The organism is Anaerocolumna sp. AGMB13025, from assembly GCF_029689925.1.
In the GTDB taxonomy this organism is placed as follows: Bacteria; Bacillota; Clostridia; order Lachnospirales; family Lachnospiraceae; genus Anaerocolumna.
In genome coordinates this window covers 1,540,074-1,597,744 of sequence record NZ_CP121445.1, presented here as the reverse complement: position 1 = coordinate 1,597,744, position 57,671 = coordinate 1,540,074, and the positions used below count along the sequence as shown (strand labels likewise).

At 37.4% G+C, this 57,671-nt stretch carries 51 protein-coding genes and 1 other annotated feature (2 of these 52 cut by a window edge); of the genes, 8 read left to right on the top strand and 43 right to left on the bottom strand.

Annotated elements, in window-relative coordinates; translation table 11 throughout:
• The 9 genes from QA584_RS06530 to QA584_RS06490 all read right to left on the bottom strand — a co-directional run.
• A protein-coding gene (locus QA584_RS06530; RefSeq protein ID WP_278273706.1) for a YhgE/Pip domain-containing protein crosses the window boundary here: on the bottom strand, positions 1-221 show its beginning. The gene continues 2,080 nt to the left of window position 1, outside the view; the window shows 221 of its 2,301 coding nt (coding positions 1-221); it begins with the start codon at positions 219-221; its stop codon lies beyond the left edge, outside the window.
• A gap of 601 nt (positions 222-822) precedes the next feature.
• Positions 823-1,395 (bottom strand): dihydroxyacetone kinase transcriptional activator DhaS, encoded by a 573-nt coding sequence (dhaS, locus tag QA584_RS06525; protein ID WP_278273705.1) that lies wholly within the window; start codon positions 1,393-1,395, stop codon positions 823-825.
• Positions 1,396-1,475: 80 nt separating this feature from the next.
• Complete coding sequence (locus QA584_RS06520; protein ID WP_278273704.1) at positions 1,476-2,645, bottom strand: MFS transporter; 1,170 nt, start codon at positions 2,643-2,645, stop codon at positions 1,476-1,478.
• A 433-nt stretch (positions 2,646-3,078) separates the two neighbouring features.
• Entirely contained in the window at positions 3,079-6,354 is a 3,276-nt protein-coding gene (locus QA584_RS06515; RefSeq protein WP_278273703.1) for a DUF5704 domain-containing protein, read from the bottom strand.
• 9 nt (positions 6,355-6,363) lie between these two features.
• Positions 6,364-7,611 carry an S-layer homology domain-containing protein gene (locus QA584_RS06510; RefSeq protein ID WP_278273702.1) on the bottom strand — a complete coding sequence of 416 codons (1,248 nt, stop codon included), beginning with the start codon at positions 7,609-7,611 and terminating at the stop codon, positions 6,364-6,366.
• Positions 7,612-7,707: 96 nt separating this feature from the next.
• Positions 7,708-7,941: a hypothetical protein gene (locus QA584_RS06505; protein WP_278273701.1), complete on the bottom strand. Its 234-nt coding sequence runs from the start codon at positions 7,939-7,941 to the stop codon at positions 7,708-7,710.
• A gap of 280 nt (positions 7,942-8,221) precedes the next feature.
• On the bottom strand, positions 8,222-8,791 hold the full coding sequence (locus tag QA584_RS06500; protein ID WP_278273700.1) for an NUDIX hydrolase: 570 nt from the start codon (positions 8,789-8,791) through the stop codon (positions 8,222-8,224).
• A 542-nt stretch (positions 8,792-9,333) separates the two neighbouring features.
• Positions 9,334-9,735: a hypothetical protein gene (locus QA584_RS06495; RefSeq protein ID WP_278273699.1), complete on the bottom strand. Its 402-nt coding sequence runs from the start codon at positions 9,733-9,735 to the stop codon at positions 9,334-9,336.
• Positions 9,728-10,312, bottom strand: coding sequence for a TetR/AcrR family transcriptional regulator (locus QA584_RS06490; protein WP_278273698.1), 585 nt, complete (start codon positions 10,310-10,312; stop codon positions 9,728-9,730). Before QA584_RS06490 ends, QA584_RS06495 begins: the two co-directional genes overlap by 8 nt.
• Positions 10,313-11,101: 789 nt before the next feature.
• Between QA584_RS06490 and QA584_RS06485 the strand changes: the two genes are divergently transcribed.
• Complete coding sequence (locus tag QA584_RS06485; RefSeq protein ID WP_278273697.1) at positions 11,102-11,362, top strand: DUF6774 domain-containing protein; 261 nt, start codon at positions 11,102-11,104, stop codon at positions 11,360-11,362.
• Between the two features lie 111 nt (positions 11,363-11,473).
• Positions 11,474-12,175, top strand: a complete 702-nt coding sequence (locus QA584_RS06480) for an aspartate/glutamate racemase family protein (protein ID WP_278273696.1) — start codon at positions 11,474-11,476, stop codon at positions 12,173-12,175.
• On the opposite strand, the gene QA584_RS06475 is transcribed toward QA584_RS06480, so the two are convergent.
• From QA584_RS06475 to QA584_RS06430, 10 genes are all read right to left on the bottom strand, one after another.
• Positions 12,176-12,868, bottom strand: a complete 693-nt coding sequence (locus tag QA584_RS06475; RefSeq protein WP_278273695.1) for an aspartate/glutamate racemase family protein — start codon at positions 12,866-12,868, stop codon at positions 12,176-12,178.
• An 892-nt stretch (positions 12,869-13,760) separates the two neighbouring features.
• On the bottom strand, positions 13,761-16,337 hold the full coding sequence (locus QA584_RS06470) for an ABC transporter permease (protein WP_278273694.1): 2,577 nt from the start codon (positions 16,335-16,337) through the stop codon (positions 13,761-13,763).
• Complete coding sequence (locus QA584_RS06465) at positions 16,334-17,017, bottom strand: ABC transporter ATP-binding protein (protein ID WP_278273693.1); 684 nt, start codon at positions 17,015-17,017, stop codon at positions 16,334-16,336. The genes QA584_RS06470 and QA584_RS06465 overlap by 4 nt, the downstream gene beginning before the upstream one ends.
• Before the next feature lie 114 nt (positions 17,018-17,131).
• On the bottom strand, positions 17,132-18,133 hold the full coding sequence (locus tag QA584_RS06460; protein WP_278273692.1) for a sensor histidine kinase: 1,002 nt from the start codon (positions 18,131-18,133) through the stop codon (positions 17,132-17,134).
• A gap of 44 nt (positions 18,134-18,177) precedes the next feature.
• Positions 18,178-18,849, bottom strand: a complete 672-nt coding sequence (locus QA584_RS06455) for a response regulator transcription factor (RefSeq protein ID WP_278273691.1) — start codon at positions 18,847-18,849, stop codon at positions 18,178-18,180.
• A 182-nt stretch (positions 18,850-19,031) separates the two neighbouring features.
• The gene (locus QA584_RS06450) at positions 19,032-19,586 is read right to left on the bottom strand and encodes an NUDIX domain-containing protein (protein ID WP_278273690.1); all 555 of its coding nucleotides are present in this window, start codon (positions 19,584-19,586) and stop codon (positions 19,032-19,034) included.
• Positions 19,587-19,605: 19 nt separating this feature from the next.
• Entirely contained in the window at positions 19,606-19,986 is a 381-nt protein-coding gene (locus QA584_RS06445) for a DUF3783 domain-containing protein (RefSeq protein WP_278273689.1), read from the bottom strand.
• Between the two features lie 59 nt (positions 19,987-20,045).
• Positions 20,046-20,720, bottom strand: coding sequence for a hypothetical protein (locus tag QA584_RS06440; protein ID WP_278273688.1), 675 nt, complete (start codon positions 20,718-20,720; stop codon positions 20,046-20,048).
• A gap of 615 nt (positions 20,721-21,335) precedes the next feature.
• Entirely contained in the window at positions 21,336-21,923 is a 588-nt protein-coding gene (gene clpP / locus QA584_RS06435) for an ATP-dependent Clp endopeptidase proteolytic subunit ClpP (protein WP_278273687.1), read from the bottom strand.
• A complete protein-coding gene (locus tag QA584_RS06430) occupies positions 21,920-22,357 on the bottom strand; it encodes a helix-turn-helix transcriptional regulator (RefSeq protein ID WP_278273686.1) in 438 nt (145 codons plus the stop codon). The genes clpP and QA584_RS06430 overlap by 4 nt, the downstream gene beginning before the upstream one ends.
• 266 nt (positions 22,358-22,623) lie before the next feature.
• Between QA584_RS06430 and QA584_RS06425 the strand changes: the two genes are divergently transcribed.
• Positions 22,624-22,791 carry a hypothetical protein gene (locus QA584_RS06425; RefSeq protein ID WP_278273685.1) on the top strand — a complete coding sequence of 56 codons (168 nt, stop codon included), beginning with the start codon at positions 22,624-22,626 and terminating at the stop codon, positions 22,789-22,791.
• Between the two features lie 98 nt (positions 22,792-22,889).
• Here QA584_RS06425 and QA584_RS06420 read toward each other — a convergent pair whose 3' ends face one another.
• Together QA584_RS06420 and QA584_RS06415 are read right to left on the bottom strand one after the other, a co-directional pair.
• Positions 22,890-23,900, bottom strand: a complete 1,011-nt coding sequence (locus tag QA584_RS06420) for an ABC transporter permease (protein WP_278273684.1) — start codon at positions 23,898-23,900, stop codon at positions 22,890-22,892.
• Positions 23,901-23,966: 66 nt separating this feature from the next.
• The gene (locus QA584_RS06415) at positions 23,967-24,695 is read right to left on the bottom strand and encodes an ABC transporter ATP-binding protein (RefSeq protein ID WP_278273683.1); all 729 of its coding nucleotides are present in this window, start codon (positions 24,693-24,695) and stop codon (positions 23,967-23,969) included.
• Between the two features lie 347 nt (positions 24,696-25,042).
• Here QA584_RS06415 and QA584_RS06410 point away from each other — a divergent pair, with 347 nt between their 5' ends.
• Positions 25,043-25,630 carry a TetR/AcrR family transcriptional regulator gene (locus QA584_RS06410; protein ID WP_278273682.1) on the top strand — a complete coding sequence of 196 codons (588 nt, stop codon included), beginning with the start codon at positions 25,043-25,045 and terminating at the stop codon, positions 25,628-25,630.
• Positions 25,631-25,710: 80 nt separating this feature from the next.
• On the opposite strand, the gene QA584_RS06405 is transcribed toward QA584_RS06410, so the two are convergent.
• The 11 genes from QA584_RS06405 to QA584_RS06355 form a co-directional block, all read right to left on the bottom strand.
• On the bottom strand, positions 25,711-28,305 hold the full coding sequence (locus tag QA584_RS06405) for an ABC transporter permease (RefSeq protein ID WP_278273681.1): 2,595 nt from the start codon (positions 28,303-28,305) through the stop codon (positions 25,711-25,713).
• Positions 28,302-28,982, bottom strand: coding sequence for an ABC transporter ATP-binding protein (locus QA584_RS06400; protein ID WP_278273680.1), 681 nt, complete (start codon positions 28,980-28,982; stop codon positions 28,302-28,304). The genes QA584_RS06405 and QA584_RS06400 overlap by 4 nt, the downstream gene beginning before the upstream one ends.
• Before the next feature lie 209 nt (positions 28,983-29,191).
• The gene (locus tag QA584_RS06395) at positions 29,192-30,127 is read right to left on the bottom strand and encodes a sensor histidine kinase (RefSeq protein ID WP_278273679.1); all 936 of its coding nucleotides are present in this window, start codon (positions 30,125-30,127) and stop codon (positions 29,192-29,194) included.
• A 1-nt stretch (position 30,128) separates the two neighbouring features.
• On the bottom strand, positions 30,129-30,806 hold the full coding sequence (locus QA584_RS06390) for a response regulator transcription factor (protein ID WP_278273678.1): 678 nt from the start codon (positions 30,804-30,806) through the stop codon (positions 30,129-30,131).
• 109 nt (positions 30,807-30,915) lie between these two features.
• Positions 30,916-31,491, bottom strand: a complete 576-nt coding sequence (locus QA584_RS06385; RefSeq protein WP_331487851.1) for a GNAT family N-acetyltransferase — start codon at positions 31,489-31,491, stop codon at positions 30,916-30,918.
• A 227-nt stretch (positions 31,492-31,718) separates the two neighbouring features.
• A complete protein-coding gene (locus tag QA584_RS06380) occupies positions 31,719-31,865 on the bottom strand; it encodes a hypothetical protein (RefSeq protein ID WP_278273677.1) in 147 nt (48 codons plus the stop codon).
• Between the two features lie 72 nt (positions 31,866-31,937).
• Positions 31,938-33,629 carry a S8 family peptidase gene (locus QA584_RS06375; RefSeq protein ID WP_278273676.1) on the bottom strand — a complete coding sequence of 564 codons (1,692 nt, stop codon included), beginning with the start codon at positions 33,627-33,629 and terminating at the stop codon, positions 31,938-31,940.
• 201 nt (positions 33,630-33,830) lie between these two features.
• Entirely contained in the window at positions 33,831-36,416 is a 2,586-nt protein-coding gene (locus tag QA584_RS06370) for a helix-turn-helix transcriptional regulator (RefSeq protein ID WP_278273675.1), read from the bottom strand.
• A 253-nt stretch (positions 36,417-36,669) separates the two neighbouring features.
• Positions 36,670-37,656, bottom strand: a complete 987-nt coding sequence (locus QA584_RS06365) for an ABC transporter permease (RefSeq protein WP_278273674.1) — start codon at positions 37,654-37,656, stop codon at positions 36,670-36,672.
• Positions 37,650-38,390: an ABC transporter permease gene (locus QA584_RS06360; RefSeq protein ID WP_278273673.1), complete on the bottom strand. Its 741-nt coding sequence runs from the start codon at positions 38,388-38,390 to the stop codon at positions 37,650-37,652. Before QA584_RS06360 ends, QA584_RS06365 begins: the two co-directional genes overlap by 7 nt.
• A gap of 99 nt (positions 38,391-38,489) precedes the next feature.
• Positions 38,490-39,428, bottom strand: coding sequence for an ABC transporter ATP-binding protein (locus QA584_RS06355; RefSeq protein WP_278273672.1), 939 nt, complete (start codon positions 39,426-39,428; stop codon positions 38,490-38,492).
• 418 nt (positions 39,429-39,846) lie between these two features.
• Between QA584_RS06355 and QA584_RS06350 the strand changes: the two genes are divergently transcribed.
• On the top strand, positions 39,847-40,656 hold the full coding sequence (locus tag QA584_RS06350) for a TRADD-N-associated membrane domain-containing protein (RefSeq protein WP_278273671.1): 810 nt from the start codon (positions 39,847-39,849) through the stop codon (positions 40,654-40,656).
• 120 nt (positions 40,657-40,776) lie between these two features.
• Here the strand turns inward: QA584_RS06350 and QA584_RS06345 are convergent, their stop codons facing one another.
• The 9 genes from QA584_RS06345 to QA584_RS06300 all read right to left on the bottom strand — a co-directional run bounded on the left by QA584_RS06345 (position 40,777) and on the right by QA584_RS06300 (position 53,432).
• Positions 40,777-41,211, bottom strand: a complete 435-nt coding sequence (locus QA584_RS06345; RefSeq protein ID WP_278273670.1) for a GNAT family N-acetyltransferase — start codon at positions 41,209-41,211, stop codon at positions 40,777-40,779.
• A 17-nt stretch (positions 41,212-41,228) separates the two neighbouring features.
• On the bottom strand, positions 41,229-41,831 hold the full coding sequence (locus QA584_RS06340) for a GNAT family N-acetyltransferase (RefSeq protein ID WP_278273669.1): 603 nt from the start codon (positions 41,829-41,831) through the stop codon (positions 41,229-41,231).
• A 285-nt stretch (positions 41,832-42,116) separates the two neighbouring features.
• Positions 42,117-44,012 carry a threonine--tRNA ligase gene (gene thrS, locus QA584_RS06335; protein ID WP_278273668.1) on the bottom strand — a complete coding sequence of 632 codons (1,896 nt, stop codon included), beginning with the start codon at positions 44,010-44,012 and terminating at the stop codon, positions 42,117-42,119.
• 149 nt (positions 44,013-44,161) lie between these two features.
• Positions 44,162-44,376: a binding site (T-box leader), on the bottom strand.
• Positions 44,377-44,664: 288 nt separating this feature from the next.
• Complete coding sequence (locus tag QA584_RS06330) at positions 44,665-45,096, bottom strand: MerR family transcriptional regulator (RefSeq protein ID WP_278273667.1); 432 nt, start codon at positions 45,094-45,096, stop codon at positions 44,665-44,667.
• Between the two features lie 975 nt (positions 45,097-46,071).
• Positions 46,072-47,004, bottom strand: a complete 933-nt coding sequence (locus QA584_RS06320) for a hypothetical protein (protein WP_278273665.1) — start codon at positions 47,002-47,004, stop codon at positions 46,072-46,074.
• A 365-nt stretch (positions 47,005-47,369) separates the two neighbouring features.
• On the bottom strand, positions 47,370-48,278 hold the full coding sequence (locus QA584_RS06315; protein ID WP_278273664.1) for a helix-turn-helix transcriptional regulator: 909 nt from the start codon (positions 48,276-48,278) through the stop codon (positions 47,370-47,372).
• A 182-nt stretch (positions 48,279-48,460) separates the two neighbouring features.
• A complete protein-coding gene (abc-f, locus tag QA584_RS06310) occupies positions 48,461-50,629 on the bottom strand; it encodes a ribosomal protection-like ABC-F family protein (protein WP_278273663.1) in 2,169 nt (722 codons plus the stop codon).
• Positions 50,630-51,569: 940 nt separating this feature from the next.
• On the bottom strand, positions 51,570-52,676 hold the full coding sequence (locus tag QA584_RS06305; RefSeq protein ID WP_278273662.1) for a Gfo/Idh/MocA family protein: 1,107 nt from the start codon (positions 52,674-52,676) through the stop codon (positions 51,570-51,572).
• Positions 52,677-52,700: 24 nt separating this feature from the next.
• Positions 52,701-53,432, bottom strand: coding sequence for a ThuA domain-containing protein (locus tag QA584_RS06300; protein ID WP_278273661.1), 732 nt, complete (start codon positions 53,430-53,432; stop codon positions 52,701-52,703).
• Positions 53,433-53,596: 164 nt separating this feature from the next.
• On the opposite strand from QA584_RS06300, the gene QA584_RS06295 reads away from it, so the two are divergent.
• Positions 53,597-54,412, top strand: coding sequence for an AraC family transcriptional regulator (locus QA584_RS06295; RefSeq protein ID WP_278273660.1), 816 nt, complete (start codon positions 53,597-53,599; stop codon positions 54,410-54,412).
• 30 nt (positions 54,413-54,442) lie between these two features.
• Complete coding sequence (locus tag QA584_RS06290; protein ID WP_278273659.1) at positions 54,443-54,712, top strand: YkgJ family cysteine cluster protein; 270 nt, start codon at positions 54,443-54,445, stop codon at positions 54,710-54,712.
• A gap of 87 nt (positions 54,713-54,799) precedes the next feature.
• On the opposite strand, the gene QA584_RS06285 is transcribed toward QA584_RS06290, so the two are convergent.
• Entirely contained in the window at positions 54,800-56,083 is a 1,284-nt protein-coding gene (locus QA584_RS06285) for a DUF6179 domain-containing protein (RefSeq protein ID WP_278273658.1), read from the bottom strand.
• Between the two features lie 17 nt (positions 56,084-56,100).
• Entirely contained in the window at positions 56,101-56,568 is a 468-nt protein-coding gene (locus tag QA584_RS06280) for a DUF6323 family protein (protein WP_278273657.1), read from the bottom strand.
• 590 nt (positions 56,569-57,158) lie between these two features.
• Here QA584_RS06280 and QA584_RS06275 point away from each other — a divergent pair.
• Positions 57,159-57,671, top strand: the 5' end (the start) of a protein-coding gene (locus tag QA584_RS06275; RefSeq protein ID WP_278273656.1) for a peptidoglycan-binding domain-containing protein. 765 nt of this gene lie beyond the right edge of the window; only the first 513 of its 1,278 coding nucleotides appear in the window; it begins with the start codon at positions 57,159-57,161; its stop codon lies beyond the right edge, outside the window.

The window sequence follows — 57,671 nt, the reverse complement described above, 5'->3', positions numbered from 1 at the left end:
TCCTTAAGTTCGTCACACATTTCTTTTCCCAAATTACGTTCTTCATCATTAATTACCGCACCCTTATCTTCATTTACTACAGCTACCGGCAGAGTATCCAGACTGGAATAGGGATCCCAGAATGCCCCCAGATAAAAGTAACTGTAAAGTAAAGGGATAATAATTACTCCAATAATAACAATAATCGGAGCTATTTTTTTACGTCTTGTTTTCTCTTTCATGTCATCATCTCCTTTTTTCACGGGAGAGTATAACATAAAGAATTTCATTTGTATTTATACATTTAAGACGGTTTGTCGTAAAGTTATACAAATGCGTGATATTGTCGTATAACGAAAGAGTTCGCTTATTTGTGGTTTTAAAGCAATGCTATATATTTCCAAGGGCTTTTCCCTGGGATTTTCCTGTCTTGAATCCTTTAATATCAGGGTTTTTTTAACAGTTTAGATACTTCAATTTTGATTTTTCAATTTAGATTTGATTTTTTTTAGTTCAGATTTTTTCAGTATATATTTTCACATTTTATAATTTTTCAGCTCAGATTTTTTCAGTTCAGATTTTTTCAGTCCAGTTTTATCAGTCCAGTTTTTCAGTTCAGTTTTTTCAGTCCAATAATCAATCAGTTTAGATGGTTTAGTTCAGGCTTTCTCAATCTGTTTAGATCTTTTCAGTTCAAGTTTTTCAATTAGTTCAAATCTTTTCAGCTCAAATTTTCAGCTCAGGTTTTCTATCAACTCAAATCTTTTCAGATCAAATTTTCAGCTCAGGTTTTTCAATCAGCTCAAATCTTTTCAGATCAAATTTTCAGCTCAGGTTTTTCTATCAGCTCAAATTTTTTAGAAAATACCTTTTTACAGCAAAGGATTTGCTGTCCTCCACCAAGGTGGTTATCTGCCTTATCATAACCTCAGTGGATTTTCTCATTCCGCCTTTTGCCCAGGCTACGATTAGTCCTACAACTCCAAATGAATAAAACTCGGCTATAAATTTTTTATCCTCCTCTTTCATAAGGTTATCTTTCGCCAAGTTGTCTATGATGTCACAAAAAAGCTCCACTGCTATATTGATTAAATACTCCGAGAATTCATTTTGAAAGGACTGGTTAATCGCATTTTGATAGAATACTTTGTTATCTTCCATCACTTTTAACATCCGGAAAAGGTTATCCTGCCAGTTATCCAGGCTTAACCCATCGGTTAATACCGTGATTACTTCATTGTAAAAAATCCAGTTGAGCAATTCAAATTTATCTTGAAAATGATAGTAAAAAGTCTGTCGGTTCAGCCCGCAGCTTTTTGTTATGTCCGATATGGTTATCTTGTCAAAACCTTTTTGATTCATCAAAGATTTAAGCCCTGAGGCAATTGCCTGTTTCGTAATTAAAGAGTCTGACATAAATTCACCTGCCAAGTAATATTTTTCTGTCTTAGTATATTACGGATATGTGGGAAAATAGAAGCGGTGCCAGGGTAAACCTATTCTAATTCCTGATGTAATTCTTTATTAATTATTTCCGAGGTTACGATCATAAGCATGATAAATAGTATTAAAAAGACCGGAAGTATACCAATACCTGTTATTTCCGACATAAATCCGAAAATGGGTGGCATAAAAGTACTTCCAATATAGGCAAAAGCCATCTGTATCCCCATCACTGCCTGAGATAGTTCCTTTCCGAATCTTCTTGGTGTTTCGTGGAGCATGCTTGGGAATATAGGTGCACACCCAAGACCTATCAGAATAAATCCAGCCAGTTTGCAGTAATCTGAAAAGGGCAGAAATAAGAAGAAACCACCCAGAATACAGATGACCTGCCCCAGCCGGATTAAAGTCTTATTATTTGTTTTCATTGCAAGAAAACCGGATAAGAATCTGCCTGCTGTGATACCAAAATAAAAGAATGAAACCCACTTTGCAGCAGTACCTGCAGAGAGACCCACATGGGCTACCAGATAAGTTCCTCCCCATAAGCCGGTGGTGGACTCAACTGCACAATAACAAAAGAAAGATAGCAAGGCTGGTTTCGCCCCTTTCATCTTTAACAAATGAAAAACTGTAGCATTCTTAGTCTTTTCTTCCGCGGATGCTTTCTCTTTTTCAAAGGTTCTCCAGATTGGCAGAGACAGAAATAATACGATTACCAAGCAGATCTGAATAATAGAAATGGTTAAATAACCTCTATTCCAGTTTCCCGGACCGGTTAAGAATATTGACATAATAAAAGGTCCAGCCGTAGCACCGATTCCCCAAAAGCAATGGAGCCAGTTCATGTGATTTGCCTTATAATGCAGAGCTACAAAGTTGTTTAGGGCAGAATCTACCGAACCTGCACCAAGCCCCATGGGTACTGCAAAGATACACAGCCAGATAAAACTCGGAATGGAATAAAATCCAAACAATGCAAAGGCTGTCATGAAAACGCTGACTGCAGTTATTTTCCCGGTACCAAACCGTCTAATCAGCCTTTCGCTGAATAGGCTTGAGATTATAGTACCTCCGGATACAATCATAGTTAAAATACCAGCAAAGGATACCGGTACTCCTAAGGCGCCATGCATGACCGGCCAGGCTGAGCCAAGCAGGGAATCAGGTAACCCGAGGCTGATAAAAGCTACATAAATAATAACTAACAATAATGTCGCCATAAATTTTTTCTCCCTATCATAAATGAATATTTTTAATCTGCCATAGGACTTTGGATAATCACTTATCGGCATAATTCTATATCATCAAAAACCAATATCAATATAAGACAATCTCTATATAAACAATCTCTGCATAAACAATCTCTGCATAAGACAACCTCTGCATAAGACAATCTCTGCATAGATGATTTCTGCATAGATGATTTCTGCATAAAATGATTTCTACATAGGACAATTTTTACATATACAATCTCTGCATTAAACAATTTTTACAAAAGATAATTTCTACATAAGATAATTTCTTCTTTAGACTATCCTCTACATAGGTTTTTCTACATAAGGCTATTGGTACTTTAGGATATTTTTTTATTTAACTATTTCTTCATTATTCAGCTTTGAGGGATGACATGATGTCACCCCCCCTATTAATAATCTAGTGGGTACCAGCGGTAATGTAATCTTTTGAAGCAGGTTTATTAGCATAATATAAGACATAATCACCATCTATAAAGTTGAACTCATTCCCCTGATAATCAACCTTTTTATATTGATATCCTTCCCGTTTCCACATATTACAATATCCGGATTTTGCATTATCTGCATTAATATAACTTAAATGCGTTACTCCGTTTTGCAACGTTTCTATCTGGAAATTAACTATGACATATCCTTCTTTTAACCAAAATGGTTCTTTATAATTTATACTACCATTATTCTTCACATATTCTAAGATGTCAACCCCTTTTGGTGCAACGTGAATCTCACTTGGAAGATAATATTCTCCATACCAGTCCTGTACACTCTCAGCAATCTGCTGTTCCGATACTCCGGTTGGTACATTGGCAACATACCCAACAAAGGTACGTAGACTTCCTGGTAACATAATGTTCGTAAATGTATAAATGTCTTTCATTTGAGCTTTCCAGTCTTTTAGGGAAATCTCCTGATAGTTAGCCGTCTGTTTTAAAGCTCCCTCCGGAATTGTCAGATACGAATCTCCGGTTCGTAATGCTTTTCTGTTTGTTAAATCAAGGTCACTGCCCATTTTTACCATTTGTTTTCTTTGTCCATTTATGGTTTCAGAATAATAAAGATCCACTTCCTTCCGGTTCTTGCCGGTGCTGTCTACATAATAGAAGGTTGGCTTAATCCGGATATAATCTTTTTCTCCGTTCATAGTTCCTACCGTCTTTAGGGAAAACCTGGTCACATAGCCGGTCTTTATTGCTCCGATATTGTTGTAATCTGGATGGCTGCCGTTCACAAGTGCCAGAGTGTATTTACCATCCTGCCCATTGCTGTTTCCGTTCTGATCCTTTGTTCCGACCGTGTACTTAAACCCGGATAATTTTAAAGAACCAAGTGACCGAAAGACCTTTTCCCAGATTGGATAATCGGAAATGTCATATAAATTCAGTCCATAAATCCGTCCGGAGACTTCTACCATAACGGTATCTGTAGCAACATAGTTGCTTAAATCCAGGTTCGCCATGGTCTCTGTCTGGGATCTGCCGTTATTGGCATCTGAATTGATGGCTATACTCTGGAAATTTACCATATATTTTCCTTCTTGCACCCAGGTAGGAAGGTAGAACTGGGTTTCTTCTCTTGATACATTAATCCAATTCCCTGCTGGAATGAACATACCATTTGTTGAGTTTCCGCTGTATACATCAAATGGGAATTTCACCTGCCGGTTTGCAATATACTTAGCATAATCTTTATAACCATACCCTAAGATATCTCTGTGGTTTCCTTCTGTTGGGATTTTCACCATAAAAGACCGGTCAAGTACCATGGATGCAAGGCCTTTATCCGGATTTATCATCTGGTTGTCCTGGATATTAGTCTGCACCTGTGCATCACAGACGGTAGGAGTATGTACCACAACACTGTTGATATCCTCAATATCATATTCGGTATCCGTATCCTGATTAAACTCTACAATTGGCTTATAGATTACCGTTCCCTCTGTTTCATATTCTGCATTTGCAGTCACCGCAGGTATAACAAGTCCGGATTGGTATAATACATTTTGTCCGATCTGTGTACTTTCAGGAATTACGTCTGGTTCTGCTGTTTCATCTTCTTTTTGTTCATCGGACATTATGGTTACACCTTTGAAGATCAATTTGTCATTCTTACATTTAATTTTTCCAACTTTCTCTTCTGCATTGGATTGGAAACTTTCCTCTGGAATACCAGGCTGTGATGAACCTCCATTTATGGTTTGGACACCTGGTATTGTAACATTTACTAACTGTCCCGGAGCAACTGGCTCCGTGATATGGTCTTCTTCTTTGTCCTTATGTGTATAACTTACTGTGGGAGATGAATATCCGGAGGGCGTCAGTGTGACACTTCCTCCAGGAAGGCATTCATTAGCTATGACCGCTTTATCGATTCCATATACAGCCAGGGAGTCAATGCTCCAGTAAGAATATGGTCTTTGTACGTAATACGTTTTCGTAACCGGTACGGCTTGGGAATGTGGTATCGTTATTGTTGTTGTGTTTCCAAGCACATCTGTATCTGTGATGGTTTCAACCCATTCCAGCCGATAGTTTTTTGTTACATTCACCTGGTACATTTTTTTACCGGCAGATTTTACAAATCTATATGCAGATAAATACTCATTTGTAAAAGCATTTGCATATAGGGCTTCCGTCCCTGGGATACCCTCTAATACATCATACGCTTCATTTCCACGGCTGTCCGCCTGTAAAACGGCAGTGGGGTCATATTCTTCGAAATCACGTTGTTTTTCATCTGCTACCTCTGTTTCTCCTGGTTCCACAAATTTCCGATACAGGGCAACAATCTTTAGTCCTTGCCAGGGAACCTTATAGGTCTCATTTTGCAATTTAGCAACATCACTATGATATGCCGATTCCGATACATAAGGATTGGTTTCTATTTTTTTATTACCTAGTTTTTTCTTTGAGTCACTTAAGTTTATGTAATATACCCGGTAAAGGTAATAGGTTTCACCACTTTCGCTTATCGAGGTCTGTATCTTAGAATTATTGGTGCTAAAATCTGTGTTCTTTTTTTGTGGGGTATAATCAGTATAATTGTATTTCACATTTCCGGTAGAATGATATAACCAACGTTCAATGGTAATTGGATATTTCTTTGTCGTATTATATTCAACTGGGATATTAAAATGGTCTTGAAAATCTGAAGCACCACCTGCCCATGTCACTGGAAGTAAAGCATCAGCAATCCCGTGTTCACCTTTCCAGTCATAATAATCGGTTTTTTCTTCTTTATCACCACGTAGCACATGAAAAATACCGTTCAGATAAATGGTATCACCATCTTTTATACTCCCCAAACTGGTTTTGTCTAAAGCCGCATTTATAGCCTCTTCATTGACCCAAAAGGTTACTTCTACCTTTCCATCTCCAATATCTACTTCTCTTTTATCATCATCATCTAGCTTTATTGTCGCATAATCTTTTGTCTTGGTATTTCCGTCTGTATCCTGTCTGGGATACCCTCTTGTATTCTGCTTACATATTGTAAAACCAACCGTTTTCCATCTGATTGTAGTTGATGCTTTTTTATCTATGGTTGTAAACTTTAATTCGCCATCAGTTATCTTAACATTCGGTTTCTCATCCGCCTGCACATATTTTCCTGGCATCAAAATTGAAAACATTATTATTACTGTAACTAATCTTCTAAGACTTTTTCTTTTGACCATTAACTCTCCTTATTTATTTTCTCCCTTATAAAAATAATCATTAAAAGAATCATCCGATACAGCAAAATCACTTCCGTCACTGCTACCATTTCTTGTTCCAACCTCTATATCATATATCCCGGTAAACCACTTATCTTTCTTTAGGTTATACATCTGCATAATGCGTCCAAAAAACAAATCTTCTTGCGCCATCTTATCTCCAGCAAAAGAAATCTTAAATTTAACATACACTCGAACTCTATAACTAGCATCAAGATATAAAGTTGATGGTTCAACTGAAATAACAGAGCTTTTAATCACTATTTTATTTTTCTTTACTATCTGGATATATTCTTTGATATCATCTGTTGTATCCTTGTTAAGTTCAGATTTACCAAAAACATAATAGGTACTTCTTAAATTATTTAACCAGGTAGTATCAACAGTTCGGTAATCTACATTTAACCTAGTCTTTAAATTTAATTCCACTTTTTTCATCCAATCATCTACGTAAACACATTTTCCATTTGAATCTGTTTCTAACCACCCCACCATAGAAGAGCCTACTTTAACGGGACTTGCATAGTCCTTTCCTTCAACTGGATCAAATGAATACTTTGCACGCTGGTACATAAATTTCATCTCATAAAAAGAATTTGGATACGTCTCCAGAATATACTCATACTTACTCGCATTTTTAGGTAAGTTGGTTGTCCTGATTAACTGACCATCCGGACTTAATTTTGCCCTTTTCTTAGTATCCTTTAACATGCTCACAATGCTTTTTGCTCCGCCGGTGGTCATGTATTCACTTCCCCTAAATTCTCTGCTTTTTATGTAATAACCGTTACTGTACCCTTTTATAAAGCCTTTTGCATAGATTTTAGCTACGGCTTCTCTCTTATCAGCATTTATCTTTTTAATATCTGAAATACGGCTGCTTAAGATTAAAGATAGTAAATCTGCATCTACTTTATCTCCATGGAGATATTCGTCTGCCCGGTTCAGTATCACGGCTGCGTCTGTCCTGGTTGTATATTTACTGTAATCCGAGAAATCTCCTACTTTTACAATTCCGGCTTTTAAAGCCGCATTTAAGTAAGTGGTCTCCACCTGCAGGCCCGTTGCCTGTACGGTTAATTTAATAAAGTTATAGAGCTTTATCTTACTGCTTGTTGCAGCTTCGGCACCAATTTGGGCAGGTGATAGTATTGTTGTTACTAAGACTACCATTGCCAGTAACAGGCTTAATCCTTTGTTTTTCAAGTTTTTCATCATAATGTAATAATCTCCCTTAATTTTATACTTTAAAGACCCCTAAAACTTATTTTTAGTAAATACGATTTTGACTATAAAATCCAAAGTACAACTTTTTTACCTTGACCATAAAATCGTCTCTAATACCATTGTATTCTCTAATGCTTTGTCTTCCATAAAGTTTTTATGTTCTCCAAAACTTCTGTCTTCTGCAAAGCTTCTGTCTTCTACATGCTTCTGTCTTCCACTACTTCTGTCTTCTACATGCTTCAAGCTTCTACATGCTTCTGTCTTCCACATGCTTCTGTCTTCTACATGCTTCTGTCTTCCACATGCTTCTGTCTTCCACATGCTTCTGTCTTCTACATGCTTCTATCTTCCACATGCCTCTGTCTTCTAAACTACAAGCTTTCATCTTCCAACCAACCATAAATGATAGGATTATTAACGACCATATATAAACTCCCCTTTCATATAAATTTTTCTCATGATAATCGTTACTCTGATATTGCATCAATATACCATGCAACTGATACGAATTTTAACGAAATCTTATCAGGTATAAACTGAAACTTTGAAGTTCGTATCAGTTGTATGATATATTTTTCATTTATACTTACGAATTACTACATCAAACCTGATTAATCTCGCCCAGTTTGTCATTCAATTTTTGATAAATCCCTCTCATCCATATTTCACTGCACATGTCTATGGTTTTATCAAGTTCCACCCATTTTACACCGCTGTTCTCATCTGCTTTTATCCTTATATTTTCCGTATCATCTGCTTCCAGTAAATACGTAACATTAAAGTGTAGGTGGGAAGAGACATAGTTTCCTCTTTTTATATGTCCGTTGACGCATAGCACTTCCAGGGAAAAGATATCCTTTAGCACTGGTTTAATCCTTTGAATCCCTGTTTCTTCCCTGGCTTCGCGAAGTGCCACGGATAAGAGATCAGCTTCCCCATCGGCATGTCCGCCTGTCCAGGCCCAGCTATCATATATGTTATGGTAAATCATTAGAATCTTTTTCCTGTCCTGATTCACAATCCAGGAAGAAGCAGTCATATGACATATTTCATTGTCCCTTACCAGTATATTGTCAAATAGCTTCATATACTTAAGAATCAATCTCTGATCCACTGACTCCTGTTCATTATAAGGTCTATACTGCTTTATCTGTTCGCACAATTGATTCATTAAATTCCTCCCAAAAACGTTTGCTTTTATGTGTTTTTATGTGTTTTTATTGTTTATAAAGTTATTCTGTAACAAATGCTGATACATATACTCATTTATATAATAATGTAAATTTCTCCAATTATCAATTTCATTTAATCACAGTTTTCTTATATATTTCATAACACTATGAAAATTCTAACTCTTTACTATTTTGATGGTTTTCCCATACATGCATCACTGCATGGTGTTATTCTTTAAGAGTCACCATCCAAACATGTACTTTGCATTGGGTGCCACAGGGGTATAAAGATAATATCGGTAATTATGTATTTTCCATAAGTTGGCTGCTGTTCCAGCTTGGCAAGATAGGTAATGCGTATTAATTTCATACTCATCTTTATCTGATATCTGTAGGGTAATAACCTGCTCATCATGTATGCAATAATATACTTCCCCAGTTTCTTTAAGTTGTATTTTACAGGAAAAACCTGATTGCAGTTTTATTAACATTGCTTCTTTTAGTTCCTCTACAAGTTCCTTAACTGTGACTTCCCCTATCTTTAATATTTACCAACAAGCCACATTTTTGCAGTCTCCGGATCCGAGAAAAATCTGACCTGATCTGCCAGGTCCAGTTTTATATATGCCATTGCTTTCCTTATTTTCTGCTTTGTAAAAAAGCCACAGCCGACAAAACATACTTTAAATATTTTATTCTGAATTCGTAAAATATGAGCTGCTAATTTTTCTATTACTTCGTTATCAATAGTTGTTTCATACAAATCAATCCAGATTCTACGGTTGTTTTCTCCAGGAGCATTTAATATAAAGGCTTCCTCTTCTTCCATTATCTTAAACAACCTGTTTTTATCCTTAAAAAAACTGCCATACTTTAGCGGATGCAGCTCCCCTCCCATATAATAGTATGGGCACAGGCTGCCGCTGGGTGATTTTTTAAGCATCTGGTTCCTCCTTCTCTAATAAAGCAAACGCTTTATAGGCTTTGATTAAAATATCTCTTAATTGCTCCTCACTCATTTCCACTTGATTATTAGATGTTATCGAGGCTATGCCATGAGTAAAAATCCAAACCATCATAAATAGTTCAGACCATTTGTTTTCCTCCATTTCTTCTAATCCGCTCATTCCCACTGCCCCTTTCGTCACCACTGATTCGTCTGCTGATTCAACCAGCTGCCGGATATCGGTAAGGGAATAGTTATTCTCCATATATAAAAACCGGAAAATATGGTTCTCCTCTTTTGCTTTTTTCACATAGGCCAGCCCCATACCCAGGAATTCCTGAGTATCTTTCTTGAGACTGTTTTTTATCTGCTCCGTAAAGTATACACAGGCTTTTTTATAAAGCTCTTTTTTTAAATCTTCCATATTAGCAAAAAGATGATAAATAGGCTGAGTAGAACACTGCAGGGAATCTGCAAGTCTTCTTGTTGTAATGGAGGAATATCCCTCTTTTTTTAACATTATAAAAGCCTGTTCTATAATCTGTTCCTTTGAAATTTTTGATTTTGGTGGCATGGATAATCTCCTGATTGTTAATTGTATTATAAATAACATTGTTATATAACATTGTTATTTTATCACATTTATTAATGCTTGTAAACCAATATTAGGGTTTTATCTTATCTGATATAAATAGGATTTAATACTACGATTAATACTACAGAATTGTTCTAACATTTAGAAAAGTTAATACTTGAGAATGAAAGGACTTTTATATTCTCACTTTCAGTTTCTTTTCAAAATCAAGATATAAATATAATAACTACACATTATTATAACATTTATGAAGAACAGACACAAGATGTAAAATCGAAATCATTCAGGAATGATGTAAACCATATAAATACGCGGCAGACTAGAAACACTGTAATCCATTTAATGCAAGGTACATCATTTGGAAACAATTCTTCTATTCCTTATGGTACCGGTAGGATCTTTCCATAGATGGAATTAACATACTTCACAGCAACGGAAAGTAATTCATTTTCTCTGAGTCCCCATTGTCCTCCTATAGCTGCACCTAGAAATAGAAGGTAATACTCCATGATAGTTACTAAATGCTCTGGTATAGTTCCATATTAAATTGATTCCAGCTATACTTTATGATTGTCTTTAATATATCAGAAAAAGATTCCAAAATTCCAGATTCCTTTGCAGGCAACAAGCAATATTTTATGCGGCCTGCATATATTTTAACAAGGTGAAAATTGTAAAGAAAAGCATCTCCACAAGTATTTAGATTCTTTCACATTTATTCTGTGGCAGTATCGCACATAAACTTGTGATTTACATTGGGGGTTAATTATGCAGTCATGTGAACTCGTTGCTACTATAACAGCAATTGCCTGCGCCATAGCGAATAATTGTTCTGAAGAAGAAATAGCTGTATTATCATCCGCTTTCAACCAGCTTGGAGATACTCTTGGAACAATTGTGGCGCAGGAAAATTTGAATGAACAGAAATGTTCTGTTAAAGATAATGATAATTCTAATAATGATCAGAATTCAAGGAAAAACAATTCCAAAAATAGCCAGAAGAATTGTTGCAATGATACAGATGATTAACACATAATTTTATTCCATTCTTGCCATTAAATCTCTTTTCCTTTATAATTTATAAATACACTCTATAAATATATTATATAAATATACTCTATAAAAAAGGAGAAATCATTAATGCATCCTTGTATGATAGGCATTTTAGCCGGAATGGGACCAAGATCAGCAGCTCCTTTTATTGACTCAGTGGTGGATGAATGTCAGTTGCTCTATGGTGCAGTATACGATGAGGATTTTCCGCAGATGATGATTTATTCACTGCCTACACCATTTTATATCGACCGTCCCATCAACCATGACACAATGAAAAAAACCATCCTAAACGGTCTTAAAAAACTTGAGTCCACCGGCGTAAGTTTTATTGCCATGCCCTGCAATTCTGCACATATATATTTTAATGAATTAGAAGAAGCAGTCACTATCCCTTTGCTTAACATCGTAAAAGAAACCACCAAAAAACTACCAAAAGAGCCGCAAAGAGTAACGCTCTTTGCAACAAGTTCCACCTTTGAATCGGGAATTTATCAAAGAGATATTGAAAATGCCGGTCATGATTTTGTATTTAAAACAGAATGGCAGATAATAATTAATAATCTTATTAAAAGTATAAAGTCAGACAAACAAGCTCAGGATAATCTCCTTCTCTGGAATAACCTTATGGGAGAAATCAGGAAGGAATCCATTAATAGCATTGTAATTGCCTGTACAGATTTAAATGCAGTATTAACGAAAACCAACGAATCGGTTCTATTTATCGATTCCTCCCAGTGTCTGGCAGAAGCGGTCGTAAGAAAATATATAGACCAAATGAAAGTATAATTATATACCGATTGAATTCCGTGCTGCCTTTTGAGCATGAATCAAGGTTGTATCAAATAGTGGTACTTTCGTATCTTTTTGATGAATAAGCAGCCCAATTTCTGTACAGCCAAGGATTACTCCCTGGGCACCCTGGGCTGCAATAGAATCGATCAGATTTAACAGTTTTGTTCTGGATGACTCAGACAGGATGCCAAGGCATAATTCCTTATAAATTGTATTATTCACAAACTCAATTCCCTGTGAATCAGGTATTACCACTTCGATTCCCTTAGCTGTCAGTCTGGATTTATAAAAATCCTGTTCCATGGTATACTTTGTGCCTAATAATGCTGCTTTATTAATCCTATTACTTATTAAAACCTCTGCAGTAGCTTCTGCAATATGTAAAACCGGTATATGAATTTCTTTTTCCATCTGTCCGACTACCTTATGCATGGTGTTGGTACAAATCACAATAAAATCGGCTCCAGCCCTCTCAAGGCTTAAAGCAGCCTGAACCATAATATCTCCGCTTTTTTCCCACTCACCGGCAGTTTGCAGCGCTTCAATTTCATGAAAATCCACACTGTATAAGATACATTTGGCAGAATGAAATCCTCCAAGTTGTTCTTTTATAGTCTTATTGATGATCTGATAATAAGTTACGGTACTTTCCCAACTCATTCCTCCGATTAATCCGATTGTTTTCATGATATCCCCTTTCGCGTATATCATCCAGCTATCATCAGAGCTTAGAGATATAGCTCTCCAATTGATATGTTAAAATTTTATATTTGCCAGATTATAAGATATTAAGGATATTGTATGTATATTTAATTTATCCCCATCCGCTGGTTCCGTTGGATCCCTCCGTTTGTTTTTTTCATACTAACCCCAACGATATCAAATATGGACTCCTTATAGTCAATATAATCATATTCCAACAAGACAGTACTTTGCAATACTTTTTTCCATTTTCTAATCTAAATAATTCGGTTTTAACAGGCAGACCATTTTTTTATTAATTTAGGCATACTCTAATAAATCAACACCTTTTCCTTTTACCTTTTCAAAATCTTTCCCGATGTTTTTCTAGAGATCTTTTATCGTTCCTGCTTTTTTCCATTTCGGTTTCTTACATTCCAGTTTCTTATATTCCGCCTTTATGGAGGCAATTGAAAACGATTGATTTGATTCAATTACTGCCTTAGCGCTTTCTATAAAATAAGTACCACGCACCGCCTGGTTTTTGTTATCACGATAAATAGTAACGGATTTTGTTCCGCTGTTTAACGAGTGATTGCTGGCCTTGGCATATTCCTCTTTGGAGTCCGGAATAGGGATACTATCTTTTCTTCCTTGTTTTAAATCTCCTTTGCTAAATTATGATGAAATATTTGAAGATATCTAACAATACCCATGTTACCATTATGGTATTCACACATCATTCTTCCATCATAATTAAGCAAAGTTAAATAAAAAGTTACAATCACATATAATTTTTTCCGTAATCATTATGCTACAATAGCATACTCTAGCATAATCCCCATACCCCTAGAGAATACTCCCATTTACTCCAATAATATAATCAACTTGACCTCTATCATAAATTTTCATTCTTTAAAGTATCAATTATATTATCCTTTTTCGTCTTCCTCACAGCATAAACCATAGTGGATCCAATGATAAGGAATACGCTTAAAACAGCAAAAAGAATATTCTGCCAGGGCAGGAAAAAGTAGAAATCAAAGTTTCTGCCTAAGGCTTTATAAACCAGATATATCATTGCGCAGCCAATGGGCAAGCCGTACAATAAGGATTTTAAACCATAAAAAATACTCTCATACCGTATCATCTTATCAAACCCGCCAGGGGTAATTCCATAAGATTTTAACATGGCAAATTCCCTTTTTCTCATATGGATTCCGGTGGATATGGTATTAATAATATTAGCAGTACATACGGTAGCGATAAGGATTACAAATCCGTATAAAAATACAGAAAAAATCAAGGATAAGCGTTCCTGTCTCTGCCTTTGCAAAATAACATTATCGGTGTAGCTGGAAAGCCCCGGATAGTTTGTTTTAATTGATTCAATATCCTTTTCCAGTACCGCAGCAGAATCTGTCTGATAAAAAATAACTAAGTTTTTAAAGATCTTGTATCCTTTCTGGGCTAAATTATTAATTATGGACTCCATGCTATGTTCTGAAACCACCATGGTAATAGTATACATGGATTCCTGGTATCCTGCCATGGGCAGAGGAATTTTATCTGTTATAGCTCCCACTTCAATCATAGTCTCACCACTCTTCCCGGCATCATCCATAAGGGTAAAAGGAATAACATCTCCTGTTTTAACCTGCAATTGGGATACTGTGGAAAATTTATGACCTTCTTTTAAGTTAAAAGTATTAATAAGTATTCCCTTAGGACGATCCGACAAAAGTGCTTCATACTCTACCCCTGCTTCTTTGGCATACTGTTTTAAACTATCATCATCCATGGATATGATTTCAAGCTCCAATTGATAGCCGTTTTCAAGTAAATCCAATCTTTTCTTAGCCTCCTCACCGACCTGGCTCTCTAAAAGATTGGTGCTGCCATAAACATAATTTGCCACTACTTTACTTTCAGCAGGATTTAATTTTAATAATTCCTTCTGATACCGGTTTACTTCTTCTTTGTCACCCGAGTAGACGGATACGGTAAGGTCATAGTTAATCGGTACATTTGACATGGTAAAGGACTTATTAATAAATGCAGAAAATCCGGAAGCCGTAAGAAATAAAACAATACTGATAATCATTGAAAATAAAGTAGCATAATACCTATGCTTATTTCTTTTTATATTTTTAAGACCTAAATCCGCTTCAAATCCAAAGATCTTTCTGGTAATTCCTAAGGTCTTAATGTTTTTCCCTTTAATCGTTACATCCTGGGTCTGGCGGATGGCATCAATGGGACTGATTTTAGAGGCACGAATTGCCGGAAACCACGCTGAAATCAGTAAAAGCAGGGCTGAAAATAAAATTGCACCTATGAAGCCGATTGGGACGATTACTAATTTTAATGGTACTGTTACAATGAATACATTCTGAATTATGGGGTTTAACAGCCAGAAGGTTATCCCTAGCCCCAAATATCCGCCTGCCAGTCCCAGGGGTATCGCAATACAGCCAATCAATAAGGCTTCAAAAAGTACGGAATTCCTTTTTTGTTGTTTGGTTGCTCCTACACTGGCAAGCATTCCAAGAGTACGGCTGCGCTCCGATAAGGATATGGCAAATGCATTGTAAATTAAAGAAACCGAACCCAGCAGAATAATAAAACCAACAATAAAGGTAGCGTATTTTAAAGTGGACATAAATTGATCATCCTCAGATATACCTGTATAAAACAGCAGTTCCTTATTATATTCAACCTTCTGGGCTTTACTCTCGGTTTTTATTTTCTCTGAATTCTTATAAAATGCTTTATTTACCGTATGAAAGCCACCATATACTGTATACAGCTCGTCATTTTTTATATCATCCTCAGAAAGTCCCCCAAAGGCTACGTAGCCTGCCCTGGCAAGATTCTCCTTATTGGAGGCATCTACAATACCGGTAATGGTGTATTGTTTCTCGCCGGTTTTCGTAAATACTTCTCCCTCCTCATAGGTATAGGTATTATCAAGTAACGTGTCGGTATTGGCTTTTGAGGTCCTCTCACCCATCTCAAAGGTAACTTTATCACCAATATTATAGCTGACTCCGGATGTGTCAAGCATTTTAGAGGATATTACCAGTTCTGTATTGTTTTCAGGCAGGCGCCCTTCTTTTAAAGTGATCGCGGATAAGTCAAAGGAATTGTACTCGGTAATATAGATGTAAGGACGCTGGCTGTTTTTTGAACCTGGGAGTAGACCAAAACCAACGGTATGGCTTATAAGAGAATCCTTAATGTAAGGTGATGCCGTAATTTCCTCAAGCTTAGAACCAGACACCCCGATAAAGGCACTCTGCCAATTACCGGTAGTAAGGATGACACTACGCCTTAGCATATCCGTAAAGGAACCTCCAATTGCAGAAGTTGCACTAATCATCGCCACGGATATAATAACTCCGATTATGGTTACCAGGGTCCGGTTTTTATTTTTACTTAAGTATCTAAGAGTCAGTTTATTAACGATATTCACCTTCGAATCACCTCATTCCTGGTAATTCTTCCATCTTCAATCGATATAATCCGGTCTGCCTGCAAGGCAATGCTTTCGTCATGGGTAATCACAATGAGCGTTTGGTGAAAATTCGTATGAAAATATTTTAAAAGCTGCAGAATTTCAGCGCTGTTCTTTGTGTCCAGATTACCAGTGGGCTCATCCGCCAGTATAATAGCAGGACTTCCAATCAGTGCCCTGCCAATAGACACCCTTTGCTGTTGTCCCCCGGAGAGTTGGTTGGGCAGATGACTTAGTCTATCACTAAGACCTAATACCTCTATCATGTGATTGAAATTGTCTTTATCTACCTGACGCCCGTCAAGGAGCAGGGGAAGGGTTATATTCTCTGTTACATTTAATACGGGAATCAGATTATAAAACTGATAGATAAGCCCGATCTGCCGTCTTCGAAAGATTGCCAGGGCTGTTTCGTCCATGGCATATACATCGGTATTATCTACAATTACTTTCCCTGAGGTGGGGATATCCACCCCTCCCAGAATATGAAGCAGCGTGGATTTACCCGAACCGGAAGGTCCTATAATGGCAATGAATTCCCCTTTATCTACTGAAAATGATATATTATCCAGTGCTTTCACTGCAGTATCTCCGCTGCCGTAAATTTTAGAAAGATTTTCTACTTTTAATATTTGCATAAATGCCCTCCTGATTAACGATTATTTCACGTATTTGGTATGTGGAACATATTAATCAGTATAATCCTCCGACATGACTCTTTCGTGACCCTAATCTTACAATTTAGTCACTTTTTATACAACCTGCCGGTACAGCCGTATAAAAAATTTTGTGCCGGCTTCTTTACCGGCTTTTGCACTGACAGTTCCATTCTGACTGTTCAGAATAGTTTTTGACATGGCTAGACCTATTCCAATGCTATCCGGTCCGGCATTTTTACCTTTATAAAAACGCTCAAAAATATGAGGCATATCTTCTTTGTCTATCCCCTCTCCGTTATCTGCAACAGTAATTTCCGTATACAAGGGATTCTGCTGACAGGTAATCGTGATACTGCCACCTTGCGGTGTATGTTCCATACAGTTTTTAACGATATTTAATAAGGCTTCTGCAGTCCAGTTAACATCTACGGTGACAGTGATATCCTCCGTACCGTTAATAACCAGATCCTGTTCTTTTAATTCCACTGGGATTAGTAACGGTTCCACTGCTTTCTCAAGTAACCTCCTAAGGGGTATTTGTTCCCGCTTAAACATAACGGTCTGGGCATCTATTTTTGATAGTTTTAACAGAGAAGTCACAAGCCATTCAATCCGCTTTAACTGATTGGTTATTTTACCGAGGAATTCTTCTTTTTTATCCTGTGGTAATTCTGCACTTCCTAAAAGGTCAGTCATGACAAACATTGAGGTTAAAGGGGTTTTTAGCTGATGAGATATATTGGATAAGGTTTCAGACAAATAGATTTTATCTTTTTTCAGCAGCTCAGACTGCTCGTATAGGGTCAGGGTAACTTTATAGATATCATTTTTTAAGATGCTTAGTTCACCTTCCTTATTATCACGGATATCCATCTGCTTCTGACCGGAATAGATACTTGCCAGATATTCCGTCAATCGTTTAATGTCTTGATAACGTTTGCGGGTTAGGCAGATAAATAACACGGTAAAGGCAGTAAAGGATCCGAAGGTTATGAGACCTGCAGTTATATTGAGAAGGCTTACCGATACTACACTGATTATACCAATCAGAATAGCACCAAGATATAATATTTTTATTTCTTTATTTCGAAACATGAAAAACTCCATTTCCAGGAATTGCATTGTGGTTTCTTATTCTCTTACCCCATCCGATAGCCCATTCCTCTCACGGTTACAATGATCTTAGGATTCTGGCTGTCTTCCTCAAGTTTTTCCCTGAGACGTTTAATATAAACCGATAAGGTGTTATCATTAATAAAATTACCGTCAATATCCCAAATTCCCTCTAACAACTGATTTCTTGACAATACCTGTCCCATATTACCTGCAAAAACCAAAAGCAGCCGGTACTCAAGGGAGGTCAGAAAGATTTCTGCACCGTCCCGGTATACTTTAGCCTGCTTTGTATTAATAGATATATTCTCAATACGGATTGAATCTGAGATCTGGCTGTCTTTCTGATAATGCCTGAGAGCAGCCTTGATGCGGCTTATTAGTTCTCTGATACGAAACGGCTTGGTAATATAGTCATCCGCCCCCATATCCAGACCCATAACTACATTGACTTCATCATCACAGGCGGTCAAAAAGATAACCGGTGCATTGGTATTTTGTTTTACAGCTCTGCATATTTCATAACCGCTTCCGTCTGGAAGAGACAAATCCAGCAGATAGAGATCAAATTTTTCATTTATTTTTTGATCTGCTGCTTTTTTACCGGCACATACGGTTACTTCAAAACCTTCGCTGATCAGGGAATACTCTAAGCCTTCGGCAATGGTTTTATCGTCTTCTACAATTAAAATCCTCATAATTAAACCCCATATCATATTTTTATATACTGCATCATGGAAACTTACGGTCTGTCCATTATTTTCTCAATTTTTTCTTTTAATAAGTCCTATAAGTCTCTCCGCCAGTAATTTAGAACTAGTGCGCTGTTGTCCATTCATGCACATAATTGACCCTATTATACTCGGTTCATTTTATGTAATTAATTTTCTTCATAATCAGCCTTATCCTTTAAGTCTTTTAACTTGTCCATAACCAGAGTATCCCTGAAAACCCAAGGTGTATGCTCAGAATGATTGATTCTTGTGTTATTCTCAATGGCCTCTTCTAAGACCTCCCAGATCAGTTTATATTCATACTTTTCTTCCTCTTCCGTGAGATTTGGTTCTCCCATTTCCTCATATACGTCACAATAAAAATAATAACTGATCTGCTCAAAAATCCGGCTCTGCTCTTTGTCCCGTTTGATTTCTTTCATTTTACCAAAGTAATGGATGGAATTATGGATTACCTTAAGTCCGGTTTCCTCAAGGACTTCACGAATTAAAGTATCTTCCATGCTTTCCCCTTCTTCCATACCGCCACCCGGGAATTTATAATCCCCGTATTTACCACTTCGTATTAATGCTAATTTTCCGTCCTCTTTAATGATACCTCTGGCTGCAATTCTGGTAAACTTCTTCCAGTTACGGTCATAATTCCTTTTGTCAATAACACCTATAAAATCGTAATCTTCTTCCCAGTCTCTTTGCTTCATTTTATCTCCAGCCTATTGCCTAACGGCCAAAGGCTTTCCTCTCCCGGTTCAGTTCCTCATGTAACTGCATCGAATTCCAGGTTCTGTTCTGGGCGGTTACGATTGCTTTTAACTCCACCGGTTCTATATGCTGTATTCTAAATTCCTTTAAAAAGGTGTTAAGCAGTGCATCGGTAAAATCCACCAAAATTAACATCTCATCCTCAAAAGTATCCGTATTCTCATTCTCCGTTAAACCTGTCTCCCAGGTCCCTGGCAGGCCTGCCAGAAAACCAATTGACTCCTTGTATTCAGGTATGTTTATATGTCTCACAGTAATAGTTAACCGGTTGCAAAGCTTCTCGATTTTATTGCCTTTTGCATTAGTCAGATTATAAAGTAATAACTTTGGCTGTTCCATAAAACCTCCTTGTATATTAAATTTTTTTAAAAGTGTAAACGAAAGAATATTATTAATTTTTAATTAGCATTTGGCCAATCTGTAGATACGGCAATTGATTTACCATCCTTCATAAAGACAATGAGACCAATACAACTTCCTGCAAAACTATCCATTTCATTGTCAGTATCATCCCCAGCGTTTAAAATAGCACTATAATAGTAGATTGAATCAAAATCAAACATTGACAAAGGACCTTTTTTATAACTCAATAGATAACTGCTTACTTTCTTATCGACTCCAATCTCATCTTTACCATAAGTATTAAATGATAAATTCAATTTGTTAATCTCACTTTCACTCATACCAGTTTTAAGACCACAGGCAAATTCATAGTTATCGTTAGTTAATATTACAGAGTACAAGCCACCGTCTTCTGTCGTAATATAAACTATTCCATCACCCTTATAATAAGTTAAGAACCCATCAAGCTTTTCTTCCGAATAAGAAACCGCTAGCTTTTCAGAATTTTTTTCTTTAATGTCTTCCATTGTTGTGTTATAGAATGGTGTATTCTCTAATAATGGATGCCCTTTTATTAAAATATCATTTTCATATATTTGCCTTTCGTCACTTCCATTATCTGGTTGAATTAGTATATTATTATCATCCTTTGTTGTTTCCTTTGTACAACCAGTACCTATCATTATAATGAAGATTATAAAATATATTATCTTTATTTTTTTATACCTCATTACTTACCTCCATTATACCTCGTTTTCGTATTTATCTATTATTATAAATTATTTATACGGCAATTACTACCATAAATATCCGAATAGCCCCAGCATTATCTGCTTACCCTTTAAATATACCCCTGCATGAACATAAAAAATACTGCTGCAATATAAAAACTTTCTCCTACACACTGGAATAGTCCCAGATTAGGTTAATGAATTTGCAGCAGTAAACTATTAATTTTTTTTACCTTTTACTCAAACTTCCCAGTTAATAAACTTAAAAACACTTGCTAAAATCAGCCCTAAAGCTAAATTGAAAGCACGATTATGCTATGTTTCATAAGCGCTTTATTCTGAGTCCGATCATTCACTTATGACTTTTTCGGATGGTTTAGACTCAAAATGCACACTGTTTGACGAGTATAGCGAGGAGTTTGTGCTTTTGAGTCTTGCTTTACCACATGAAAAAATCATTAATGAATTCCAGGCTCAGAATCCTAAGCTTATGAAACATAGCATAATCGTGCTTTCTTAATCAACTTCCTTGCTGATTTTATCAGGTATACCAAGGCAAATACAACTGCGAAGTTTGAATATTTTATACTAAAATGATTGATTCAAATTGTTTCATTATTCCCTTCTATTAGAGATAACCTGATCAATTAAACCGTAATTCAGCGCTTCCTGGGCACTCATGAAATTATCCCTGTCCGTATCTCTCTCTAATTCTTCAAGGGCTCTTCCTGTATTATCAGCCAGAATTTGATTTAACTTCTTTTTATTTTTTAAAATATACTCCGCTGCAATTCGGATATCACTTGCTGTACCCTTAGCTCCGCCGGAGGGCTGGTGTATCATGATTTCTGCATTGGGAAGGGCAAACCGTTTGCCTTTGGTTCCCCCGGCTAAAAGGAACGCCCCCATACTTGCAGCCATTCCGATACAGATGGTAGAAACATCACACTTAATAAATTTCATGGTATCATAAATTGCAAGTCCTGCGGGAACAGAACCTCCGGGGCTGTTGATATAAAGGGAGATATCTTTTCCCGGATCCTGACTCTCTAAAAATAATAACTGTGCTACCACCAGACTGGCAGTGTTCTCATTTACTTCTTCTCCCAAAAATATAATCCTGTCACTTAAAAGCCTGGAGTAAATATCATAGCTTCTTTCACCCCTGCTGGTTTGTTCTACTACATATGGTACTAAACTCATGCTGCTTTCATCTCCTTCTTATTGTAGTGATTTATATAGTATAAGGTATTGGCATAGATTTTCTGTTCCTTTAAACCGATGCCGTATTTCATTTGTACGGGCACAAAAACCCGGTTATCCCGGTATGACTGGGGAGTCTTAAGGTATAACCTGCGAAAGGCGAGGGTAAAGGCCTGCTGTGATTCATAATTGGCTTCCAATGCAATTTGTGCAATAGGAATATCCGAATACACCAAAAGCTTAGCGGCTTTTGTAAGACGGCGTTTCATAATATACTGATAAAGCGTGCAGCCAACATACTCTGAAAAAATCCTGTTTAAATGAAACTTAGAATAACCGGTAAACTTTGCAATATCGTTAAGATTTAAATCCTCCTCAAGATGCTGTTCAATATATTGAATGGTCTGGGATATTATCTTCTCCGAATCTTTCATACAAACCTCCCTCTGCCGCATTAACGGCAATCAAATTCTGAATAAAAAGCAGTCTCCATACTTAATCCCATAGAAAACTCTTCTATTTAAACTACCAACTGATTAACTGACTTTTTATCATTATATCAGAAGAAATCAAATTCATCTTAATATAAATTGCTATTTTATGTATATTTTATAGTTAACATAAATTCTTTAGAATTAGCAGCTAAAAACTGCACATACTATATCCAAAAAGAAGGAAAATCAAGAAAGGAAGAAAACCGTTGAAAAATGAAAACTTCAGTGATTATGAAATAGCCGAACTATCTGATTCAGCTTTAAACCAGATATCAGACCTGGAGAAGACCATGTGTGGCGAAACCAGTAAGAACATAGTTCTAATAGCATATCAGAATAAAACAGTAACAGAGAAAGAGAATAAAATACACTAAAAAATTGAAGTTTGTGTTTTTACTTTCTACCGGTCATAAACTATTCATGAATTTAAACAAAGAACCTTAAGCAGTTTATCGTATCCATTTTTGCTATATCACAACTTTCTGTATTTCTTCAAGGCTAACACATTGATGATAAACAGTACGAAAATATAAGCCAGGGAACCAAGGAGCCAGGGCAGGATATCCATAAAACCTTTCCCCTGTATCATAACCTTTTCAAGTGAAGTACAGCCGTAATAAATAGGGGTCAGAAAACTGAACTTGCCCAGACCAAAGGGGATGGTGTCCAAGGGAATTAATCCAGAGAAGAATATCTGAGGAATGAGTACCACCGGAATGAACTGTACCATCTGCAGCTCATTATTGGCAAATATAGAGGCGAGGGCTCCTATGGAAACTGCTGAAAAGGACATTAAGATCATGACCAGGATACACAAGAAGATAGAGCCTTCCACCTGTAGTTTTAGGACATACACTGCAAACAGGATAATGAAAATACTCTGTATAGCAGACAGCAGTCCATAACCTAAGGTATATCCGCCGATTACCTCAAAACGCCTGATAGGCGTCATAAGCATTCTCTCCAGGGTTTGCCCAAAACGCTCCCTTACAAAGGATAATCCGGATAATATAAATACAAAGAAAAAGGATAAGACCCCCAGGAATACAAAACTTAAAGAATCCAACTGATTCCCTTCATTGGTTTTATACACATAGGTAATATCCGGCTCTGTCTTAACCGGCTGTAATGCCTGACTGGTTTCCTGTATTGCCTTTAAGGCTGCTGCTGATTTCAGGTTTTTTTCCACCAAAGTAATATGTAAGCCCTTTGGGTCACTCCATACAAGAGCGTCATATCCCTTTTCCTCCAGATAACTTTTGGCTTCCGGTTTTTGAGAAAGTGTTGTTACCTCTGCTTTACTTTTAAGCTCCGTGGCATAATGATCAGTCATATTATATATTGCAATCTGTGGTGTGTAGTCGGAATCCCCTAATATAAAATACAACAGAGTCAATACTAATAGCGGAGCAAATAGTAAAAGCCCCAGGGAGCGTTTATCATTTTTTATTTGTAACAGAATACGTTTTACTATACTTATCATAATAACCTCCATCTACCGCATGAACGATAAATCAAAACTTAGTCAAATGCACTCTATGTGCTTTATTCAAACTACGGTCTTCTTCTCTTCTATATTATCCATAAAAAACAATTCTTCTATTTTACCGTTTGGGGTCTGATTAACCAGGTCTGTAACTGTACCTTTTGCAATTACAGATCCATTCCTTATTAAGGCAGCGTCATCACACTCCATCACCTCATCCATAACATGGGTAGTCACTAATATGGTAGTGCCGGTTTCCTTAAGATGTTTTAAGTAGTTCCAGATATTTTTACGAAGGACGGGATCCACTCCTACGGTTGGTTCATCCAGGAGCAGTATCTGGGGCTTATGGATCAGGGCTGCTGCCAGGGATATACGCTTTTTCATACCGCCTGAATAATTACGGACTAACTTGTTCTTATCCGTTGTAAGCCCTACCACCTTTAATACTTCCTCTGCATTCTGGTTAAACTGCTTTCGGTCCAATTTCTGAAGTCCTGCAAAAAACTTAAGATTATCCCAAGCTGAAAGTTCTTCATACAAAGCATCATTCTGAGGCATAAATCCGATTGTGCCAAGCAACTTTCTATCCGGAACTTTCTGATCTTTAATCCTTATTTCACCTATGTCTGGGGTGATTGCTCCCATTATAATCCGAAGCAGGGTAGTCTTACCGGAACCAGAGGCTCCAAGCAGACAAAAAATCCGTCCTGTATCCATTGTTATAGTAATATCTTTTAACACCTGATGCTTTTGAAATGATTTAGACACCTGTTTGACTTCTATATTCATACGCCTTTCCTCCATCTGTTTACGCTCCCAAACAATCCCCAGAATTGCAGAATAAAGATACCTAGATATTGCCCCTATTGTTTGAGAAGGAATTTTTATACCTTAATTATAAAAGAAAGCAATACAATATCAATCAACAGTGTTGCCTTAAGTGTTGGATTTTATGAGGCAGTAAACCTATTGACTATCTTGCATTTGGTATCAAGACAGATTATAATAAAGTGAATTCTTCCGGTTCTTATAAATAATACCAAACATCGTATAATCTAATATAAACCATATAAAACTTAGAATATATACTTAGAATTTATACTCAGAATATATAAGCCTAGTAACAGGAGAACGAGATGATAACTAATTCTTTATCAGCAATAACAGCTCAAACCAGACAGAATCTAATTGATGCCTTCTGGCAGTTATACTGTAAAAAGAAAATTGAAAAAATATCCGTAAAAGAAGTCTGTGAACTGGCAGGTTACAACCGTTCGACTTTTTACGTTTATTTTAAAGATGTATATGAGATCTTGGAGGAAATTGAAGAGAAGACCATCACCGCTGAAGAGTTCCGGGTTATCATTTTGGAGCAGCTTCTAACGGACTCTGATAAAAAAGAGACTTTAAAAAAGGTGGTACAATTGTTTGAAAAGAATATAAAGTACCTTCCCATTTTACTCAGTGAAAATGGAGATCCCTTTTTCAGGCAGAAATTATTAAAAAAACTGGTGCCCACAGTGATCTCCGCTTTTCATGACCTGACCTCTGATGAAATGGTTAGAATTAAGTATATCATGGAATATCAAAGTGCCGCTGCCTTAAGTACCATAGCAAAATGGTACCTAAACGGCAAAGACATCCCCCTGGAGCAGTTTTTGGAACTGCTCTATTCCATAACTTCTAACGGGATACAAAAAGAATTACTGAACTATGTGAAATGATACTTGTAATTAGAAACTGATAATCCCAAAGTCCAATACTCTTTATACCCGTTCGGTTTTGAGCTTATTTTATCAATTATTTAGCACTCTGCTTCCCTGATCCTTTCTACAATACTTTTCCGATTCGTAGCCTTATAAGATACCAGCGGAATAACAATTCCAAGTATTAGAAATATCGGAAGCAGAACAATCATTGGAGTAACCGTTAAATGATACGAAAAGAACCATATTACACCTTCAACCGGTTTTAAAGCAAAAAAGCCAAGTGCAACACTACTAATGAATGAAACAATGATCGAAATACCCCCATAAAAGATACCTTCGTATATCAGCATTTTCTTAAGCTGTCGTCCGGTCATTCCGATGCCAAGGAGTGTAGCAAATTCCCTCCGGCGTGCAATAATGCTTGTAATCTCAGCATTGATGAAATTCAGTATGCCAACCATTCCTATGATAAGACTTAATACACTTCCTACCAGCAAAAACATATTTCGAAACTTGATAAACTCGTTTGATAAGGATATCTTTGATTCATAATCCATATCCGGTTCTGTTTTGTCCGTATAATTTTTAATAAACTGTTCCATTTGATCAACATGTGCTTTGTCCACATTAAACATATAAATCATAGTATTATTATTACCGGTATCTTTTAAAAAGGTGTCTGCACTCATTGCAAACTGGGGCTTACCATAGGATCGTCTTGACATCGTCCCGGGCATTAAAACATTAGCTATAATTTCGTACTCCTGATTCCACCCGTTATGTTCAATCAATTCTCCATCATCCGTGTAATCAAAATCTGTGCTGTAGTGAATTTTAATCTTATCCCCAATCTTATAAATCAACTTATCCAATTCCGGTTTTCCATAATCATCTGCAAAAGTTATCTGAACCAGATAATGCCCGCTTTTTAGTTTTTCCAAATCTAAATTTCCGTCCAAAACTGTCAGTAGTTTCATTGGGAAATCATCCAGTCCGTATAAATATATAGAATTTTCTATTTTCTTATCTGCTTTTTGTCCTTTTAGTGATTGCTCCAAATCTTCTTTGGGAATCCAGTTACTATACCACTTTTTATAATCCTCTAAATTCATAAAAATAGTATTTACGAATACTCCGTTATGGACTCTGCCGGACTCTGTAATACCTGGCTGAGCTTCTATTTCCCGTATCATACTCTCACTGACTGTTTGATTCTCTACAGAATACTTGCTTTGGAAATAATCGGCGTGGCCTGCAATAAAATCGGTAACAACAAATTTACTTAAGTACTTATCCATATCAAATCCTTTGGTAATTGTGTAGGTAGCATTTAATAATATGATACTAAGTGAAAGAGAGGTAATCACTAAAACGGTCTTTTTTAGATTAAGCCCCAAATTAGCTTTCGCCATTTGATAAACCTTGGCACCTTTTTTTGTGTTTTTATATTTTCTCTTTTGATTGCTGCCCTCTGCATATCTTACCGCTTCGATTGGTGATACACCTGCGGCCATCTTGCCAGGCTTTCTGCAACTAATCCCCACTGTAATTAAGGAAAAAAGGGCTGCGCCAATAAATATCCAGGCATTATTCGCACTAAACGCACTTTTACTGCTCATTATGCTCATCACTACTGTGGTAAGCCTGCCGCCGATAAAGTATCCTGCTATCAGCCCCAAAGGAATACCAATGCCGGACAACAAAAAGGCCTGATTCCGTACCAACCGTCTGATTTGTCTTTTCGTAGTACCAATGGTTTTTAGAAGTCCGTAAAACCGTATATCCCCGGATACGGAAATCTGAAAAATATTATATATAATTAAATAGCCTGCAAATAGAATCAAAAGACCTATTACAAGAACCGTCAGTACCAGTGCTAAACTATCCTCCTTATTTAAGTGAGTCGAAGTATAAGACCAGTTCACTCCGGTAGGAAGATAATTTGACGCACTTTTATCATCAAAGTTATATCCATTGTCTTCTGTAACTTTTCTTAAGTCCTGTTCTATGTGCCTGCTGTTTGAAAACATAACATCCAAGCTCCAGGTACCTACATAATCACCGGTTGAATCTTTAATCCCTGCAGCCATAAGCTGTTTTGTAACATAGGCTTCTGACAGCCAAATCTGGCTCGCTAACATAGCTTCATCTGTCTGCCAAAACCCGCATAGGGTAAAGGTGTCAGTTATTGTTTCTTTACCAAGAGGGTAACTTAGGGTAACTTTCTCTCCAATTTTATGGGGTATCCCTAATAAATCCAGCACAGCCGTGTCGGTTGCCAGTTCCATTTCACTCTCCGGCATTCTCCCTGTGGTAGGATTGCTGTAAAACATCTTTGCTCCCTTGGTATCACCGTACCGGATTTCCGTATGATGCTTGTTAAAAGGTGCTTTGTCAGGAAATGCCAGGGTCAGGGTTGTTCCATATTCTTTAATAAGGGGATGGACTTTTAACTGATTGACCTGAGCCTTAGAGACATACTTAAAGCCTCCATGGGAATAACCTCCTACCATACGCATATATTGCTGTTCCATGGAATAATTAAATGAAACTGCAACAGTAAAAAGAGAAGTAAACAGGATAGAGGTTAATATGATTGCTATTACTGCAATGATATTTCGTATCTTATTTGCCTGAAAGCTTCGAAAGGACAGTTTATTAATAACTTTTCGGTTTGCCACTTTAATCATTGTCTGCCACCGCCTGTTATCCTGCCGTCTTCAATGCGGATAATCCGGTCCGCCATCTGGGCGATTTCTTCATTATGGGTAATCATTACAATGGTCTGCTTAAACTGCTGCCCGGTTACTTTTAGTAAACCCATGACGTCCAGGCTGGTTTTACTGTCAAGATTGCCGGTAGGTTCATCGGCTAACAAGATTGCCGGTTTTGTGGCCAGGGCTCTGGCAATAGCCACTCTTTGCTGCTGACCTCCGGATAAATTATTGGGCAGATTGTTCAGTTTACTCTCAAGCCCCAGGGTTTTTATAATTTGCTCCACATAAGCCTTATCCACTGTATTTCCATCCAGTTCAATGGGAAGGACGATATTTTCATACACATTTAAAACCGGGACAAGGTTATAATTTTGAAAAACAAAACCGATTTTTCTTCTCCGAAAAATCGTAAGTGCTTCTTCTTTTAAGGAAAATAGCTCTTTCCCGTCTACCGTAACCGTGCCATTTGTGGGTCTGTCAAGTCCCCCAAGCATATGTAATAAGGTGGATTTTCCACTGCCGGAGGTGCCGACAATGGCAACAAATTCCCCATTTTCAATTTGTAGATTTACTCCGTCCAGGGCTTTTACCAGAACTGCTTCGTTGTTACCATAATGTTTCATAAGATTATTTGTTTCCAGAATTGTCATATTTACACCCAATGCATAACACATCTGTAAGCAGATGTGTTACTGCCACATATAAAAAGGTTGAAAGAATTCATAAGTGCATCCTCTCTTCATAATATTTTCTTTCAACCTAACCTCAAAAAATAGTCTATCTATGGTTTTGTCCATAGATAGACTCTAACATAATAATCTTTCTTACTTCTTTCTGAAATCTAACAGTTGTGTAAGATTTAAACTAACTTTGGAAGGAATACAGAAAAACAGGCACCTTTTTCTGGTTTTGAGCTTACTTTAATATACCCGCTCTGGGCCAGAATTATCTCCCTGGTTATATATAAGCCGATTCCCACCCCTTCCTCCTGATTCACCCCCACTGAGCGGTAAAACCGACCGAAGATTTTACTATGTTCTTCTTCTGGTATACCTATCCCGTTATCTATAATATCGATACGGTAAAACAACTCATAAGGCATTGCGGATATGGTAATGCTTCCGCCTTTCGGTGTATATTTTACCGCATTATCCAAAATATTATAAAGAGCTTCCGTTGTCCACTTGCTGTCAAAAAAGGCAGTACCCTCACCTTCCTTATTTTCTATGGTGATGTCCTTTGCGGCAGCTTTTAGTAGTATTCCTTCCAGGGAATCCCGGATTAACTGACTGACCGGATTTGGTTTTGGTACTACAGATATAATTCCGGTTTCCAAACGAGAGATTTTAACCAAGGCGCTGATTAAGAAATTCAGTTTTCCCGACTGGGTATAAATCTGTTGGATGCAGTCACTATATTCCGCTAAAGGCTCGGTATCCAGGAATTCATTTTCTAACAAAAGCTGTGAATATAACAGGATGTTTGCCAAGGGTGTTTTCGTCTGGTGAGAAATATCTGAAATCAGGGCTTTGATTTTATCTTTTTCCTCCGATAAGTTCTTTGAAGAAACCGTACTAATGCTTAAGTACCGGTTTAATTTAGTTTCTATTGCTGATAGTTTTGATTCATCATAGAGGTGTTCTGTAAAGCTGCCGCTTATGGCACGGTCTAACATTTCATTCAGTTTGTCCATGGTCCTGTTCACTCTGGTCCGATAGAGAATGATAATAAAAAGAGTCACAATTATGCATATAACGATAACTCCTATCATAATATTACCCGAATTCAGCCCCATACTAACTTACCGCCCATACATAACCGATTCCATACACAGTTTTAATATACTTTGGTTTAGAGGGTATATCCTCAAGCTTATCCCTTAACCGCTTTATCGTAACGGATAAGGCATTCTCATCAACAAAAGCCCCCTCGTCTGACCATATCTTATTAAGCAGAAGCTCTCTGGGCAGTGTTCTTCCTTTATTCGCACAAAGAATCTTGAGAAGTCTTTGCTCTGTTTTACTAAGTTCGATCAAGGTTCCGTCTTTCCGAAATTCCATATTTTCAAAATCAAAATCCATCTCATCTACGATAATGTGTTTACCAGAAATTCTGTAATCCTGCTTTAACTGATTATTCACCCTTGCCCTTAATACCATAAGGCTAAAGGGTTTGGTCACATAATCATTAGCACCGAGTTCAAGACCTGTTACAATATCGGTTTCCATATCATTGATGGTTAACATAATCACTGGTATGTCGGAAGATTCCCTGAATGTTTTTAAGAAGTCAAACCCATTACCATCCGGCAGATTTACGTCTAGTATCAGTAAACTAAAGTGATTCACTTCCATCAGCTTTTTTGCCTCAGAAAGTTTAAAAGCCTGGGAGAATACAAAGTCATCCTGCCTTAAAGCCAGTTTAATCCCATTACTTAAAGAGACATCATCTTCTATTATTAAAATATGCGGCATTGTAACCCTCCCATATGGTTATTTTCTTAAATAATTCTTGATCGAGTGTCAAAAGGTGAATTTTGTGATAAAACTCTGAACCACATTTTTCGTACTTTTACCGATTCTATCAAATTAACTTTTCATATAGCTTGAACCATTTTAGTCCATATTCCTCCAACCCTAAATCAACGGTGCTTATATATTGATAGCCTGATTTTTCATATAAATGTATGGCTGGTTCATTCTTTTCATATACATCCAGACGGACTGCCCTCATCCCCTGCTTAAGCCCTTCTTCCTGTGCAAACGCCATTAACTTCTTACCGATTCCGCTGTTTATGTATTCCGGATGTACAACCAGGGTGTGGATTACATAGATTTTGGAATAATCATTCTCCATCTGCCACTTAGCTTCCTGATATGCTGTCTCCGGTTCATGGCTTAGTATTATGGAACCTACTATTTTGCCATTATATTTAGCAGTATATAAATGCCTGGCTTCTATGCCTCTTACTGCATTCTCTCTGACCGGATAAATACCTTTTAACCATCCTGGATAATTGGTATGTGATGCCAGATAATCATTTAAATCATCATAAAGCTGTGCTAATTCATCAATGTCTTCTTCTATACCGTAATCTATTTTAATATCCATTATTAAACCTCTTCTTTCATTCTCTTCTATGTCTCGTTTTTCAATCATTTCTTATAATCTCTTCTTTCAACAATATCTTTTAGTCTCTTCTTTCTTCAATATCTATTAATCTCTTCTTTCAACAATATCTATTAACCTCTTTTTTCATCAATATCGATTAATCTCTTTTTTCATCTTTTACAATCAACCTTTTTTGCACTCTTCTTTTTACCAATCATTTTATCACTATCTATCGTATCAGGCAACAGCCAGGACAAAACTACAGCCACAAACTGTTACTCGTCTGTGGCTGCTTCCATTATCATAAAATTGAATTCATAATCATATAAATACGGGGCGGTTTCTAAAAGTATCTTTCTTTTTTCTTCCTCTGTACACTTTATATGAATGACCTTATTCATTTCATCAATTTCCTGTTCCATATTTGTTCACTCCTGCAAGACTGGTATATGGTACTATTATATCATTACCACCTGTTTCTTTGCCAATCTATTTTATATAATTTCTCCAAAAATATTTTCCTCCAGTATTCCAAAGCCCCAGTTCTGATTTGGATAATTCATAGCCTCGTCTCTCTGGGCACTGCTGGTAAAAATATAACGTATAAAAGTACAATCCATATTTGGTAATCTGCCGTTTATAACTCCCCATTCCATTAATCTGGCAGCTATACCCGCAGCATAAGCCGCTGCCATGCTGGTTCCTGTATAGAATTCAAACGTATCTAAAGAGGTCGGCGCGGCGATATTAACACCCGGAGCGGCAATATCCGGTTTGGGTTCATTGGTTTTTGTAAACCCCTTGCTGGCATAATAATACAATTCCATATTAACAGGATCATATGCGGTAACGGTAATTAAGTTAACTGTATTGCCAGGAACCGATATGGTCGTATCGTTATTGGGATTCATAAAATATATGTCCTCGGTGATAAACTGATGTATAGGAAGCCAGATATGAAATTTATTTAACAAATCATAAGAACCCGAGACCCGAAAACTCCAAAGTCCTGCCTGGGTATTCCGAAACCGGAATAAAATCAGCTGAGAGCCGGCAAATGGTTCCTGGACCCGGTTATCGATATAAATAATCGTATTATTGTAGTATACAGAAATTGTATCCAGCTGTTTGAAGGATCTTGACAGATGATATACCAGATCACCGTTAGGAGCTATGACATCAACTGCCAGTAAGTTGGGAGGATATCCCCATAACTCCATGCTAAAATCCTCATTATCGTTTCCTACCTGTAATTCTGCAGTATTAAAATAATTGGGTGAACTAATTTCCCCATAATAATGACCTTTCCGGTTTCCTTCCTCACCTGCTCCGATTATAACAGCAACTCCCGCTAATTCTCCGACATCCGATATATATCTGCTGATAAAATCCTGTCCCATATGTGAACCCTGACTGGAGGCAAGCCCAAGACAGATTACAATGGGTCGCTGCAGACTATAAGCTACCTCTAGTAAATACCGGATTCCCATCATAATATCACATTCTTCATAACACAAGGTATCCTCGGTAATACCGAAGAAGTCCTTTAAATACGGTTTTGCTGATTTTAACTTCACTACGACAAGTTCCGAATGGGGTGCGGTACCGGAAAAATTGTACTGACCATTATAAAATCCCGCAGCTATACCAGCCATAGCAGTGCCCTGCCCATTTGATTCTGTACTTGGTACAATTGCCAGAGGATTATCTGATTTTAAGGCCTCATTAATCTGTTCCCTGGTAAATTCTGTTCCGTAATATAAATCCGCCGGATATCGGTCCGGAGTCTCAATGGATTGATCCCATATGGATATAATCCGGGTAGTTTTATCTTCATAACGGAAAACCAGGTTCTGGTAGTCAATCCCACTGTCAACAAATCCTAATAGAACTCCTACTCCCGTATAATCATAGGATGTAATATTATGCACATAATAGTTATTTCCCGGTTCTGTAGTAGATGTATTCATTACCCCATATAATTTGGGGATTGAGGCATAACCGAATTTATAGACTGCATTGTAGGTCATTTCGTTTACAGGTATATTTAATACAGCATACCTCTGATTTATGATATTGTAGGAGGCATTGGGATAATCACTCAGTGCCTCCTGATTATAATTATAGTCAAAGATTAAGTCTGCAAATTCATTACTGGTTATTTTATAACTCTCTTCTGCAGTCATATTGTATCATCCCGCAATACTTCGTTTATTCATTCTATGAACCCTAGAATACTATAATGCCAATAATGCCAATTTGGTAATTGCGAAACTATTTAGTTTTCTGAATATACCCTACAATGAATACGAATTTCATAGCTTTAGTTGCCCTCTGGGCGAGCCTCATCTAGGAGGTCAATTCCGTTCCATTATAGCTTTTTTCTATCAATTACTTCTTTTATCCCTTATATATTCCAGTCCTTTATTCACTGCCGCCACCCGGTTATTGACTCCAAGTTTTCCATATAAATTAATAATATGGGATTTAACCGTTGCCAGGGAAATATATAGTTTCGCTGCAATCTGCTTATTGCTGCTGCCCTGAGCCAATTCCTTTAATACTTCGATTTCCCTTTCCGTCAAGTCACAAAGATCCCTGCAGTTTCTTAAACTCTCCTGGTTCATCTCTGGTTTTCCCATATTCATTATAAAATCCCATTCTTCTTCTGTAAGTTTCTTTTTTAAATCAAGTTCAAATTCTTTTTTTAGTTTCTCGGTTATGTCTTTTTCAAACCAGAAGGGATGTGCAATTTCATTCTCGACAGCATAGGAAATGCTTTCTAAAAACAGATTCAGAATTTCTCTCTTATTCCCGCCTTTTCTGTTAAGAATCCTGGCTTTCAGCAAATCACCCTCAATTATCTTCATTTTGTTCTGGGATTTTCTTGCCGTTATAATCAGTGAATTGATAACCTCCAAAGCCTTATCTTCCTTATTATTCTCCAGTAAAATAGTGGCAAATAATAATTCACAATCCATCTGTTTTACATCAATTTCAGAGTTTTCATAACTGTCTGCAAACTGTTTGGACAGTTCCATATGACTCCCCCGGCAAATGGGATATCTAATTATTTTAGCGCAGTAATAGATATTTTTGGACAACTCCCCGCCAATGACCTCCATAAGTATTTGCTCAGTTTTGTCATTCTCCCCGGCAAGGTAATAATATTCAGCCAGGGTATACAGGTAAGCCTTTTCGATATTATCAGAATCTGCCGGTAATGATTTTCTGGCCGCTTCCAGGGTTTCATAGGCTTTATGCAGCTTTAGCTGCCTGATATAAACTCCGCTGATGCCGATATAATAAGAACTGGTAAGTGAGGGTATCTCTAAGAGCATTGACTCCATTTCCTGATACCGTTTTAAGCATATATTCAACTCCCCTATATCTTCATATATCTGGGTCATTACTGCCATTACATAAATTCCGATGTAGATATTTCCTGTCTTATGATACGTTTCCTGTGCCATGGTAAGGTATTCCAGCGCCTCGTTATAATGTGAGGTAGCATATAGAAAATAAGCCTCTTTTATTAATAGGAAGGAGGTTGTTACCGGATTCAGATGCAGTTCTTTAATCTGGTCTAAAGACAGTACCTTGACCAGCCGGAAATTAGAAAAATCTGAAAAAAACATATCCGTATGCTTAAAAGCTTCAAAAATTTTATTTTCCTTAATATTATTTAAGACAAACCAGTAGATTTTTTCACAGACCTCGGCATCCGTACCAGCATAATAGCAAAAAAAGTACTGGAATGCAAAGTCCACATTACCGGCAATTTCCTCCATGGGAACCTTCATCATATAAGCATAGGTTAAGGCTGTCTGAGGCATTGACAATAACTGTTCCATAATTTTGCCATAGTCTTTTACAGCAAATAGATGATACAGACTCTCTTCGTAATCCCCCGCATCATAATAAATTTTTGCAGCCAGCCTTTGCAGGGCTTCCTTATCCTTTAGACGGTCTGCCATTTTACCCAGGTATTCTGACAAGATAGAATGGTAACGGTAAACTCTAGCTGACTCATCCATATGGATAACAAACAGATTTTTCTTTAAGATGGATTCCATCATGGATAGAAAAGAGACCTCCGGAAGATATCTACGGCAGAAATCTTCATTAAAATACCGAAGGATTCCAGTCTTTACCAGGAAATCCTGTTCTTCCACCGATAAGTAGACAAATATTTCATGGGTAAGATAATCATCTATCATTCGGTCTGAAATGCTTAGCCAAGGGGCATTGCTGTCCCGGTCTTTTAACGAAACGGCAAGGAGCTGAAGTCCTACGATCCATCCTCCGGAGGCCTCTATCATCTCATTAAAGTGCCCGTTATCTTCCTTAAGGTCCATGGTATTTATCAGAAAGTCCATACTTTCTTCTCTTTTAAACCGGATCGCTTCTTCCTCTAATACCAAAATACTGCCCTCTGCAGCCATGCTCCCAAGATAAATAGCAGGGAGATTACGGGTAAGTAACACCAGGTGAAGATTCTCCGGTAGATTTTCAATAAAATAATCAAGAGTGGAAATCAGAAAAGGTTCGGTAATCATATGAAAATCATCCAGTACCAGTATGATATTGGTATCATGATTTATTTTATTAATAAACAAGGGCAGAAAATGCCATAAATACTCTGTCTGGATATTGCCGTCAAAATATTCAAAAAGATCGTTTTTTACATCCTGAATAAAATCTTTCAGCGCTTCCAGCACATATCTCCAGAATATGAATACCTGGTTTGCATTATCTTCTAAGGTTATCCACCTGGCATTATTTGGTGCCTTTTCCTTAATAAAACTGGAAAGAAGGGTAGTTTTTCCGCTGCCTGCTCCTGCTTTTACCAGAGTAACTTTATACTCTGTCATCTTTGTTAATTGTTCAAATAAGGCATGTCTGCTGATATAATTTTTTCTAGGTTGTGGCATCCTTAGTTTAACAGATATAATCGGATCCTTGAGTTCCATATGAGTTTCACCGCCTGGCTTTTGCCTGTTTTGGGTACAGGTCATTTATTCTTAGTTCTTATTTTACGTTTTATTTTTTATGTGGTCAAGATTTTGTAATTTATTTAAGTAACTAATTCTCCTTTCTAATAAAAATTTACTTTTAAATTATTGTACTTATAGATGGCTCATAATAACTAAAATGACGTACAACCAGGAAATCAAGGAACTCATATATTCTTACATTTTATTATAAACCAATCTTTCCTTTCGTTTATTTATGATACACATAATCCCGATGTGTCTTTATACAAGCTGCCATGAGAAATACTATGGATAGAGCGAGTATATAAATGAGTTCAAGCCCTGTATTACCGGTTAATTTCTTTTTTTCCAAGGCATCGGCAAATAGGATAAAATCTTTCTGTGGAAGTATATACAGGATTTTATTAAACAGGCTGCTTGATTTGGCAAAGGAATAGAAGCTGCCTGCTAATATGGAAGTCAGTACGATTACTGAGGAGCCAATCATATTAGGGGTATCTGTTTCACAGAACAGGGAGTTTAGGAATAGGGCAAATGTGGTTGATAAGAATGCAAGCAGAACAATTAAAAGTACATATTGTAACAGTGTAAATCCTATGGATACTCCTGCTAGTTTAGCTGCTGCTATAACTGCAAAGGAGGGGATTATGATAAGCAATATAATAAATAGTCCGTGCCCTATGAGATATTCCAAAAAAGCGATGGGAGACATGACTATTCTCTCGATTCTGTGTTTTTCTTTATCCTCCCCGAATAATCTTGCGTATAAAACTCCCTGCATCAATAAAAACATCATCATGTATCCTATGATATTGGTCCCTATCTTTCTCTCCTTTGACAAGTCTGGCACAAACGATTCCGGGTTCTTTAATGCACTTAATAATAGTGTTTTGTAGTCATCACCTTTTATGGTATCTATTGAGTATGCTCCGTTTTTATAACTGACTACGACATCATAACGGTGAAACAAAAGGTCTGATTTAGGCGGCGCTTCTTTCAGTGGGGTTACATTAAAGTATTTATTTTCGGTGAACCGGGATACTTCTTCTTTGCCCTCGGCAGAATTGGTAATCAGGGCGATATTCCCTTTTATCTGAACATGATTCATCAGGGCGATGGCTGCCACAACGGAGCAGATGGTAAGGAGGGTTGAGGCAATTAAATAACTTTTTTCTACCATAAGCCTTGCCCAGTTATTTTTCATTATAGTTAACATATACAATCCTCTTTTCTGAATGTTTTACTGCATATAATCAGTACTGTCAGGATACATATTCCCAAACCTGCCATGACGGGGATAAACCAAGTGTAATTACGGTCATAAATCATTCCAAATGCGGCTTTTGCAAGCCATTTTGACGGTGAGATATAACTGATTGCCCGTACTGCCTTCCCGTAACCGTCTACCGGAAATATTAATCCTCCAAGGATGGCAAAGAGATTGATAAAGATACTTAATATCTGATTGGCCATTGCTTCTGTTTTAAAGATACAGCAGAACATTACCCCCAAAGCGTTAAAGAAAAATTCTCCCAGTATAAGCATAAGAATCAGCTCCGGTACAGCCTCAACATGAATATGGAACAGATTAAATAATAGTATCATATCAAAGGTATGACAGATTAAGGCAAATAAAAAAGAGGAGATTATCTTGGATAAATAAATAACAGATTCACTTCCCGGGGCATAAATAATACGCATATTTGCCTTACGGATACGTTCCTCCATAAATGCATTGGCAGAGGTCATACCGCTTGAGGTAACAGCATAAATCATTAAGCTGATGCCATAATAATCATAGGAAGTAATCTCACTTCCATAACTGTCTTTGTTCAAAAATCCAAGGATGATAATAAGCAGGATGGGAAATACCGTACTGTAAAACATCCACATAGGATTTTTAAACAAATTCTTTAAATCTTCTTTGGTTATAATCCATAAATTTTGCATATTAACCTCTATTCTTGCGCACGCTCTTTGCGCATACCAAGTTTGTGGTGCGCAAGCACAAACTTGCGGTTGAAAAATTTATTTTTCAACCTAATCCTCCTAGTCCCTTAAACTTTTTCCGGTCAGGCGTAAAAATACATTTTCAAGACTGGCTGTCCGGCAATACAAGTTCACGATTTTGGTTTTGCTGTCTATTACAATGGCAATGATTTTATCCAGGTTTTCCACATTCTTAAGGGTCGTTATAATAAGTTCTTCTGCTTTCTTTTCCACTTTTTTAACGCCTTCTACTTTATAAAACTCATCGGTATTTAAGTCTTCGTCTTCTTCTACTTCCAGAATAAACTGCCTTTCTTCAAAGATTTCTTCCTTCAGGCTTTCCTTGGTGCCCTCGGCAATAATGGTGCCGCTGTCCATAATCAAAATCCGGCTGGATATTTCCTCTACTTCTTCCATGTAATGAGTGGTATATAATATAGTCATACCACTTTTACTTAGCTTCTTTATTGAGCTTAAGATATGATTTCTGGACTGGGGATCGATTCCTACGGTAGGTTCATCCATGATAACCAGTTCCGGTTCATGGGCAATGGCACAGGCAATATTAAGTCTTCTCTTCATACCACCGGAAAAGGTTTTGGCTTTCTCATTCTTTTTCTCATACAACCCTACGAATTCCAAAGCCTTATCGGTCTTCTCTTCCAATTCTCTTCCTCTTAAACCATAAAGGGAAGCAAAAAACCGTACATTCTGTTCTGCACTTAGATCTTCATAGATCGCCAGTTCCTGGGGAACAACTCCCATATGCCGTTTAAACTCTTTTAAATGCTTTTTCACATCCTTGTCCTTATATTTTATAACCCCTCCCTCATATCCTAATAATCCGCAGAGAATATTAATGGTGGTACTTTTTCCAGCACCATTTGGTCCCAGGAAACACAATATCTCCCCTTTATTAACTCCAAAGGATATTTTTTGCACTACTTTCTTTTCTCCATAGCTTTTTTCCAGTCCATCGACTTTAATGATAGCCTCCATACTCTTTTCTTCCTTTCTTTTCTTTTTGTAACCACAGTATATAAAATATGGCAAAAGAAAAAATCAACCGTTCGGTTGATTTTAGAGGTTGAGATTGGTCATAGGATTCCTGCTTTTATTATCTTAAGATTCCTAATATTTTGATTATATTTTACTGTTAACAGTTATATATTAAACAAAAAAGGTAAAAGGTAATAGGATGTCGCAAAGATTGCATTATGACAGGAAGTGGTAAGAAAAAAGTATCTTCACACATCCTTATTTGAGGCAGTATCGCAGGCCGGCCTGCGATATGCAATGGGGGTAAAGCGTGAAAGAAGATTTAAGTAAGAAAGGTTGCCATTTGTGGATTCTTTCACCCTTTTATTATTTGAGGCAGTATCGCAGGCCGGCCTGCGATATGCAATGGGGGTAAATTATGAGAAAATATAAACTGGTGATTATATTCCTAGGAGCACTTTTTTTAATGGTTTGTTTTATTCTATTACTTGCAGGAAGGGGAAAATTCTCTTCGGCTCCCATCATCATCCTGGCCGGAGTATTTATTTATGTTATTCTTCTAATTACGGCCTTTATATTTATTGATAATAATTCCGTAAATTCCTATAATGAGGTTAATGAGTTTTATAATCTGCTGCACCGCTCCCTTATACCAACAAAATACACAGCACAGGAATCAGGGAATATAGCTCTAGATCCTTCTGATCCGAATTCTAAAAACACGAACTTAAATCCTAATGTACCAAATAATTCGGGTTCAATTGATTCGAATTTAATAAATCCGGTTTCTCAAAATTCCGATACTACGGAAACCACGGATATTTTAGAATTAATGTCCATTAATATGAAAGAAATCAAGGAATATTATGTGTTAAGCAAAAATATGGCTAAAAGTTCCTTCCGGCTCTCCGTATCCATGTGTCTGCTTGGTTTTACATTAATAGCATCCTCTATTATTTCGATCTATATTTTAGATATTAATCTAGGTTCTGCCGTGGTTCCTGCAGTAGGCGGTGCCATTGTTGAAGTAATTGCCGGTACTACTTTGATTGTTTATAAGCAGTCCCTTGACCAATTAAATAAATACTACGAAGCTTTACATGATAATGAACGTTTTCTGTCTGTCGTTAATATAACTGATAAAGTTTCTCCCGATAAAAAAGATGATGTATACCTGGAAATTATACGAAGCCAGTTAAACCAAAAAGATAATTTTATCTCACAATAACTTGATAAAATCGGCCCTAAAGCTAAATTAATAGCATAATCAATGCTTTCTTAATCACCTTAATTGCTGATTTTATCAAGTATACCAAGACAAAAACAACTAGGAAGTTTGAATAATTAACTAAATCCACTGTATAAAAGCGGTTTTATCCTTACGGTTATACCCTGCCTGTTCATAAAACTTCAAGGTACTCTCACTTTTAGAACCGGTTAAAAGCATAAGTTTATAGCAGTTTTCTCTTAGAGCCAGGTCCTTAGCATAATTTAAGCAGGACGTAGCCAGCCCCCGTTTTCTGTAATCACTGTCTGTAACCACATTTTCAATCAGAGCATAGGGCTGCTGATTATGGGTAAGATTGGGTATAATTACCACTACAAGGGAGGATACTATCTTACCATCTTCCTCCGCAACTATAATATGCTGCTCCTTATCAGCCAGGATTCTATCCCACAAGGACAGTAATTTATCATCCTCTTCCGGCAGGGGATTATCATGGAGTTGCCTGTATAATTGGAGTAATCCTTTTAAATCATCGTATTTTATTTCTCTTATCATGCTGTTTGCTCCTCGTCTTATAGCATTTCGTAAGTCGTTTCTGTCTTTTGATCGAAATCCAGTCCCATTTTATTAAGCCATTGGGTTCTGGTAATTCCATAATGGACAACATCCTGAAAAACTCCCTTTATCTTCACTTCCTGAAGTGCAATGCCTTCATAATTCATCCCGCTTTTCTCCATCACCTTGCCGGAACCTTCATTACCGGCATAATGAGTCGCTTCGATACGGTTAAGCTCCAGTTTCATAAAACACAATTCCAGTATAACGGCTAAGGCTTCTGTCATATATCCATGATTCCAGTAGTTACGGTTAAGTACATAACCAAAGCTGGCTTTTTCATGTCGTGGTTCAATTCGGATATCAATGCAGCCGATACATTGTCTGCTTTCCTTTAATTCCAAAGCATAGACTCCAGGCTTGGAATAATAGGCAAAAATAACTCTTTCTGCTTCCTCCAGATCACGAATTCCCGGCCATATCAGGTACTTTAGTGTCTGTTCATCACTCCCATAGGCAAGTACAGACTCCTTATCTTTCATGTTAAACTTTCTAAGCAGTAACCGGTCGGTATGAATGTTCATATTCTTACGTATTATGTCGTTATAATTACTTTTCATAAATTCACCTAAATAAACTGCCTTCCATAACAACGAAATATGACTTAGAAGTTCTATTCCAAGTTCTGATAAAGACAGCACCCTTCCGCCATTAATCCAATTACGGGATGAGGTCTTTTTTTCTGTAACCCCAATGCATTCTTTAATACCTTATTCATTTAAGATTGAAATTATTTCATTCGTGTCCTTATAACTGCCTATTTATCGAAAAACTAGTTTATACCTTATATAATAATACAGAATTTGGTAATTATCAATCTTTTCATGGTATAGTTTTTATACCGGTTAAGCCTTTTCCCTGATTTCCCTTACTAGTCTTTCAATCAAATCTTCAATTTTTAGATTTCCCTGTTCACCCAGTTCCCTATTTCTTACGGCAACGGTTTTATTCTCCATTTCCTTTTCTCCAACAATCAACATATATGGAATCTTTAAAAGTCTGGCCTCACGGATTTTATATCCGATCTTTTCATCCCGGTTATCAAGCTCACAGCGGATACCTTTTGATTTTAACTGGTCAAGAATCAAGGCCGCATAAGGCGTAAATTTTTCAGAAATAGGAAGAAGCTTTACCTGGACCGGCGATAGCCACAATGGAAAATTACCGGCATAATGCTCAATCAATATACCAAGAAAACGTTCTATGGAGCCGAAAATAACCCGATGTATCATGATCGGTCTGTGTTTTTCTCCGTCAGCTCCTGTATATTCAATTCCAAAACGGAGAGGCAGCTGAAAATCCAGTTGAATCGTACCGCACTGCCAGGTACGTCCTAAGGAATCCTCCAAATGAAAATCTATCTTCGGACCATAAAACGCACCATCACCTTCATTAATGATATATTCTATATCCAGATCCTTAAGTGCTAATTTAAGGCTGTTTGTTGCCAGTTCCCAGTCTTCTTCACTTCCGATACTGTTTTCCGGTTTCGTAGATAGTTCAACGTGATATTTAAAGCCAAATAATTGATAGACTTCATCAATCAGCCTGGCAACTCCCTTAATTTCCTCTCTTACCTGCTCCTCGGTCATAAAGATATGGGCATCATCCTGAGTAAAGCATCTGACACGGAGTAACCCATGAAGTGCTCCTGACATTTCATGGCGGTGGACGAGACCTAATTCCCCTACCCGCATAGGGAGATCCCGGTAGGAATGAGGGAAAGCGTTAAAGACAAGCATTCCACCCGGACAGCTCATGGGTTTAATTGCAAAATCTTCCTCATCGATTTTCAGCGTATACATATTTTCTCTGAAATGAAACCAATGACCGGAAGTCTCCCACAGCTCCCGATTTAATATAACTGGTGTCTCGATTTCTACATAGCCTTCCCGCTCATGAAGCTCCCGCCAGTACTGTATCAGTGTATTCTTAAGTGTTAAGCCTTTTGGAAGAAAAAAGGGAAAACCCGGTCCTTCCTCCAGTAATAAAAACAACTCCAGTTCCTTTCCCAGTTTTCTATGATCTCTTCGTTTGACTTCTTCCAGCCGATTAAAATAATCCTCCAAATCTGCCTGTTTTGTAAATGCAGTTCCATAGATTCTGGTAAGCATTTTATTCTTTTCATCTCCATGCCAATAAGCTCCTGCAATGGTAGTCAATTTAAATGCTTTAACCTGTCTTGTATTCATAAGGTGAGGTCCTGCGCACAAATCCACATACTCCCCTTGTTGGTAAAAGCTAATCTCCTGGTTCTCCTTTAAACCCTCTAGTAATTCCAGCTTATACGGCTCATTCTTAGCCTTTAATAGTGCTTTTGCTTCTTCTTTTGGCAGCGAAAACCGCTTTATGGGGAGTTCTTCTTTTACTATCTTTTTCATTTCTTTTTCCAGTTCTGTTAGATCTTCTTCTGAAAATGGAAGCTCTCTGTCAAAGTCGTAATAAAAGCCTTCCTTAACCGCAGGTCCAATCCCAAGTTTTGTGTCTGGATATAAGCGTTTTACCGCTTGTGCCAGAATATGGGCTGAAGTATGCCAGAATACAGACTTTCCTTCCTCTTCATCTAAGGTCAGGATAATTAACTCACAATCATTTTCAATTATAGTACGTAAATCAACTGTCTCTCCATTCACCTTTCCGGCACAAGCTGTTTTTGCCAAACCTAAATCCTTTACTGCTTCCATTACCGTAACCGGACTTTCATATTCACGGATGGAACCGTCTTTTAACCTAATCTTCATTACACCTTTTCTCCTTTTCATGATGATAGGATTCGAGTGCCAAACATATAATTACCTTTGACACTTGAATCATGATAAGTAATTGATATACTTAGTGACCTGTTTTCGGGTAACAAAAAAGCACCCTTTGGCACAGCTAATAATGCTGACTAAAGGGTGCATCCATATCAAATGCACGGTTCCACCTTAATTTTTTACTTCAGATTCTAACAAATCCTATTCTTTAACGCAGACATACGGCAATGTTTATTTCACATTGCAGCTCAGGAGTGGTTTTCACTGAAAACTGCCATAAAGAACTCTCAGCTTATGTTCTTCTCTCTGTATGGATTGTTCCAATTACTCTTTCCGTCATTGCTTTTGATATATTGAAAATGATTATAGCACTCTTAAATGATTTGTCAACCCCATATTGAAACTTTTCCATTGAGAATTTTCCTGTAAAAGAACAAAGAGTCTGGCTCGCCAGACTCTAGCGCTGACGCACTGTCACGACAGTGACAATCTTCCTTAAGTGCGTCATGCGCATCCCGCCTGGAAGGCTTTTTTATTGCATAGGTAAGTTCGAAGAAGCTTCCTATGCAATAAAAAAACTACCGACTTGTTTTCACCGTAGGTAGTTCTAATCCCCCAATATTAAAATACTCAAGTTTTATGAACGGTCTAAAAACCTCATTCTGGCGGAATCAGAACTTTTAGGTTTTTCACCAATCTGAAATTCATCGACCTGAAGCTGTTGTTTCATCTCTTTGCTTAAGGTATCTGCACATTCTCTGCATAATCTTCCGAATTTAATATTCGCTCCGCATACTTCGCAATTCAAAAAGACTGCCGATCCATCTGGAATGACGAGTCTGCCATCTCTTAAAAAACTTTTGATTCTGCTGATTTTAACCCCTGTATCTTTTGAGGTCTGCATAATGGTAGCAGAAAGGTTTTCATAAATATAATTCTTTACCGATTCAAACTCTGCCTCATCCTCTGCTTTACAGCTAGCACAAATACACTTTCCAACACCTGTAAAGTAGAACATTCTGCCACATCTTCTACATTCCTGGATTTCACCGCTTTTATTTGGGTCCATACGTAATCAACTCCCTTAAGCTTTTGTAATTCTTCCGAAAAATTAGACTAAACTATACTTCCAATCCATGTTTTGTTACTCTTATATTATATATGGTGGATTTCATCATTGTCAAATGAATTATTAACGAAAAACCGGAAAACAGCGAAAGTCACAGTTACGGATACTATGATTCCATAGACTGCCAGACCGCAGAATATACTGTTTAGTTCCTGCATCTATACTTATTCAAACAGGCATGGGGCTTTGACATATAGGAAATATTTCCTATATGTCAAAAGTCCATGCCTGTATCTCAGATGATTTCTTATTTATTATTTATTTATTAAAGGTCAAAAACTGACAAATCCCTTTCAGATCAGCTTTTTCTTACAAACTCCGCTTTGCATTTCGGACAGGTAATGCAAATCTTACCTTTTCCCTTGGGTATTCTGATTTTCTGCTTACAGGTAGGACATGCATAAATATGATAATTTTTATTTTGCATACTGCGCGTCCTGAAATTCTTAAAATATCCCAGGAATCTGTTTTGATAAGCTAAATACTTCTGATTTTCATTATATCTTTTGTTTATATTTCTTGAAAATATACGAAAATAGCATATAATCAATATAAAAAAAGGTATCAGTTCAATTATCCTATTCCGAAAAAATAATGTTATAAACAGTAAGATAATGGCAGTCCAGGATAAAAATTTACCTAATTGATCCATCCCATATCTGCCTATCATTAATCTTCTTAATTTCTCCTGCATAATGAAACCCTGCCTCCATTTCTTTTAAATTAATTCCTATAGACCAACATACAGCCATAAGCACTTCTTGTCAATGCTTTCGGGCAATTGTTTATTTACTTTTAATATATCGCTTTATTTGTTTGGAATTAATTTATAATTGAAATAATTTTATCTTAGTTTAACAAATCAGGCTTTCTTGCCTTATGAAAGAAACAAAGTAGGGTTTCCGTAATATGCTTCTATAGTTCAATACATCTAAAATTTCGCAGGTATAACATATTTTTAATTACCAGCTCACCTTTCCACCAGTTTTCTGCTATGGCAAATTCTTTCTCATAATTGCCGCCCCAGTCCCAGGTAATATTCCAGACTCCCGCTGAATTTCTGGAGTTAATCAGGAACTGGCACTGGTAATCCGCTAATTGTTTATTATCCACATAATAAGCACTATCCGGAGTGTCAAACATATTAGAGGGTTTGCAGGCATAAGTATCTGCCCATTCCTCTGTTTTAGGATTAATTGTAGTATGAACTGCTTGTCTTATCTTTTCCGCAAAGACCTGGCTGCCCTCTAGGATAACATCCGTCTTTTTCAGATAATCCAAATAGATCAGAAAACACATTATTTCGTGCATATTGTTTAAAGGCAAAACCGAAACCTTTTCCATCATATGGGCTGCTGCTTTCCGTGTATTTTGATAAAGACTGCTCTTTTTATCCCCAAAATACAAAATGAATCCCAAAAACATAGCAGTAGGATTATAATTTGCACTTACTGGTTCACTTTCACCAAAGGTCCACCAGGGTGCATGGGGATATTGGTTATTGGAGGGCACTTCAGACAGCCAGTATCCTTCCTTATAGTCCTTACCCATATCAAGATAGTTTAATATTCCCTGAATAATCGGATGACTTTTATCTGAATAACCAATCTCACTTAGTATCTGGATCGCCGTGCCGGTCTGAATTGGTGCAGAATCAACATTCCAGGAATCCTCCTCCAGAGCATGTCCAAAACCTCCGTCATCATTCTGATAGGCAGCTAGTACTTCTAATACCCTATTCTTTTCTCCATTTTCAAAATGATACTGCCATCTAGCCAAATCAAGGGGTCTTGCATTGCGGTACATCCAGTTCCTTATACATACATAGTCTAATTTTGATAATTTCATAATAGTACTCCTTTTAGTTAACGATTTTTTTAGTACATCTGATTACTTACCTCTTACTGATTACTTACCTCTTATTGATTACTTACCTCTTACTGATTACTTAGCTCTTACTGATTACTTAGCTCTTACTGATTACTTAGCTCTTACTGATTACTTAGCTCTTACTGATTACTTAGCTCTTACTTATAATTCACAGCAATTATCATTGTTAACTTCCGGATTGCTTTCAATAATACAGAATTAAATATTAATTTTCTGTTCTGATTTGCTTATGTTTATTTTATAATAAAAAACACGACAGCTATGTGTCATGTTTTATATTTGTTTATCATGCTTATTTGTTTATCATGTTTTATATTTGTTTATCATGTTTTATATTTGTTTATCATATTTTCAGCATAAGCCACTATTTCATCCTTTAACCAGGCTGGCTCTATAATTTCTGCTTTATCTGTAAAACTAAACAGCCAGCCTATCATATATTCTTTATCCGTAAAAGAATTATCAAATAGCAAACGTCCGTCTTCCAAAGTTTTAAATGATTCCAGCCCGTACTCATCAACTAGGCGGTATTTTACACAAGAATCAAAAATCACTTTAACCGGATAATTATCCTGAAAATAATGATTTAAATCGTTTCTCTCAGCCGGCAGTTCCCTTGGGAAAAAACCTTCGTTATGAAGGCTTAATTTGGCCAACCGGTTTAACTTAAATAGTCTAAAATCTTCTCTGTCCCTGCAATAACCGAATACATACCAGGAACACCATTGAAAGGTTATATAATAAGGTTCTATCACCCTGGTTCTTTCTCCTCCACTGTTAAAATATAAAAAGGTAACCAGCCTTTTGTCCTGGATTGCTTTTTTTAACAGTTCAATCTTTTCTGACAGACTGCTTTTATAATGGGAGGCAAGGTCTATTACAATATTATCCCCTTGCGAAACCACTTTGTCCCTATTAACCGACAGCTTATCTAAAAGCTGCTCCATTGTTCCCTCGCCAGTTACACTGGCAAGACTTTTTAGTCCGATTAGTATGGATTCCAGTTCTTCTGTCTTTAATAGGTTTTTATCAATCTTAAAGCCCTCCGCCACAGATATACCACCATGAAGTCCCTGGGTCGTAACAATAGGAATTCCGGCCTTACAGATATCTTCAATATCCCGGTTAATGGTTCTTCTAGATACTTCGAACTTCCCCGCAAGATAAGGTGCAGTTACCTTATCCTGCCGTAATAAAATCATAATAATCCCCAGATGACGGTCAATTTTCATAAACCCTCTGCTCCCTTCACACTAACGCCCATGCCTTCTGGGCATAAACCGTGAAGAATAGCCTCTCTTGCTATTCTTCTAATGACTCGCATGCATTTCTCAAGGCAATTCACACTTACACCCATGCATATCGCAAGCTGGCTTGCGATACTGCCCAAATAAGAAGTGTGAAATGTTTTAATTCACACTAGCTTCTCCCATTTATCATAAGCGAAATCCAGGTCTTTTTCCATAGTTTCTTTTTCTAAATAAAGTTTTTGTAAATAGGCGGAATCGGAATTATTGTTGTTTATTTCTTGTTCCAGTGCTTTTAATGCAGTTTCTATGGTTTCAATCTCTTTCTCCAGAATTTCCAGCTTTTGTGTATTTATTTTTCCAGAATTGTTTCCCGTTCTGCTGTTTTGGTCTTTAGACACTTTATCCTCTTGCTGGCTTTTTCCTTTATTCTGCATTTTAACCAGATCATACTTAAAGTCCTTCTCTTCTAACAGATTTTTATAACCTTCCTTTTCCCTGAGCTGATCTTTTTCCTTAATTAGCTGCTCCTTAAACTGCTTTTCTTTAATCTGCTTCTCCTTAAGCTGCTGCTCCTTAATCTGCTTCTCCTTAAGCTTATCATTTGACTGTTCCTCATATTTTCCCGCTTTTTGTAATTCTTCCTGATAATACGTATAATCTCCCGGGTAAGTAATTAGGCAGTTATTATCAATGGTCATGATTTTCCCTGCAACCTTATTAATAAAATACCTGTCATGGGATACAAACAGCAGGGTTCCTTCAAATGCGGACAACATATCTTCCAATACTTCCCTGGAATCGATATCCAAGTGATTGGTAGGCTCATCCAGAATCATAAAATTCACCTTTTCAAAGGTTAAGGAGCATAACCTTAACCGGCTTTTCTCCCCACCGGATAAGAATCTTATCTTTTTGTGAACATCCTCCTTAAAGAATAATACTCTGGCTAACTGGTTCCTGGCTGCTTCATAAGTAATCCTGTGAAAGCCGGAAAAGTACTCCAGTATCGTCTGGTCTTCATCTTCAAAAACAACCTGCTGGGGCAGATAACCGATTTTAACCTGCGCACCGATTCTTACCGTACCGTAATCCGGTTTTAGTTCCCCCAGTATCAACTTAAGCAGGGTTGATTTGCCGCAGCCGTTTTTCCCGATAATGCAGGCACTATCCTGATAGTATAACTTCATACCAATATCGTTTAGCAAAGCCTTATCCCCAAAACTTTTACTTATGTGTTCAGCTTCTAATACCATTTTTCCGGAACGGTTTGCGCTATCCTGATTAAGACGCACCTTCCTGCTTTCCAGAACCGGTTTATCCAGTACTTCAATCTTTTCCAGACGTTTTTCCAATTCCTTAGCCCGTCTAAACATCGTTTCACTGTCCCTCATATTACCCCAGATGCGGTACCGTTCAATCTGTTTTTCCATTTTTTCAATTTTTTTCTGCTGGTTGACATATTCCCTATAATCTATTAAGAACCTTCTCTCCTTTTCCAATACATAATAACTGTAATTCCCCAAATATATATTAGCCCTGTTAAACTCTAATTCCACGATTTTCATAACAACATGATCCAGAAAATACCTGTCATGGGATATAATCAGGACAGAACCTTTATAATCCTTTAAAAAGCCCTCCAGCCATTCCGTGGTTTCTAAATCCAGATGGTTGGTGGGTTCGTCAAGAAGCAGAATATCCGGTTCTTCAAGAAGTATCTTGGCTAAAATCACCCTGGTTTTCTCTCCCCCGCTTAAACTCTGAAACGGCAGCTGCTTTAAGGTATCATTAATTTTAAGTCCCTCTGTAATCTTGTTAATCTTCGTCTCAAGTTCATAGCCCCCAGCTATCTCATACTCTTGCGTAAGCCGTCCATAACTTAACAGTGCTTTCTCAAGCTCCTCACCGGAAGAAGTCTGAAACACCCCTTCAAGCTCTGATAACCGCCTCTTCAAATCAAAAACTTTTTGGAAAGCCATACGGATCACATCAATCGCTGAGGTATCTTCACGATAAACAGGTATCTGATTTAAATACCCTACCTTAATCCCTTTTCTGAGATTAACCTCTCCTGCCTGATAATCCTCAGTAACCTCCTCCCCATACATAACTTCCCCATCCCGCGCCTGTCCGGTATCCTCAAGCCGCCCTTGTAAATACAAGTTGCTTTCCTTAAATCTGCCCATAATAATTTTCATAATGGAAGTCTTCCCACATCCATTCCTGCCAATTAACCCAATCCTCTCCCCGGTTTTTACCTCAAAGGATATCGTTTCAAATATCTTATTTGCTCCATAAAATTTTGTTAAATTATTAATACTTAATTCAATCATGTTCTACCTAACCTTTCTCTAATCCGCTTTTTCTTAAAAATAAGCGCAAAAAAACCCAAAGCCAATAAGCTTTGGGTTCACACGATACGGCACACTCTTTTTGCTGTTTACCCAGCAAAAAAGCCGTCACTCTACATTATCACCGTAATAACAAATGTTATTAATCCGAACACTCCAAAATCCTTATATGGTTAACTTTGAATCTATTAAATTTGGACGCACTTCTAGCCTTAACTTGAAATATTGCGATCATAATAGATTCCAATTTTACCCATTTAAGTATCGAGTTCATATTTGTTATTACCTTTCCTAGTTTTAAAATACTATATACCCCTTCATGATAAGCGAAAACACATAATCCGTCAAGTTTTTTTCTATTTTTCATGAATGGGGGTACTCAAAGGGGCGGCAGTATTCTGGTATGCTTGTAATTTTTTTGTAGGGAAAGAACCCTCCTGGCACTAAGACTTGATGAACTGCTTAAAACAGGAGGAAAAGAGCAAAACTCACTTCGTTCAGACAGTTGCTCTTTTCCTCCTTGGCGCAATTCATCAAGTCTAAGTGCCAGGAGGAACCTTCCCAATACAAAAAAATTACAAGCATACCAGAATACTGCCTTAGTCTTTGGGGAAACCTATAGAGACCCAAAAGAGCCCCTGCCAAAAAAGCAAGGCAGCGTCCGGATAGAGGGGGACTTTTTTTGCATCAGAAAGAACCCATAGACACTAAAACTCCAGGTATTGCGCCAGGAATGAAAAACGGAACTGTCTGAGCGAAGCGAGTTTTCCGTTTTTCATTCCGGTCTAAGCAATACCTGGAGTTTCTAAGTGTCTATAGGGTTCTTTCTCTGCAAAAAAAGTCCCCCTCTATCCGGACGCTGCCTGGACACCCCCAGGCCCCCCTAGGTCCCCCAAGAAGTTCCCCTACAATTACCAAAACTTCAATCCAGTACCCCATGCAGTGGATTATTAACCATAGGCATTTCACGTTCATAGGAAGTTTCAAGCTTAACGAATTTTCCTTCCTGGCTGCTCTTTTCAAAACTGGTTAATATCTCAAGAACATGACGGGTCTGTAAGTGGCTGGCACGGAAATCCCTGCCGCTTGTAATAGCCTTTGCCATATCGGCAACACCAAGACCTCTGGAATTCTCTGCGTAATCAAATAAAAGAGGCATTTCCTTGAACTCGCCGTCTTCCGGTCGTAAAAGCTTAACAGGTCCTCCAAAGGTATTGGGATCCGGTACAATCAGGGTTCCCTTGGAACCGTAGATTTCCAGTCTTGCAGATTCCTTGTAATAAACGTCAAAGGTAGTGAAGATAGTAGCAACTGCACCACAGTCAAAATTTAAAATTCCGGTTATGTAAGTTGGAACATCTACGTCTATAATGGTACCGGATTTTGGTGTACTGGTAATGGTTCTCTTTGGAAAACTTGTTTTCGTAACACCGGTAACTCCGGATACTCCGCCTAATAAATTCACCAGTGCGGTAACATAATATGGACCCATATCAAGCATTGGTCCGCCGCCGAATTTGTAATAGAATTCCGGGTCCGGATGCCAGGTTTCGTGGCCGCGGCAGATCATAAAGGCGGCTGCTCCAATGGGCTGTCCGATATAGCCGTCATCAATTAATTTACGGCAGGTCTGTATTCCGGAACCAAGAAAGGTATCCGGTGCGCCGCCTAACATCAGGTTCTTTTCTTCGGCAAGTTCCGCTAATAGCTTGCCCTCTGAATAAGTTGCTCCAAGAGGTTTTTCGCTGTACACATGCTTGCCTGCAAGTAAGGCACCTTTTGTAACCTCAAAGTGTTCGTAAGGTCTGGTAAGATTTAGTACAATATCTACTTCTGGATCAGCAAAAGCATCTTCCATGGTATCATAGATTTTCTTTATTTCATACTTTTCCTTAGCACTTTCTGCCCGTTCCCTGATAAGGTCACAGACCCCGATTATCTCAATTTCTTTAAATACATTAGTAATATTCTCAAGATATATGCCGCTGATGGCACCTACACCAATCATCGCAACTTTTACCGTACTCATAGTAACCCTCCTGTAATAAATTAATTAATACATCTTAGCATTATTCTCAAATCTTTCTGTCGATAACTTGTGGTCCACCGCATAGGCCTTGCCTTCTGCCGCCCAGACAAGTCCTCTCTCCATTAAGATTTCTGCTGATTTTGACTTATCAAAAACATCATCATGATGTCCAAGAGAAGTATAGAATACTCTTCCATTTCCCCAGAATTTTGTCCAGGCAACCGGCATATCCACCGGTTTATTCGATATATGATAATAATTTACTACCGGGAATCTGGTGGTAGCCAACACTTCAATTGCCGGGTCAATGTGCAGATAATAATGTTCGCTGCATACCGGAAAATCCTCCAGACCTTCTACAAGGGGGCTGGAACCCTTATTAATATTCACCATATAATCAATTCCGTCACCGCCTGGATGGCTAACCCATTGTCCTCCGGTCATAAATTGCCATTCTGTATTGTCCCTAAAGGAATCACACATACCGCCATGGCAGCCTGCCAGACCTACGCCGCTTCCCACTGCCTTTGATAAATTTACTACATATTCATGTTTTATCTGCCCCATAGTCCAGCATGCCACTACAAGATCCAACCCCATTAAATAATCAACATTTGCCAAAACCTCAAGGGTATCAGAAATGCTGCACTGATACCCGTGTTTTTCCAATAATGCAGCAAATCGCTTCGAAGTCAGCACAGGCTCATGTCCATCCCAGCCGCCTTGTATAATTAAAACTTTTTTCTCCGTAGCCAAAATCTTCTCCTCCTTTAAGAACAAAAATAAGTGATAAGGTATACATAACAAAATTAAATCAACTTTTGTCTGCATCTGATTGTATTATACTAGGAATTATGGTATGATGTAGGACAGAATATATCTTATATTAGACAAAAATTGCGGCTTTGAGGATAAAATACATGATACCTTTTTATGAGACTTCAGAAAATGCATTACGGACCTTTTATACCAGTGATATCACTTTCCCTTCTCACCTTCACAGTAATTTAGAGCTTTTGTATGTCATGAATGGAACAATCTCTATTACCATCCAATCTCAGACAAAACTATTAAAAGAAGGAGATTTTGCTATCATTTTTCCCAATGTAATACACAGTTACGATTCACAGCCTGGAACGGATACTTCTGTCACATCTCTTATTTTAATCGCTATCTGCGGCTTGAACCTAACGGGTGAATATTTAAAGAAAGTTACCCGTTATTATCCTGACGACCCTTTTATTCCAGCTGCTAAGCTCCATGAGAATGTAATTTATGCCATGCAGCAGTTGGAAACAGAAAGGCGCAGCGGACAGAACCTGTCTGCCTGCGCTGCGCTGTTACAACTTATATTAGCCCGTACCCTGCCAATTCTTGAACTGGTAAAGAATAAAGATCTGGAACGTTATGACCTTACCCATAAGATTGTGACTTATGTTTCGGAAAATTTTCAGGAGCCTTTAACCCTTTCTGACCTGGCGGAACACCTGAATGTCAGCAAATATCATCTATCCAGAGTATTTTCCGCTAAACTGAATACCAGTTTTAATAATTATTTAAATTATATCCGGTTAAATTATGCTGTTAACCTGATTCAGTCTACGGATTACTCCATGACCCAGATTGGCATTGATTCTGGTTTTGAAAGCCAGAGGACCTTTAATCGAGCCTTTCGTGAAGTCTATCATATGTCACCCAGTGAATACCGGCAGAGTACCGATATTGTAAAACTATAACCCTTACACCAAACAGGAGGACTACAAATCATGGAATGCAGATCCGGGTGTGCTGCCTGTTGTATCGCACCGTCAATTTCATCCCTAATCCCTGGCATGCCTGACGGAAAGCCGGCAGGTGTCAGGTGTATCCAGCTTACAAAGGATAATAAATGCAGAATTTTCGGAACAAAGGAGCGTCCTATTGTATGCGGCAGTTTAAAGCCTTCTAAAGAAATGTGCAAAAACAACGCGTTAGAGGCTTATCAATATTTGGAGGAATTAGAGGAACTGACGCGTGTAAAGAAAACCAATGACTAATAACACGTTTGCCTCTTAAAATGCTGTATCTGGACGTTTAGACAAGTAATCCCTCCAGTGTCCTACCGTGTATTAGATAACGATGTATTAGTAACCAGAATGGCTAAGAGCATATCTCTTTAATGCACTTTGCCATTCTTTTTCATATTCCTCGTCTATGGATCCAAGCAGATAGGTAATTTCGGATTCATTTAATAATGGAAAGACTTCCATAAACTCCTCCTTATAAAAGCAGATATCAAGGATTTCTGTCAGATCCCTTAAACTGTGAATTTCTCGTTGTATTACGGCTATTTTGTCGGAGGTATATCTTAACTCCTTTAGTTCTTCGATTAAATCCCTTAACTTATCATCCTCCATGGGTTCACCATCCATATAAGACGGTTTTTGCTGAGTTTCCTCCGTCTTAAAGGAGATAAAGAATTCCTCTGTTTTATCCAGTTTAAGAAGATGGAACAGCCTCTTGGATAAGCCCATTACAGTCCTCTTCATATAACTTAGCAATTCTGCTTCCTCAAGTTCCATAATGTGATATAATTCTTCCGCAGCCATGATAAGTTTACTTTCAAGTTCGGAGGACTTTAAACCGGATAACATTGCTTTTAATTCTGGTCTGTCGTCTTCCTCTATCTCTAACGAGTAAATATCCCGGTTTAGAAGAACACAGCCCAGCCCATTCGTTAATACAATTTCAAAAATATTTATTAGCAGGTCAGCATAATCTTTGTGATATCCCTTTAATAACTGTTTGATGGCTTTGATTGGAAAATGGCGGCAGAACCTATTTTCTAATGAGAGTCTGGTTAAATACTCCATTATATACTCAGCGCCGTCCAGATCAGTAATATCTATCGCTAAAGGATAATCTATGCTTCCACCGCCCTCCTGGGCTGCATACCTCATATCATAATCGTGATAGAAATCTGGTATACCATGAAATATTGTATTCGTGTAAGCTAGATTCCCGGTATCCATAGCCTCCTCCTTTAATTGTTCAAGGATTCGCTGTGAATGAGTTACACTTTCTTTCATAACTGCCAGTCCTAAGGAAAACAGATTATCCATATTTTCCGGATTTATCAGTTCCAATTGATGTTTTAAATCAGGGTCTTTTTTTAGATATGCTCCGATACAATAGGTGATAGATTCTAAAATCTCCTGGGCCTTCTCGGTTCTGACAGAGGTACTTTCATAACTGGTATATTTATTTACCTGACGGGTTAACAGATTTAACAGGGACAACTGAATATCCCTGATGTTTTGTTCCGTTAAGATTCCGGCATTATACCCCTCCTTCATAAGAGATTTAAAATAATACCTGTTATTTAGTTTGCTTTTTATACTGGAATAAATACCTGCTAGTTCGTTCATTGCTATCTCCCCCTGATTTAGTCTTCATCCTCATCATCTAACTCACGTACTGCTCCATACCCATAGCGGATATTCCGGCAGATTTCTTCCAGTGTGGTCTCCTGCAGATACTCAAGGGAACCCTGGCATTCTGTGTCAAAATATTCTTTCATAATATGAATCAGTTCATCATCACTGACTTCGTCTAAAGCTTCATTTTTAAAGTAATAAAACATCTCCTGCAGCACTTCCAGGGTTTGTGCATATACCTCCTGCTCAATAAAGGTAGAATCACAGAACTCAAGTATCAGCTTTTTTAGTATACCGCCGCTTAACTCAATCCGCCCGCTGCTTTTCAGGGCTTCTTTCCGGTTAATCAGTAATCCCCTGATTTCTTCCTCTGTTAAAGTGACTCCGAATTTCGAAGTATATTCATTGCACTTTCTGATTTCATCTGCCTGCTCCTTAATCATTACCGTTGACAGGTTGAATAAATCATGATCCATTATGATACTCATCCCCTTCTTATAATTTGACTGAACTAACTCTGGATATTTGAAATGTATCAAATAAGCACAAGTTCAATTTAACCATCCGAAAACCCAAAAATAGAATTTCAATTTCATAAATAATAGTTTAATCGTAAAACTTAATAAGATAGTTTAAATTGATATAAAATTAGCAATAAAAATTTTTAGAAATAATAGTTGACTTTTGCTTTGATTTGTGGTATGATGTCAATATATATAATCTTTTTTAATAATAAATCTATAAAACATTATAACACTGACTTTTTAAGACGTCAATGTTTTTTTGTTTTCTCTTTCTCTGCTCTACTTATTTAACTTTTATATTATTTGTTCATTAATCAACTTATATATGTTTCCCTTGTATTTTTCCTGTTACATATTTTCCATATATTTTCTCCTAAAATATCCGATACTATCTTGTGTTTTATTTACTAATCCCCGAATACCTTGTTATCATTTTGTTATCAGGCGCATATATAGAATTAAATATATTGTAATAAAGCTGATATCTATGCGGAGAACATACTACGCTGATTCTATGCGCCAGGCGCAGATGGGAGCCTACTATGTATACAGTAAATAATGAAAATAAATCTGCACCGGCAGGAAATAAATATTTTGGTATGTTACAGGTTCATGTTGTCTGTGAAATAGGTTCCAGACCCGTTGAAAATGCTGAAGTGCAAGTCCTCGATAAAAATGATCCGAACAGAGTTTTAGTTAATTTGATCACTGATATTTCCGGTAAAACCATGGAAATAGAATTGCCGACACCCCCTATTGAATATAGTCTTAACCCCTCCCCCAATCAGCCGTATGCCGAATATCAGCTGATAATTAATGCACCGGGACTTAAAACTGTCATTATCGACAGTGCCCAGCTGCTGCCAGGTATAAAAACCGTACAGCCCGTAAATATGCCCCGCAGAAATGAAACCGATGAAGCACCGGAAATCATTGTGATTGGACCTCATTTTCTTTTTGGAAATTATCCGCCCAAACTATATGAAGATGAAATAAAAGATGATCTGGCAAGAACCGAACCTGTAATGATACCCCAGACTGTTACTGTACACGAC

Coding starts and splice junctions, on each gene's coding strand:
- QA584_RS06380 (WP_278273677.1), bottom strand. CDS start 31,865: ATGGAACAGGAAATTGATGAAATGAATAAGGTCATTCATATAAAGTGT.
- QA584_RS06450 (WP_278273690.1), bottom strand. CDS start 19,586: ATGAAGCAAAGAGACTGGGAAGAAGATTACGATTTTATAGGTGTTATT.
- QA584_RS06355 (WP_278273672.1), bottom strand. CDS start 39,428: ATGGAGGCTATCATTAAAGTCGATGGACTGGAAAAAAGCTATGGAGAA.
- QA584_RS06370 (WP_278273675.1), bottom strand. CDS start 36,416: ATGGAACTCAAGGATCCGATTATATCTGTTAAACTAAGGATGCCACAA.
- QA584_RS06395 (WP_278273679.1), bottom strand. CDS start 30,127: ATGGGGCTGAATTCGGGTAATATTATGATAGGAGTTATCGTTATATGC.
- QA584_RS06360 (WP_278273673.1), bottom strand. CDS start 38,390: ATGCAAAATTTATGGATTATAACCAAAGAAGATTTAAAGAATTTGTTT.
- QA584_RS06330 (WP_278273667.1), bottom strand. CDS start 45,096: ATGGACCCAAATAAAAGCGGTGAAATCCAGGAATGTAGAAGATGTGGC.
- QA584_RS06305 (WP_278273662.1), bottom strand. CDS start 52,676: ATGAGTACGGTAAAAGTTGCGATGATTGGTGTAGGTGCCATCAGCGGC.
- clpP (WP_278273687.1), bottom strand. CDS start 21,923: ATGAGTTTAGTACCATATGTAGTAGAACAAACCAGCAGGGGTGAAAGA.
- abc-f (WP_278273663.1), bottom strand. CDS start 50,629: ATGATTGAATTAAGTATTAATAATTTAACAAAATTTTATGGAGCAAAT.
- QA584_RS06500 (WP_278273700.1), bottom strand. CDS start 8,791: ATGAATCAATTGTGCGAACAGATAAAGCAGTATAGACCTTATAATGAA.
- thrS (WP_278273668.1), bottom strand. CDS start 44,012: ATGAAGATTAGGTTAAAAGACGGTTCCATCCGTGAATATGAAAGTCCG.
- QA584_RS06440 (WP_278273688.1), bottom strand. CDS start 20,720: ATGAGGTATAAAAAAATAAAGATAATATATTTTATAATCTTCATTATA.
- QA584_RS06465 (WP_278273693.1), bottom strand. CDS start 17,017: ATGCAAATATTAAAAGTAGAAAATCTTTCTAAAATTTACGGCAGCGGA.
- QA584_RS06345 (WP_278273670.1), bottom strand. CDS start 41,211: ATGATAAGAGAAATAAAATACGATGATTTAAAAGGATTACTCCAATTA.
- QA584_RS06320 (WP_278273665.1), bottom strand. CDS start 47,004: ATGAAATTATCAAAATTAGACTATGTATGTATAAGGAACTGGATGTAC.
- QA584_RS06445 (WP_278273689.1), bottom strand. CDS start 19,986: ATGGAACAGCCAAAGTTATTACTTTATAATCTGACTAATGCAAAAGGC.
- QA584_RS06365 (WP_278273674.1), bottom strand. CDS start 37,656: ATGTTAACTATAATGAAAAATAACTGGGCAAGGCTTATGGTAGAAAAA.
- QA584_RS06485 (WP_278273697.1), top strand. CDS start 11,102: ATGCAGTCATGTGAACTCGTTGCTACTATAACAGCAATTGCCTGCGCC.
- QA584_RS06490 (WP_278273698.1), bottom strand. CDS start 10,312: ATGCCACCAAAATCAAAAATTTCAAAGGAACAGATTATAGAACAGGCT.
- QA584_RS06285 (WP_278273658.1), bottom strand. CDS start 56,083: ATGAACGAACTAGCAGGTATTTATTCCAGTATAAAAAGCAAACTAAAT.
- QA584_RS06475 (WP_278273695.1), bottom strand. CDS start 12,868: ATGAAAACAATCGGATTAATCGGAGGAATGAGTTGGGAAAGTACCGTA.
- QA584_RS06340 (WP_278273669.1), bottom strand. CDS start 41,831: ATGAAAAGTAATTATAACGACATAATACGTAAGAATATGAACATTCAT.
- QA584_RS06405 (WP_278273681.1), bottom strand. CDS start 28,305: ATGATTAAAGTGGCAAACCGAAAAGTTATTAATAAACTGTCCTTTCGA.
- QA584_RS06495 (WP_278273699.1), bottom strand. CDS start 9,735: ATGCTTAAAAAATCACCCAGCGGCAGCCTGTGCCCATACTATTATATG.
- QA584_RS06420 (WP_278273684.1), bottom strand. CDS start 23,900: ATGATAAGTATAGTAAAACGTATTCTGTTACAAATAAAAAATGATAAA.
- QA584_RS06520 (WP_278273704.1), bottom strand. CDS start 2,645: ATGGCGACATTATTGTTAGTTATTATTTATGTAGCTTTTATCAGCCTC.
- QA584_RS06505 (WP_278273701.1), bottom strand. CDS start 7,941: ATGTGGAAGACAGAAGCATGTGGAAGACAGAAGCATGTAGAAGACAGA.
- QA584_RS06515 (WP_278273703.1), bottom strand. CDS start 6,354: ATGGTCAAAAGAAAAAGTCTTAGAAGATTAGTTACAGTAATAATAATG.
- QA584_RS06295 (WP_278273660.1), top strand. CDS start 53,597: ATGATACCTTTTTATGAGACTTCAGAAAATGCATTACGGACCTTTTAT.
- QA584_RS06385 (WP_331487851.1), bottom strand. CDS start 31,491: ATGATTGAAAAACGAGACATAGAAGAGAATGAAAGAAGAGGTTTAATA.
- QA584_RS06430 (WP_278273686.1), bottom strand. CDS start 22,357: ATGAAAGATTCGGAGAAGATAATATCCCAGACCATTCAATATATTGAA.
- QA584_RS06510 (WP_278273702.1), bottom strand. CDS start 7,611: ATGATGAAAAACTTGAAAAACAAAGGATTAAGCCTGTTACTGGCAATG.
- QA584_RS06400 (WP_278273680.1), bottom strand. CDS start 28,982: ATGACAATTCTGGAAACAAATAATCTTATGAAACATTATGGTAACAAC.
- QA584_RS06415 (WP_278273683.1), bottom strand. CDS start 24,695: ATGAATATAGAAGTCAAACAGGTGTCTAAATCATTTCAAAAGCATCAG.
- QA584_RS06280 (WP_278273657.1), bottom strand. CDS start 56,568: ATGGATCATGATTTATTCAACCTGTCAACGGTAATGATTAAGGAGCAG.
- dhaS (WP_278273705.1), bottom strand. CDS start 1,395: ATGTCAGACTCTTTAATTACGAAACAGGCAATTGCCTCAGGGCTTAAA.
- QA584_RS06390 (WP_278273678.1), bottom strand. CDS start 30,806: ATGCCGCATATTTTAATAATAGAAGATGATGTCTCTTTAAGTAATGGG.
- QA584_RS06290 (WP_278273659.1), top strand. CDS start 54,443: ATGGAATGCAGATCCGGGTGTGCTGCCTGTTGTATCGCACCGTCAATT.
- QA584_RS06350 (WP_278273671.1), top strand. CDS start 39,847: ATGAGAAAATATAAACTGGTGATTATATTCCTAGGAGCACTTTTTTTA.
- QA584_RS06315 (WP_278273664.1), bottom strand. CDS start 48,278: ATGAAAATTGACCGTCATCTGGGGATTATTATGATTTTATTACGGCAG.
- QA584_RS06460 (WP_278273692.1), bottom strand. CDS start 18,133: ATGTTTCGAAATAAAGAAATAAAAATATTATATCTTGGTGCTATTCTG.
- QA584_RS06375 (WP_278273676.1), bottom strand. CDS start 33,629: ATGACTGCAGAAGAGAGTTATAAAATAACCAGTAATGAATTTGCAGAC.
- QA584_RS06480 (WP_278273696.1), top strand. CDS start 11,474: ATGCATCCTTGTATGATAGGCATTTTAGCCGGAATGGGACCAAGATCA.
- QA584_RS06455 (WP_278273691.1), bottom strand. CDS start 18,849: ATGAGGATTTTAATTGTAGAAGACGATAAAACCATTGCCGAAGGCTTA.
- QA584_RS06410 (WP_278273682.1), top strand. CDS start 25,043: ATGATAACTAATTCTTTATCAGCAATAACAGCTCAAACCAGACAGAAT.